The sequence below is a fragment of the Chryseobacterium taiwanense genome, assembly GCF_000813825.1.
Classification (GTDB): domain Bacteria; phylum Bacteroidota; class Bacteroidia; order Flavobacteriales; family Weeksellaceae; genus Chryseobacterium; species Chryseobacterium taiwanense.
Genome location: NZ_JWTA01000003.1, coordinates 57672 through 115342, shown reverse-complemented (window position 1 = coordinate 115342; position 57671 = coordinate 57672). Strand labels below are relative to the sequence as shown.

General features: G+C 33.8%; 58 protein-coding genes and 1 tRNA gene (2 of these 59 cut by a window edge). 33 read left to right on the top strand and 26 right to left on the bottom strand.

Going from position 1 to position 57671, the window contains the following annotated elements:
* Both RM51_RS03320 and RM51_RS03315 read left to right on the top strand, forming a co-directional pair.
* Positions 1 to 769: the 3' end of an ABC transporter ATP-binding protein gene (locus tag RM51_RS03320; RefSeq protein ID WP_039365142.1), read on the top strand. Its footprint begins 902 nt before the window's first position; only the last 769 of its 1671 coding nucleotides appear in the window; the start codon falls outside the window, past its left edge; the stop codon is at positions 767 to 769.
* A 99-nt stretch (positions 770 to 868) separates the two neighbouring features.
* Positions 869 to 1204 (top strand): DUF3276 family protein, encoded by a 336-nt coding sequence (locus RM51_RS03315; RefSeq protein WP_034679055.1) that lies wholly within the window; start codon positions 869 to 871, stop codon positions 1202 to 1204.
* A gap of 179 nt (positions 1205 to 1383) precedes the next feature.
* Here the strand turns inward: RM51_RS03315 and RM51_RS03310 are convergent.
* The 12 genes from RM51_RS03310 to RM51_RS03250 all read right to left on the bottom strand — a co-directional run bounded on the left by RM51_RS03310 (position 1384) and on the right by RM51_RS03250 (position 15160).
* Positions 1384 to 1459, bottom strand: a tRNA-His gene (locus RM51_RS03310).
* A gap of 35 nt (positions 1460 to 1494) precedes the next feature.
* Positions 1495 to 2214: a bacillithiol biosynthesis deacetylase BshB1 gene (gene bshB1 / locus RM51_RS03305; protein ID WP_039365139.1), complete on the bottom strand. Its 720-nt coding sequence runs from the start codon at positions 2212 to 2214 to the stop codon at positions 1495 to 1497.
* 74 nt (positions 2215 to 2288) lie between these two features.
* The gene (locus RM51_RS03300) at positions 2289 to 3938 is read right to left on the bottom strand and encodes a tetratricopeptide repeat protein (protein WP_039365137.1); all 1650 of its coding nucleotides are present in this window, start codon (positions 3936 to 3938) and stop codon (positions 2289 to 2291) included.
* A gap of 78 nt (positions 3939 to 4016) precedes the next feature.
* Positions 4017 to 4895, bottom strand: coding sequence for a PstS family phosphate ABC transporter substrate-binding protein (locus RM51_RS03295; RefSeq protein WP_039365135.1), 879 nt, complete (start codon positions 4893 to 4895; stop codon positions 4017 to 4019).
* A gap of 265 nt (positions 4896 to 5160) precedes the next feature.
* Positions 5161 to 6003 (bottom strand): energy transducer TonB, encoded by an 843-nt coding sequence (locus RM51_RS03285; RefSeq protein ID WP_039365129.1) that lies wholly within the window; start codon positions 6001 to 6003, stop codon positions 5161 to 5163.
* A gap of 24 nt (positions 6004 to 6027) precedes the next feature.
* Positions 6028 to 6603, bottom strand: a complete 576-nt coding sequence (locus tag RM51_RS03280) for an ExbD/TolR family protein (protein WP_039365127.1) — start codon at positions 6601 to 6603, stop codon at positions 6028 to 6030.
* Positions 6604 to 6615: 12 nt separating this feature from the next.
* Complete coding sequence (locus RM51_RS03275) at positions 6616 to 7224, bottom strand: ExbD/TolR family protein (RefSeq protein ID WP_039365125.1); 609 nt, start codon at positions 7222 to 7224, stop codon at positions 6616 to 6618.
* Between the two features lie 59 nt (positions 7225 to 7283).
* Positions 7284 to 8147 carry a MotA/TolQ/ExbB proton channel family protein gene (locus RM51_RS03270; protein ID WP_039365124.1) on the bottom strand — a complete coding sequence of 288 codons (864 nt, stop codon included), beginning with the start codon at positions 8145 to 8147 and terminating at the stop codon, positions 7284 to 7286.
* A gap of 240 nt (positions 8148 to 8387) precedes the next feature.
* Positions 8388 to 11201: a leucine--tRNA ligase gene (gene leuS / locus RM51_RS03265; protein WP_039365122.1), complete on the bottom strand. Its 2814-nt coding sequence runs from the start codon at positions 11199 to 11201 to the stop codon at positions 8388 to 8390.
* Between the two features lie 68 nt (positions 11202 to 11269).
* Positions 11270 to 12901 (bottom strand): DUF1501 domain-containing protein, encoded by a 1632-nt coding sequence (locus tag RM51_RS03260; RefSeq protein ID WP_039365120.1) that lies wholly within the window; start codon positions 12899 to 12901, stop codon positions 11270 to 11272.
* A gap of 2 nt (positions 12902 to 12903) precedes the next feature.
* Positions 12904 to 14538: a DUF1800 family protein gene (locus RM51_RS03255; RefSeq protein WP_039365118.1), complete on the bottom strand. Its 1635-nt coding sequence runs from the start codon at positions 14536 to 14538 to the stop codon at positions 12904 to 12906.
* A 154-nt stretch (positions 14539 to 14692) separates the two neighbouring features.
* Positions 14693 to 15160, bottom strand: a complete 468-nt coding sequence (locus RM51_RS03250; protein WP_039365115.1) for a lipocalin-like domain-containing protein — start codon at positions 15158 to 15160, stop codon at positions 14693 to 14695.
* A gap of 147 nt (positions 15161 to 15307) precedes the next feature.
* Here RM51_RS03250 and RM51_RS03245 point away from each other — a divergent pair, with 147 nt between their 5' ends.
* Both RM51_RS03245 and RM51_RS03240 read left to right on the top strand, forming a co-directional pair.
* Entirely contained in the window at positions 15308 to 16060 is a 753-nt protein-coding gene (locus RM51_RS03245; RefSeq protein WP_039365112.1) for a glycosyltransferase family 2 protein, read from the top strand.
* Positions 16060 to 16686: a hypothetical protein gene (locus RM51_RS03240; protein ID WP_039365108.1), complete on the top strand. Its 627-nt coding sequence runs from the start codon at positions 16060 to 16062 to the stop codon at positions 16684 to 16686. The genes RM51_RS03245 and RM51_RS03240 overlap by 1 nt, the downstream gene beginning before the upstream one ends.
* On the opposite strand, the gene RM51_RS03235 is transcribed toward RM51_RS03240, so the two are convergent.
* The 6 genes from RM51_RS03235 to RM51_RS03210 form a co-directional block, all read right to left on the bottom strand.
* Positions 16678 to 17916 (bottom strand): 3-deoxy-D-manno-octulosonic acid transferase, encoded by a 1239-nt coding sequence (locus tag RM51_RS03235; protein WP_039365105.1) that lies wholly within the window; start codon positions 17914 to 17916, stop codon positions 16678 to 16680. The genes RM51_RS03240 and RM51_RS03235 overlap by 9 nt on opposite strands.
* 11 nt (positions 17917 to 17927) lie before the next feature.
* Positions 17928 to 18266: a cupin domain-containing protein gene (locus RM51_RS03230; RefSeq protein ID WP_039365102.1), complete on the bottom strand. Its 339-nt coding sequence runs from the start codon at positions 18264 to 18266 to the stop codon at positions 17928 to 17930.
* A complete protein-coding gene (locus tag RM51_RS19005) occupies positions 18263 to 18730 on the bottom strand; it encodes a DUF1648 domain-containing protein (protein WP_052248371.1) in 468 nt (155 codons plus the stop codon). The genes RM51_RS03230 and RM51_RS19005 overlap by 4 nt, the downstream gene beginning before the upstream one ends.
* An 18-nt stretch (positions 18731 to 18748) precedes the next feature.
* The gene (locus tag RM51_RS03220; RefSeq protein WP_039365099.1) at positions 18749 to 19465 is read right to left on the bottom strand and encodes a C40 family peptidase; all 717 of its coding nucleotides are present in this window, start codon (positions 19463 to 19465) and stop codon (positions 18749 to 18751) included.
* Between the two features lie 90 nt (positions 19466 to 19555).
* On the bottom strand, positions 19556 to 20203 hold the full coding sequence (locus RM51_RS03215) for an O-methyltransferase (protein WP_039365096.1): 648 nt from the start codon (positions 20201 to 20203) through the stop codon (positions 19556 to 19558).
* Between the two features lie 358 nt (positions 20204 to 20561).
* Positions 20562 to 21395, bottom strand: a complete 834-nt coding sequence (locus tag RM51_RS03210; protein WP_039365093.1) for an OmpA family protein — start codon at positions 21393 to 21395, stop codon at positions 20562 to 20564.
* Between the two features lie 86 nt (positions 21396 to 21481).
* On the opposite strand from RM51_RS03210, the gene tilS reads away from it, so the two are divergent.
* The 8 genes from tilS (at position 21482) to RM51_RS03170 (ending at position 30375) form a co-directional block, all read left to right on the top strand.
* Entirely contained in the window at positions 21482 to 22822 is a 1341-nt protein-coding gene (gene tilS / locus RM51_RS03205) for a tRNA lysidine(34) synthetase TilS (RefSeq protein ID WP_084110914.1), read from the top strand.
* A 1-nt stretch (position 22823) separates the two neighbouring features.
* Positions 22824 to 24893 (top strand): protein-disulfide reductase DsbD family protein, encoded by a 2070-nt coding sequence (locus RM51_RS03200; protein WP_039365263.1) that lies wholly within the window; start codon positions 22824 to 22826, stop codon positions 24891 to 24893.
* A 129-nt stretch (positions 24894 to 25022) separates the two neighbouring features.
* Positions 25023 to 26600 carry a T9SS type A sorting domain-containing protein gene (locus RM51_RS03195; protein WP_052248370.1) on the top strand — a complete coding sequence of 526 codons (1578 nt, stop codon included), beginning with the start codon at positions 25023 to 25025 and terminating at the stop codon, positions 26598 to 26600.
* A 193-nt stretch (positions 26601 to 26793) separates the two neighbouring features.
* Positions 26794 to 27324: a biopolymer transporter ExbD gene (locus RM51_RS03190; RefSeq protein ID WP_039365086.1), complete on the top strand. Its 531-nt coding sequence runs from the start codon at positions 26794 to 26796 to the stop codon at positions 27322 to 27324.
* Positions 27325 to 27386: 62 nt separating this feature from the next.
* Positions 27387 to 27896, top strand: coding sequence for a hypothetical protein (locus tag RM51_RS03185; RefSeq protein WP_039365082.1), 510 nt, complete (start codon positions 27387 to 27389; stop codon positions 27894 to 27896).
* Positions 27897 to 27905: 9 nt separating this feature from the next.
* On the top strand, positions 27906 to 28688 hold the full coding sequence (locus tag RM51_RS03180) for an alpha/beta fold hydrolase (protein WP_039365078.1): 783 nt from the start codon (positions 27906 to 27908) through the stop codon (positions 28686 to 28688).
* Positions 28689 to 28697: 9 nt separating this feature from the next.
* Positions 28698 to 29516 carry a hypothetical protein gene (locus RM51_RS03175; RefSeq protein WP_052248369.1) on the top strand — a complete coding sequence of 273 codons (819 nt, stop codon included), beginning with the start codon at positions 28698 to 28700 and terminating at the stop codon, positions 29514 to 29516.
* A 55-nt stretch (positions 29517 to 29571) separates the two neighbouring features.
* Positions 29572 to 30375 (top strand): patatin-like phospholipase family protein, encoded by an 804-nt coding sequence (locus tag RM51_RS03170; RefSeq protein ID WP_039365075.1) that lies wholly within the window; start codon positions 29572 to 29574, stop codon positions 30373 to 30375.
* Here the strand turns inward: RM51_RS03170 and RM51_RS03165 are convergent.
* Positions 30370 to 31374, bottom strand: a complete 1005-nt coding sequence (locus RM51_RS03165; RefSeq protein ID WP_039365074.1) for a DHH family phosphoesterase — start codon at positions 31372 to 31374, stop codon at positions 30370 to 30372. The genes RM51_RS03170 and RM51_RS03165 overlap by 6 nt on opposite strands.
* Positions 31375 to 31603: 229 nt before the next feature.
* Here RM51_RS03165 and rpmH point away from each other — a divergent pair, with 229 nt between their 5' ends.
* Together rpmH and RM51_RS03155 are read left to right on the top strand one after the other, a co-directional pair.
* Positions 31604 to 31762 (top strand): 50S ribosomal protein L34, encoded by a 159-nt coding sequence (gene rpmH, locus RM51_RS03160; protein ID WP_039365072.1) that lies wholly within the window; start codon positions 31604 to 31606, stop codon positions 31760 to 31762.
* A 153-nt stretch (positions 31763 to 31915) separates the two neighbouring features.
* A complete protein-coding gene (locus RM51_RS03155; RefSeq protein WP_039365070.1) occupies positions 31916 to 32626 on the top strand; it encodes a cell division ATP-binding protein FtsE in 711 nt (236 codons plus the stop codon).
* On the opposite strand, the gene RM51_RS03150 is transcribed toward RM51_RS03155, so the two are convergent.
* From RM51_RS03150 to RM51_RS03140, 3 genes are read right to left on the bottom strand one after another with little or no spacing between them, the layout of a single operon-like run.
* Positions 32627 to 33325, bottom strand: coding sequence for a tRNA1(Val) (adenine(37)-N6)-methyltransferase (locus RM51_RS03150; RefSeq protein ID WP_039365068.1), 699 nt, complete (start codon positions 33323 to 33325; stop codon positions 32627 to 32629).
* Entirely contained in the window at positions 33325 to 34779 is a 1455-nt protein-coding gene (locus tag RM51_RS03145) for a sensor histidine kinase (protein WP_039365066.1), read from the bottom strand. The genes RM51_RS03150 and RM51_RS03145 overlap by 1 nt, the downstream gene beginning before the upstream one ends.
* Positions 34769 to 35365 (bottom strand): riboflavin synthase, encoded by a 597-nt coding sequence (locus tag RM51_RS03140; RefSeq protein ID WP_039365256.1) that lies wholly within the window; start codon positions 35363 to 35365, stop codon positions 34769 to 34771. The genes RM51_RS03145 and RM51_RS03140 overlap by 11 nt, the downstream gene beginning before the upstream one ends.
* 49 nt (positions 35366 to 35414) lie before the next feature.
* Between RM51_RS03140 and pdxA the strand changes: the two genes are divergently transcribed.
* From pdxA to RM51_RS03095, 9 genes are all read left to right on the top strand, one after another.
* Positions 35415 to 36506 carry a 4-hydroxythreonine-4-phosphate dehydrogenase PdxA gene (pdxA, locus tag RM51_RS03135; protein WP_039365064.1) on the top strand — a complete coding sequence of 364 codons (1092 nt, stop codon included), beginning with the start codon at positions 35415 to 35417 and terminating at the stop codon, positions 36504 to 36506.
* Positions 36507 to 36590: 84 nt separating this feature from the next.
* Positions 36591 to 37115, top strand: a complete 525-nt coding sequence (locus RM51_RS03130) for a YceD family protein (RefSeq protein WP_039365062.1) — start codon at positions 36591 to 36593, stop codon at positions 37113 to 37115.
* Between the two features lie 59 nt (positions 37116 to 37174).
* A complete protein-coding gene (rpmF, locus tag RM51_RS03125) occupies positions 37175 to 37378 on the top strand; it encodes a 50S ribosomal protein L32 (RefSeq protein WP_039365059.1) in 204 nt (67 codons plus the stop codon).
* A 127-nt stretch (positions 37379 to 37505) separates the two neighbouring features.
* Positions 37506 to 37991 carry an acetyl-CoA carboxylase biotin carboxyl carrier protein gene (gene accB, locus RM51_RS03120; RefSeq protein ID WP_039365056.1) on the top strand — a complete coding sequence of 162 codons (486 nt, stop codon included), beginning with the start codon at positions 37506 to 37508 and terminating at the stop codon, positions 37989 to 37991.
* Positions 37992 to 38089: 98 nt separating this feature from the next.
* Positions 38090 to 39445, top strand: coding sequence for an acetyl-CoA carboxylase biotin carboxylase subunit (accC, locus tag RM51_RS03115; protein ID WP_039365052.1), 1356 nt, complete (start codon positions 38090 to 38092; stop codon positions 39443 to 39445).
* A gap of 227 nt (positions 39446 to 39672) precedes the next feature.
* Entirely contained in the window at positions 39673 to 40920 is a 1248-nt protein-coding gene (gene rocD, locus RM51_RS03110; protein ID WP_039365049.1) for an ornithine--oxo-acid transaminase, read from the top strand.
* 137 nt (positions 40921 to 41057) lie between these two features.
* Positions 41058 to 41816: a glycosyltransferase family 2 protein gene (locus RM51_RS03105; protein WP_039365046.1), complete on the top strand. Its 759-nt coding sequence runs from the start codon at positions 41058 to 41060 to the stop codon at positions 41814 to 41816.
* Between the two features lie 69 nt (positions 41817 to 41885).
* A complete protein-coding gene (locus tag RM51_RS03100; protein ID WP_039365043.1) occupies positions 41886 to 42650 on the top strand; it encodes a glycosyltransferase family 2 protein in 765 nt (254 codons plus the stop codon).
* Positions 42644 to 43387, top strand: coding sequence for a polysaccharide deacetylase family protein (locus RM51_RS03095; protein WP_052248368.1), 744 nt, complete (start codon positions 42644 to 42646; stop codon positions 43385 to 43387). The genes RM51_RS03100 and RM51_RS03095 overlap by 7 nt, the downstream gene beginning before the upstream one ends.
* On the opposite strand, the gene RM51_RS03090 is transcribed toward RM51_RS03095, so the two are convergent.
* Positions 43384 to 44463, bottom strand: a complete 1080-nt coding sequence (locus tag RM51_RS03090) for a glycosyltransferase family 4 protein (RefSeq protein ID WP_039365041.1) — start codon at positions 44461 to 44463, stop codon at positions 43384 to 43386. The genes RM51_RS03095 and RM51_RS03090 overlap by 4 nt on opposite strands.
* A 63-nt stretch (positions 44464 to 44526) precedes the next feature.
* Here RM51_RS03090 and RM51_RS03085 point away from each other — a divergent pair, with 63 nt between their 5' ends.
* From RM51_RS03085 to RM51_RS03060, 6 genes are read left to right on the top strand one after another with little or no spacing between them, the layout of a single operon-like run.
* Positions 44527 to 45504 carry a glycosyltransferase family protein gene (locus RM51_RS03085; protein WP_039365038.1) on the top strand — a complete coding sequence of 326 codons (978 nt, stop codon included), beginning with the start codon at positions 44527 to 44529 and terminating at the stop codon, positions 45502 to 45504.
* Positions 45501 to 46472 carry a glycosyltransferase family 2 protein gene (locus RM51_RS03080; RefSeq protein ID WP_039365035.1) on the top strand — a complete coding sequence of 324 codons (972 nt, stop codon included), beginning with the start codon at positions 45501 to 45503 and terminating at the stop codon, positions 46470 to 46472. Before RM51_RS03085 ends, RM51_RS03080 begins: the two co-directional genes overlap by 4 nt.
* The gene (locus tag RM51_RS03075) at positions 46472 to 47521 is read left to right on the top strand and encodes a CgeB family protein (RefSeq protein ID WP_052248367.1); all 1050 of its coding nucleotides are present in this window, start codon (positions 46472 to 46474) and stop codon (positions 47519 to 47521) included. Before RM51_RS03080 ends, RM51_RS03075 begins: the two co-directional genes overlap by 1 nt.
* Positions 47518 to 48477: a glycosyltransferase family 2 protein gene (locus tag RM51_RS03070; protein ID WP_039365032.1), complete on the top strand. Its 960-nt coding sequence runs from the start codon at positions 47518 to 47520 to the stop codon at positions 48475 to 48477. The genes RM51_RS03075 and RM51_RS03070 overlap by 4 nt, the downstream gene beginning before the upstream one ends.
* A 27-nt stretch (positions 48478 to 48504) precedes the next feature.
* Positions 48505 to 50559 (top strand): glycosyltransferase, encoded by a 2055-nt coding sequence (locus RM51_RS03065; protein ID WP_039365029.1) that lies wholly within the window; start codon positions 48505 to 48507, stop codon positions 50557 to 50559.
* Between the two features lie 13 nt (positions 50560 to 50572).
* On the top strand, positions 50573 to 51457 hold the full coding sequence (locus tag RM51_RS03060; RefSeq protein WP_039365026.1) for a hypothetical protein: 885 nt from the start codon (positions 50573 to 50575) through the stop codon (positions 51455 to 51457).
* Between the two features lie 42 nt (positions 51458 to 51499).
* Here RM51_RS03060 and RM51_RS03055 read toward each other — a convergent pair whose 3' ends face one another.
* Together RM51_RS03055 and RM51_RS03050 are read right to left on the bottom strand one after the other, a co-directional pair.
* Positions 51500 to 52255 (bottom strand): class I SAM-dependent methyltransferase, encoded by a 756-nt coding sequence (locus RM51_RS03055; protein WP_039365023.1) that lies wholly within the window; start codon positions 52253 to 52255, stop codon positions 51500 to 51502.
* A gap of 25 nt (positions 52256 to 52280) precedes the next feature.
* The gene (locus RM51_RS03050) at positions 52281 to 52625 is read right to left on the bottom strand and encodes a phosphomannose isomerase type II C-terminal cupin domain (protein ID WP_039365021.1); all 345 of its coding nucleotides are present in this window, start codon (positions 52623 to 52625) and stop codon (positions 52281 to 52283) included.
* 120 nt (positions 52626 to 52745) lie between these two features.
* On the opposite strand from RM51_RS03050, the gene gltX reads away from it, so the two are divergent.
* The gene (gltX, locus tag RM51_RS03045) at positions 52746 to 54251 is read left to right on the top strand and encodes a glutamate--tRNA ligase (RefSeq protein WP_039365019.1); all 1506 of its coding nucleotides are present in this window, start codon (positions 52746 to 52748) and stop codon (positions 54249 to 54251) included.
* Between the two features lie 49 nt (positions 54252 to 54300).
* Complete coding sequence (locus tag RM51_RS03040) at positions 54301 to 55257, top strand: acetyl-CoA carboxylase carboxyltransferase subunit alpha (protein WP_039365016.1); 957 nt, start codon at positions 54301 to 54303, stop codon at positions 55255 to 55257.
* A 60-nt stretch (positions 55258 to 55317) separates the two neighbouring features.
* On the opposite strand, the gene RM51_RS03035 is transcribed toward RM51_RS03040, so the two are convergent.
* Positions 55318 to 56013 carry a DUF6759 domain-containing protein gene (locus RM51_RS03035; RefSeq protein WP_039365012.1) on the bottom strand — a complete coding sequence of 232 codons (696 nt, stop codon included), beginning with the start codon at positions 56011 to 56013 and terminating at the stop codon, positions 55318 to 55320.
* Between the two features lie 144 nt (positions 56014 to 56157).
* Between RM51_RS03035 and tsf the strand changes: the two genes are divergently transcribed.
* Together tsf and RM51_RS03025 are read left to right on the top strand one after the other, a co-directional pair.
* Complete coding sequence (gene tsf, locus RM51_RS03030) at positions 56158 to 56982, top strand: translation elongation factor Ts (protein WP_039365010.1); 825 nt, start codon at positions 56158 to 56160, stop codon at positions 56980 to 56982.
* Between the two features lie 194 nt (positions 56983 to 57176).
* Positions 57177 to 57671, top strand: the beginning of a protein-coding gene (locus tag RM51_RS03025) for a T9SS C-terminal target domain-containing protein (protein ID WP_039365007.1). 2859 nt of this gene lie beyond the right edge of the window; only the first 495 of its 3354 coding nucleotides appear in the window; the start codon lies at positions 57177 to 57179; its stop codon lies beyond the right edge, outside the window.

The following is a 57671-nucleotide window of genomic DNA, read 5'->3' as shown; positions in this document are numbered from 1 at the left end:
AACTTCTGTTAATCAACGTGCGGAAGCTTCTATGCAAAGAATTAATGAATTCATGGATAAAAAATCTGAAATCGTTAATAAGAATTCTGAAACCTACCCTATTAAAGGAGATATTGAATTTAGAAATGTATCTTACGTTTATCCAAACACAGGTATTAAAGCTTTAGAAAATCTAAGTTTTACAGTAAAAGCAGGGGAATCTTTAGCTATTATGGGAAAAACAGGAAGCGGTAAATCAACCATTGCTTTATTACTTTCCAGATTAATCGATCCTACTGAAGGAGAAATTTTAATTGATGGGAAAAACCTTAAAGACCATAATTTAGAAAATTACAGGAATTTCATCGGATACATTCCTCAGGAAAGTTACCTATTCTCGGATTCTATAGAAAATAACATCGGATTCGCTATCGATAATCCTACTCATGAAAAAATTGTTGAGTATGCCAAAATCGCTGATGTTGATAAAAACATTATCGAGTTTAAAGACCAATATAAAACCATGGTTGGGGAACGCGGAGTGATGCTTTCGGGAGGACAAAAACAAAGAATTTGTATTGCAAGAGCTCTAATTAAAGACCCCAATATTATCATTTTTGATGATTCTCTGTCCGCTTTAGACACCGAAACCGAGCAGAATATCTTAGAAAATATTGATAAAAAAATTAACAATTCCACATCCATAATTATCACACATAGAGAGTCTAGCGCTCAAAAAGCCGATAAAATTATCAATCTTACTGAAATTGCAAATTCTGTAACCGCTTAGCCGTTTCGTTCCCAATTGTTAAATAAATCATAAAAAAAATTTTGTGATTAAAAGAAAACTTTTATATTTGTTCTTAACAAGATTAAAAAATATCTAACAATGAGTGAATACAAGGAACGCCATGAAAATGAAATTTTCACTAAGGTGTTAAAAGCAGGGAGAAGAACTTATTTCTTTGATGTGCGCGAGACGAAAGCAGGAGATTATTATCTTACGATTACAGAAAGTAAGAAAAACTTCGGAGAGAATGGAGAAGCTACATTCGAGAAACACAAAATTTACCTTTACAAGGAAGATTTTAAAAGTTTTCAGGAGATGTTTAATGAGTCCACAGATTTCATCATTAACGAGAAGGGTGAGGATGTAATTTCAGAAAAACATGATAAAGACTTCAAAAGCAAATCTTATACAATAGATTCTGACGACGAAGTTTAAAAAAGAAATACTAAAAAAACACAAGCATCTGAAAAAAGATGCTTTTTTTATGCACAAAAGTCAGATAATTAAAAATTGTAACTAAAAAAATTTAGATTATTTAACATTTGAATATGGTAATTTGAATTTCAGAATGCTATAAAATAAAAAAGTACACTTTTAAAAAGTGTACTTTTATTGGGTGAATGATGGGTCTCGAACCCACGACCTTCGGAACCACAATCCGACGCTCTAACCAACTGAGCTACAATCACCGTTTTCGTGCTGCAAATATACGCAAGATTTACAAACTACCAAACTATTCCATCAAAATTTTTCAAAGAAATTAACTTTTCTGACGTAAAGCCCTCAGCATAAGCAACTCCCGATAAACGCCCTAAATCCTGAGCCCGGTAAGTTAAGCTCTCATAAAAGTCTTTTGACGTAATTGGCGTCTCAGGTTCCTTTGAAGCAGGGTCATAGAATTGAGTTTTGAACGCCATACAAGCTTCAACTTTTTTATCTAAGTGTTCAGAAATGTCTATACAAAATTCCGGTTCAATATTTTTCCACTGAATATAATGGAAAATATGTTTGGGTCTCCACACCTCCTGGCTTTCTCCATCCAAAACTGTTTCTATTTTTCTCAATCCAGCTAAAAAGCACGCATCCGATACTAATTTCGCTCCTTTCGCATGATCTGGATGTCTATCGTCAATTGCATTCGCCAAGACGATTTCTGGCCTATATTTGCGGATCATTTTTACAATCCTCATTTGATATTCTTCCGAATTCTCCAAAAAGCCATCCTTCATTCCAAGATTTTCCCTTGCAGCTACACCCAGAATTTTTGCAGCATCCATTGCCTCAGCTTTTCTGGTTTGCTCAGTTCCTCGTGTTCCCAGTTCTCCTTTGGTAAGATCTACGATAGCACATGTTTTACCCTCAGAAATTAATTTAGCAATAGTTCCGCCACATCCTAGCTCTACATCATCGGGGTGTGCCCCAAAAGCAAGTATATCTATTTTCATATCTCAAAGATAAGATTTAAAACAAAAACTTCCCAAACGAAACGAATGGGAAGTCTTTATATTAATAATTTAAATTATTTATTGATTTCTGCGTTCAATTTTACAGCATCCTGATAAGTAGGATCCAATTGAACCGATTTAGCAACATAATCTTTTGCTTTTGCCAAATCTGAGTCTTTACTCATATAAGCTACCGCAAAATATGCATAAGCAAGAGTTTGCTTGTTTGCTTCCTGATCTGCAGGTTTTACTGTACTAATGAATTTCTCATAAGCCATTTTTGCAGAATCATTATTTCCAGCTTGCTGATAAGAATATCCTTGGCTGTAATAAGCAGGTGCCCAATCCGGAAGAAGTGCACTCATTTTCTGCCATGTTACAATAGCTCCGTTCCAGTTTTTAACATCCTGATAAGCAGTTGCAAGTTTAAACAAAGCGTCTGAATCTTGTCCGTTTGCTGCTACTTGTTTTTTAAGTGCCTCAATAGTTGGGTTTGTTGGTCCTGCATCTACATCTGCTTGAGAAGCTCCTCCACCAGAAATTTTCATTAATTCCATATCCCACTTCATCGTCTCATCTTTTGCAGCTTTTGCAATAGCGATTTTCTGTTGTGCTTCTGTTGTTAAAGCAGTTTTCTTAGCTGCATCTTTTTCAGTTTTTGCCAATCCAGCTGCAATAAGACCTTGTAATCCTTGATCTGCAGGCTGAATTCTTGATTTTTCTGCTTGAGATACAAAATTATCCATATTTTGTTTTGCCTCAGCATAGTTTCCGTTAGCGTATAACTGATACGCTCTTAATTTGAACTTAATAGGATCATTGATCTTATCAAAGATTTTATCTAATACTTGCTTAGAGTTTGCATAATCGTCATTTGTAAAATAAAGTTTAGCAATTTCTAACTGAGTATACGGATCTTCATCAGCATATTTTGTATAGTTGATAAGGTCTTGAGTCGCTTTCTCATTTTGCTGATATCTGATATTATATGCTGCCATTGCTTTGTAAGCAGGTGCATAAGACGGATCTGTAGCAATAGCCTTCTCAATACTTGTTTTAGCTTGTTGCCACTGTTGAGCTGCCATCCACAAAGTTCCTATTCTTGTGTAAACAGATGCTTTATTTGTAGCTAATGGTAAAGCTTTATCATAAGCAGTCATTGCATCACCAGGAATTTTCTTCAATCTATAAGCATCACCTAATGTATAATAATAGTTTGCAGGAACTCCTTTTTTCTGAGCTTTTTCAACCGCTTTATTCAAATAGTCAATAGCTAAATCAGGTGCATTGTTTTTCTCAAATAACGTTAAAGCTTCAGCTGCTCTGAAAAGAACTTCTGCATCTTTTTCTTTAGAATCTGTAACAACTTTCTGAATTTCAGCAATTGCAGATTTATCTCCTTTTCCTAATTTAACAGAAGCCAAACCTATTTTATTTAAATAGCTTTTAGCATCAGCTGCTAATCCTTTATTAAAGTTTTCGGTAGCCGCAGCAAAATCAGGCTCACCTTGTCTAAGAAAAGTATTTCCTAAGTAAAAATAGTTTTCTGCTGTAGGTTCTTTAGCAATCATTTGAGTGAAGTTTGTTTTTGCCTGAGCAAATTTATCACTGTCTATACTATTGATACCGTCCTGCAATGTTTGTGCTGTTGCAAAACTGGTAAAAAATACTACTGCTGCTCCTAAAGCAATCTTTTTTACATTCATAATCATTATATCTTTCATTTTATATTTGTAAATTAAAAAAACTAGAATTATCTAAAGACAATTTTCAGACCAAAATAAATTTTAGCCCTATGAAAATTATTTATTAAACATTTGAACCTCTCTTTTATAAATATTATAAGGCTGTAAACCTTCCTTTTGAACAATCATTTGCCCCAACTGTGTACAAGAAAATCTTATGAAACCATTCGCAATATTAAAATTCCCTTCATTGGCTAAAAAGTACAATACTCTTGTAAAAGGATATTTCATTTCTCTTAATCCAGCATAATCTGCCGCATAAAGTTTTCCTTTACTTTCTACAGGAAGAATTTTAACTTTACTTCTCAATTCCATTGAAGCCTTGTCATAGGGACGACTAAATGTATTCAATCCTATAACTCCGATTTTATTAGGATATTTATTCAGTTCTTCAATAAGATTCTTACTTCCCGGAATCACTGAGAATTTCAGATCTTTCGGTTGTTTATGTAGTTTTTGAGCAACAAAATTCAAATTACTTGAATTGGTTCCGTCAAAAATAAATTCTTTATCTTCTGATTGTAAGCCTTTTTGGATTTCATCCATAGAAACAGATTCTTTAGATGAAGTATTCGGGACAACAAATACCACTGCGTCTGCTGCAAATTTAGCAGGCAAAAACTTCAGTTCTACTTGCTTTTCATATTCTTTAATTTCTTCAGGAGAAAGTTCTTTCGACATGACAACAATTCTTGCTTTATCATTCAATAAATCAAGAAATCCTAAATCTTCCTTTTTAGTCACTACTTTTAGCTTAGTTTCCGGATAATTAATCATATATCCATCGGCCAAAGCCTCAGTGACGCTTTGAAATGATTCATCAGTAAGAATGGTAAGATCTCCTTTGTTGTAAGATGGTGAAGCTTCTTTTTTCTTTGAACAGCCTGAAAGAACCGCTATAAAAAGTATAAAAGCTATTGTAAGAGAATTATTCATCTTTATTCTTTTTAAGTTGGGATATCGCTCTGAAAATTCTAAATATCCCATAAAGTACCAAAATAGCCCCCAATGGATAGGCTATTGTAGGTTCTAAAGTAACTACGAAAAATTTGTAAACAATTACAACTATTCCTAAAACGATATAAAAAAATCCTGTTATTAAGGATAACCACTTGAACATCATATGACAAAAATACCAAAAAAAATAAAAAGAGAAGCAATTGCTTCTCTTTTTTAGATATTATTTAATTATTAAATTAAATTATTCCGGTGGTTGCATTGCAAGAGGTAGTCTATATCTGTAACGTACAGATTGACCATTAATCTTAGCAGGCGCCCATTTGTTTTTAATTGATTTAACAGTTCTCACTGCCTCAGAGTTAAAGTCAGAGTTTGAACCTGTAACTTTAACATCTGTAATACTTCCATCTCTTTCAACAACGAAAGTAACTTCTCCTTTTACAACTCCATCAGCTCCCTCGATCGCAGAAGTATCAAAGTTTTCTCCTACTTTCTTTCTGAAGGCATTAATACCTCCTGGGAATTCTGCAGTTTGCTCTACTTCCGTATAAACCTGAGTATCACTCACCTGAGGTTTAACCTCAGCTGTTGAAGCTCTAGTTCCTGTTGACGGTGGCGGTGGCGGAGGTGTATAAGCCGGAGCTTTTACCCCCTCCTGATTAGTCAAACCAGTTGTTGTTTCTAATTGCTTAGAAATTGGCGGTGGTGGAGTTTCAATTTTTGGAGCTTTTACCGGCTCCGGAACCACATTCTGAATAACCTCAATTTTTTCCTCTTTTGGAGGTGGAGGTGGTGGAGGTGGTTCTTTTTCTTTCGGCTGCTCAATAATTTTATCTTCCTGAAGAATTTCTACCAAATCCGCCTTAACTTCTTGTTTAGGTGGAGCAGTAAGTCTCTTAATGGTAAGATAAATGAAAGGAGACAAAGCCGCAATAAGGAATAATGCCGTTCCAACGATAAAAGATTTCGTCAGAAGTCTTGGATACTGATGTCTTAAATCGTATGCACCATATTCCTTGTTTCTATTTTCAAATACAATCTCGTCTAAAGTAAGACTAGGATCGTATACATTTTCATTTGCCATAGATATACAATGTTATGGTTTAAATTACTTTGTAGCCGGTGCTGCAGGAGCTGCTCCTGAATTACCAACTTTCTTATCGTAAATAGCTTTCTCCCAAGGCTTAAGATCAGTAACCCCGTACTGCTCACTCTTAGTAATTGCCATTTCGTCAAGAATATCTACAAAGTTTTTATATACAGCATCGTCAGTTGGCTTGATAATCACAGTAAACTTAGTTTTATCAGCCGCACCAGCTTTTGCCTGCTCAATTACTTTTCTAATTCCTTCTCTATCGTAAGTAGTTTCATTAAGATTTTGGTCAGTCAAAGACGTGTTGTCCTGCTGGTGCCAAAAAATCTTATTGTCTTTACCTAATAATAAAGAAATAGAGTTAGAAAGTTTAATTTCTGTTGGAGGTGGTTTTTGTGTATCATCTTTCGGTTTTGCCGGAAGACCCAAATCCATTACATTCGGTTTAGAGAATGTGGTTGTGAACATAAAGAAGGTAATCAATAGAAACCCTAAGTCCACCATCGGAGTCATATCTACGCGGGTATTCTGCTTCTTGGATCGAACCTTGCCGCCTTTCCCGCCTTTTTCCTGTACTTGTACTTCTGCCATTTCTAAATGATATTATTCATTAGGTTTACCTTCTTGTGATGTAATCAACCAAAATTTAAGAAAATCAATATCTCTTAAACCTTCAAATAGGCTTTTAACTTTTGGATATTCTGTTGTAACGTCACCTTTGATTGCTAATTTGTAATCAGGATTAACGCTTAAACTTTGCTCTACCCAGTCAACTAACTGCTTATTTGTACTATCCATAGGAATCCCTGTAGGACTCTTGAAATTCTTCTGCTCGTCATCTGACAAATCAAGATAGCTCTTAAGCTGGTTCATAGGAACCCCAATCGCTTGTACTTTTTGGAATGCAGCTTTTTGTTTGTTGTCAAAAGTAATTCCATACTTTTTCCCCATGTTGTCCAAAAGCTGTAATCTCTCAGATGCATTTTCTACTGGCTGGAAATAAAATTTCCCGTCAGGAGTAGCGTTGATAGTCATCAAACTTGCATCAGGAAGTAACTTCTCTGATATTGAAGATGGCGGTTTGATCTGCTCCACGTCAGGTTTTTTAAACTGAGTGGTCAAGATAAAGAACGTAAGTAGTAGGAACGCAACGTCACACATTGCCGTCATATCCGTAACTACTCCATGTCTTTTTGGTTTGACTCTCGCCATTATTAATAAAATTTTTAATTAAACTTCTTTTTACTTACTACAAATTCTTTGCCTAATTCTTAGTTGAATTCAGCAAAAGATTGTTGGATACTCATAGCGATCTCGTCGATCTTGTAAGTTAATCCGTCAATTTTAGAAGTAAAGAAGTTATAAAGGATAATAGCGATAGCTGAAGTACCAATACCTAATGCCGTGTTGATCAAGGCTTCAGAGATACCCGTAGAAAGTGCAGCTGCGTCAGGAGTACCACCTCCAGAACCTAATGCGAAGAACGCCTTGATCATCCCGATTACCGTACCTAATAGTGCTACTAACGTTGCAACAGTACCTAACGTAGAAAGGATCATCATGTTTTTCTCTAACATTGGCATCTCAAGAGTTGTAGCCTCTTCGATCGCTTTGTTAAGCGCTACCATTTTTTGCTCTTTGTTTAGAGTTGTATCGTGAGCTAGAGCTTTGTAAGTAGTAAGACCTTCTTTCACTACGTTACCAACAGAACCTTCTTGTCTGTCGCACTCTTCTAAAGCTGCATCAATTTTGTTTTGGTTTAGTAAGCTTCTTACTTGTACAACGAAGTTATCCAAGTTTCCTTTTCCAGCAGCTTTACCTAAAACGAAATATCTTTCAAAAGAGAAAACGATTACAGTAAGCATGAAAGTAATCAAGATAGGTACGATAACCCCTCCTTTGTAGATAATTCCCAAGAACGAATCTGGATGAATGTCTTTTCCTTCAACATCTGAAAAAGCTACAGACGCTCCTCCTAATTTTTCAGCATCTTTAAAGTTTCCAGGGCTACCCAAAACGAATAAATAAATACAAATTCCTATTGCTAAGATGATAGGAATAATAACAGCCGGGTTTAAACCTCCTGCTTTTTTAGCAACTACTTGCTCATCATTTTTTGAAACATTCATTTCCATATTTAACTAAATTATATTGTTTTAAATTTTTTGAGGCTGTAAATTAAAGGCAAAATTAATTAAAATGCAATTATTTTAAATAAACAATTTGCTTTTTTTTGATAGAGTTTTTTTGAATCAATTCCAAAATCTCAATTTTTTTTTATTTTTTTGGCAATATTATTCCATATTAAATAATATATTGAAAATTTAAAAAAATTACCCCTATTTTTTTTTTATTTTACCAATGTTAAATTTTATTTAAATTACTATATTCACAATTTTGTGAAGCACTACAATGATTTTCTTAGGAGTTTTGCCATCCAAAATTTGTACCATTTTTTCATCTTGTAACACTAATTCTTCAACTTCTTTCGCTGAAAGTTGAGCAGAAAGTGAAATTTTAAACTTCATTTTCCCATTCACACTTATCGGATAAAGAATCTCATCTTCCACTAAGTACTCCTCGTTCAACACTGGGAATTTCTCAAATTCAATCGATTCGCTATTCCCCAATAAACTCCAAAGCTCTTCACAGATGTGTGGAGCATAAGGCGAAATGATAACGGCTAAAGGTTGTAAAATATTGCGTTTGTTACATTTTATTTTTTGTAATTCATTTACAGCGATCATAAATGAAGACACAGAAGTGTTGAAAGAGAAGTTTTCGATATCGTAAACTACTTTCTTTATTAATGTATGTAAAACTTTATATTCTGCTTTTGTAGGCTCTTCGTCTGAAACTTCAAAATTTTCTCCGTTGAAATATAAATTCCAGAATTTTTTCAGAAAACCATACACTCCACTTAGACCTTGAGTGTTCCAAGGCTTGGATTGTTCTAACGGACCTAAGAACATTTCATACAATCTCAATCCATCTGCTCCGTATTCATTACAGATATCATCAGGATTTACAACATTGTATTTTGACTTAGACATTTTTTCTACTTCACGACCTGTGATGTATTTTCCGTCTTCCAAAATAAATTCTGCATCAGCATAATCCGGTCTCCAAGCTTTGAAAGCTTCCGTATCTAATTCGTCAGTTGTTCCTTTTAATAAGGATACATCTACGTGGATTGCCTGGGTTGTATATTCTTTTGCTAAATTTTTAGATACATATTGATTTGTACCATCAATTCTATACACAAAAGCACTCATCCCCAAAATCATTCCTTGGTTGATCAACTTTTGGAAAGGTTCATCATGATTAATATATCCTCGATCTTTTAAAAACATATTCCAAAAACGTGAATACAATAAGTGACCTGTCGCGTGTTCGCTACCTCCAATATATAAATCTACCTGTCCCCAATAATCTGAAAGTTCTTTGTTGGTGAAAACCTCTTCATTTTTCGGATCCATATATCTCAAGAAATACCAAGAGCTTCCCGCCCAACCCGGCATTGTAGATAATTCTAATGGGAAAACAGTTTTTTCGTCAATTAAATTGGTATCAACAATTTTTTGGTTCGCTTCGTCCCAAGCAAAAGTTTTCGCATTTCCTAATGGCGGATCTCCATCTTCTGTTGGTAAATATTTTTCAACTTCAGGAAGTTCTAAAGGCAATGCAGATGTTGGTAATGTGTAAGGCATCCCATCTTTATAATATATAGGAACCGGTTCACCCCAGTATCTTTGTCTTGAGAAAATCGCATCACGCTGTCTGTAATTCGTTGTTCCGTGACCGATTCCTTTATTTTCGATTTCAGAAATTATTTTTGATTTTGCATCATTATAATTTAATCCATTCAAGAAATCTGAGTTTACACAAACAGAATCTTTAGAATCAAAAGATTTTTCCTGAACGTCTTCTTCTGTTTCTACAACTTTTTTAATTTCAAGATTAAATTTCTTCGCAAATCTATGATCGCGCTCATCGTGTGCAGGAACAGCCATTACAGCTCCCGTTCCGTAACCCATCAAAACATAATCTGAAATATAGATCGGCATCTTTTCTCCGCTAAACGGATTGATCGCATAACTTCCCGTGAAAGCACCTGAAACGTTTTTCACGTCAGACATTCTGTCTCTTTCAGTTTTCTTTGAAGTTTCTTCAATATAAGTATCTACTTCTGCTTTTTGAGCATCGGTAGTAATTGTTTCTACTAAAGGATTTTCAGGAGCCAAAACCATAAAAGTTGCTCCAAAAATGGTATCAGGTCTTGTTGTGAAAACCTCAACGATTTCGTCATGACCTTCAACATTAAATCTAACCTGCGCACCTTGTGATTTTCCAATCCAATATTCTTGTGAATCTTTCAAAGGTTGTGACCAGTCAAGAGTTTTTAAACCTTGCAATAATCTTTCAGAGTAAGCAGAAATTCTCATGCTCCACTGCATCATTTTCTTTTGGAAAACAGGGAAACCTCCTCTTTCAGATTTTCCGTCTTTTATTTCGTCATTTGCCAAAACTGTTCCTAATGCAGGACACCAGTTTACAGTCGTTTCCGCTCTGTATGCTAAACGATAATTTAAAAGAATATCTTCTTTATCCATTTCAGAAGCAGATTTCCATTCTTCTGCTGTGAAATTTAATTCATCATTTTGATTGGCATTTAAACCTTCTGTTCCTTTTTCTTCGAAATGTTGAATTAAAGCAGAAATAGATTCTGCCTTATCTGTATCCTTATTATACCAAGAATGGAACAATTCAATGAAAATCCATTGTGTCCATTTATAATAAGAAGCATCAGAAGTTCTTACTTCTCTACTCCAGTCGAAAGAGAAACCTATTTTTCTTAATTGCTCTTCGTATCTGTTAATGTTTTGTTCAGTAGTAATTGCAGGATGCTGTCCTGTCTGAATAGCGTACTGCTCAGCAGGAAGTCCGAAACTATCGTAGCCAACTGGGTGGAGCACATTGAAACCTTGGTGTCTTTTGTATCTCGCATAAATATCGGAAGCGATATATCCAAGCGGGTGACCTACGTGAAGCCCTGCACCTGATGGATACGGAAACATATCGAGAACATAAAATTTTGGTTTGTCTGTGTTATTGGAAGTCTTGTACGTTTGATTATCTTCCCAGTATTTCTGCCACTTTTTTTCTATCTGCTGATGATCGTAAAACATTCTATAATTTTATATAAAGTACAAATTTAAGTTTTTTTAAAAGAAAAAACTTAAATATTCTTTTCTTGTTATTTAGCAATGATGATCTTACTTGTAAATTCTACTTCCGTAGTCTTAGCCCTTAGGACATAATTACCATTGGGCAGGTTACCTACAAACAACTTTGCTTTGCCCTGATTGATCCCATGTGTATCTGAAAGCACTTCCCTTCCTGAAGCATCATAAAAAATGAATACTGCATTTTCTCCGGACTTTCCAGTTCCAAAATCCACTTCCAGAAAATCTTTTGTAGGGTTTGGATATACTTTAATTTTAGTTTTCGTCATCACCTCCTGCGTTCCTAAAGTTGCACAAACTGCAGTCGCTGTACTGGACGCGGAAATTAAATTTATTTTATTGGCAGGCGTTACAAAATCTTGTAATTCGGTAGAAGCTATAAGTCCTGAATCCGCTCCCAACCAATCTTGTAAGAGAGAGGCAAATATCTGACGATAATCAAATCTTCGCTGGTTTTGATTGTAATAATAACTTGTAGCATTTGTAAATAGCGGATGATCTCCCATTACACCGGAATTCAACCCATTTCCAACAATAAAGAATGGCGCTAAATCTCCATGATCCGTCCCTAAACTTGCATTTTCTCTTACCTGTCTGCCGAATTCACTAAAGGTAACAGTCATAATTTTATGCCCAATTCCCAATGCTTCAACATCGGTCTGAAAAGCCTGAATTGAATTTGAAATATCCGCTAATAAATTAGCATGATTTCCCAGCTGTGTACTCCCTGACTGAATTTGATTTACATGGGTATCAAAACCTCCTAAATTCACCTGGAAAATTTTTGTTTTACTCCCTCCTTTTATCAGCCTTGCTACTGTTTTCAATTGTTTTGCTAAAGTGGATGTCGGATAAGTTGTAGTAGAATTATTTCCGGCATTGAAAACCTGCATCACCCTGTTGTAATAAGCATCCATACTGCTCGCAACATTTTTTATATAATCTAAAAGATCATTATATTCTGACTGAGTAGGAATTACACTGACAAACAGATTTGTAAATAAAGAGTTTTGAAAACCTGTAAGATTGTATTCTATATTTTTTTCTGTGATATGTTCGTAAAATAAACTCGGATTTAAATTTCCTAATTGTATTGCCAAAGGATCCGGACTTTGCGTCGTAGGATTTCCTGCCAATCCGGGATACAAAGCACCTAAATATCTTCCAAACATTCCATCTAAAAGATCGGGATTATTATTTGTACCGTCTTTTCCTGAAAACATTAGATTTTCAGATCTGAAGTGTGAATAATTGGGATTAGGATACCCTACTCCATTCAACAAGGTCAATTTACCTGAGTCGTAAAGAGATTTAAACCCGGTCATTGAAGGATGCAATCCTACTTGTTTAGTAGCTGCCACTGTAGTATCCAAAGGAATATATGCTCCCGTTCCTGTATTATTAATTTTAATATTCGGTCTTAAATTAGCATAGGTATCATACTGACTAACCGGAATTACCGTATTCAAACCGTCATTTGCTCCTGCTAATCTCAATATAACCAGAACACGCTCATTTACAGGATCACAATTCACATTAAAATCCAGAAACTGATTCATGACACGAGATGGCATTCCGTTAAGCAGAAAAGGAGCTCCAACACCTGCCATAGAAATCAATTGTAAAAACTTTTTTCTGTCCATAATTACATTGTTTGAAATTCAGGAGATTTAATAAGTGCTTTTACTAAGCGGTCAATCGGGATTTTCACATTCGTGGCAGTTCCGGTCGTAAGGTAATTATTCCACTCATTTTGCCAGTTGATTACACTTAACCCATTAAGAAAAACGGTTTTGAAATAATCTAATCTTGTGGCTGGAGGAAAATCAACAAAAAGCAGTTCGCAAAATTCCGAAACCAATTGTACAGCATCTGCAGGATTTTGAAAATTACCGCTATCCTTCACAAACAATGGTAAATTGAGTTTATATAAAAATCCGTTTTGCGTAATTCCGTTAATCAACATATCGATAGAATTGTTGTAGCGGATTCTTAAAGATGATGTAGTAATCCAGTTTTTATCATAATTCGGACTACTGGAATATGCGGCATAGCCATTTACAGATTGTGGTCTGAAAACAGGCATTCCCGAGTTCTGGGAATAACTGGAAATTGTTGATAAAAAACTATGCAGTGAACTTGGGTTTGCAGAATACAGAGGTGTCGAAAGCTGAAGCAAAGAAAACATATGAAAGTACAATTCTAAAGGGCTTCTCACTAACGAACCTATCGTTTGATCTCCAGCAATGGAATCTTCTTCATCATAAAAATGTTTACTGGATAATAATATCCTAAGTACCGGTAAAATATTGTAACCATTTGTTTTAAGAGTCGCAGCCAAAGGAACAATAATATCTGTCTCTATACTGCTCGTAATTTCTCTTCCCACAAAATAACGATACATTCTTCTGCAATACGCTTTTGCCGTTTCATCCTGATTAAAAACCATCGTGATAAAACTTTCAAACTCCGTCTGAATGGTACTCACGGTATTTGCGCCCGTGATGACCGTTCCTCCAAAAGCACTACTAAACGTTTTATTGGTAAGATCATGGGTATTCACATCTATAAACCCTGTTGGCAACTGCGTCACGGGATCTACCGTATTAAGTCTTGCTGTTTTATTAAGCTGATTAGCAGAAGTCAGTGTAAAACCGGTTAAAACCTTTGCCGCCTGTTGTACATCTGTTTCCGTATAATTGGTATAATTTCCCGTTCCTATCTGAGGTCCTTTAAGAATCGTAAATAATTCTAAAAACTCTCTCGCATAGTTTTGATTAGGGCTATTTTTCTTATTGACATTGTTATTGAGATAAATCAGCATTCTTGGATTCAGAGTAACTCTTATAGCCAAATCTTTTAAACTTCCATTGACATGAAATCTCAAAAGCTCTTTATAATCAAAATTGGTAAAAAAACTCGCATCATTATCCGTGACAAAAAGCAAATGAAGCCAGTACACGATTTTATATTGCGCGGAAGGATCTTTCATCGCCTGATACATCCACCAATAATTATCATAGACCACAGAATTTGCTGTACTTAAAGTATCGGTAATCGTTGGATTTGCTACTGTAGGCACAATCGTCTCTGCATTATTATTGAGAGGACTCGGTGGTGTGGGAGCCGCAAAAGTAAACAGCTCATTCAGAGCCTGATCAGGAGTTTTTGTTGCGAAGTAATTTATTCTGGCCTTCGTGATATTGTAGGTCGTTCTTCTCAGCAAATGATATGCATTGAAGAAGCCTAAGGCAGATGTTTTAGGAGTGAGACTTGGCATTACAAAGATTTTAGAGAATCAAAGTTAGCTAATTGTATTACATAACACTACACCTCACTCAATAAAATTATTAAATAATTAATAAATCATTTACACAAAAGAGAAAATCCTATCATAAGACAGGATTTCTTATATTACAAATAGCAAAAACAAATTATTGCACAATTCTCTTCATTGTATACGTCACTGAATAATACTCATTAGGATCAGTTTTATCCTCAATGGTAAGATTCAAAGTAGTGGCATCAAGAAGAGTTACTTTACCATTCTCAGGCTCAACTGTTCCTAGATATTTTATTTGTATACTTTTATCTTCGTTGTATATGTAGTTAAACGTACGGTCAGCAGACGCGATACATTGTCCCGGGGTTGTAGCATCATCATCACTATCCTTTCTTTTACCTGTAGAACCTTCGTTAAAAACCCATCTAGAGGCTTTTTGACAATCAGTATATGCAATCTCATCTGAAACTCCAGCTCCTGAAGCCTGAATCGTTGTTCTTACTTCCTTAATCGGAGACCAAGTTCCAACCAACGGATACACTTGTGCCGGATCATCATCCTTACAAGCTGAGATAGACAATAATGATAAACCTGCAAATAGCAATGCTAATTTCTTCATATATCAAATTTTTCAAGGCCTAAAATTATGATTTTTTTTAAAAACTTCAACATTTTTTTTAGCTTTCGTAATTTAATTTTCAAATTATTAAAAATACCGTTGCTGAAACCTTATATTTTAAGCCTTATATTTGTATAAAAACATTGCATGCCGTTAGTTTCTATCATTACTCCCTGTTACAATTCTTCCAAATTCCTGAAAGAAACCATTGCATCAGTAATGAACCAAACGTTTACAGACTGGGAATGGCTGATTACGGACGACTGTTCTTCAGACGACTCCGTTGAAATCATCAAAAGCGTCAACGACTCAAGAATAAAGCTGACCATTTCAACAGAAAATAAAGGAGCCGGACATGCAAGAAACATCTCACTGGAAAAAGCATCAGGAAGATATATTACATTTTTAGATGCCGATGATTTTTGGGCACCAGAATTCCTTACCGAAATGATTAGTTTCATGCAGAAAGAACAGGCAGAAATCGCTTATTCAAACTACGCGCGATGCAATGCCGAACTTATTCCACAACTTGAAGATTTCAAGGCAGACAAAGAAGTTACTTTTAACAACCTCCTAAAAACCTGCCGTCTTTCTCTTCTCTCTTCTATGTATGATTCACAAAGAACAGGAAAAGAATATTTTCCCGAAGGAAGCAAACGTGAAGACCATGTCATGTGGCTCAATTTATTAAAGAAAATCCCTGCGGGAAAGCCGTTACCCAAAACAATGGCAAAATACAGAATGCATTCCAACAGTGTTTCAAGAAAGAAACAGGATGTTGTGAAAGATCAATATCTGGTATATAAGGATTATATGAAATTTTCTACTCTAAAATCGTTGTACTATACCGCAAACTGGGCCATTAACGGATTTTTCAAATACTCTAAACTTTTCAACTGATGGAATATTCAAAAGAATTCAAAGCAGCGTTAAGCAATTTTTCTTCTCTGGAAAAAGACCGATTAATTTTCAGGCTATTAAAAAAAGACAAACTTCTTTCAAAAAAATTATATTTTGAACTTATTGATCCAGAAAACACAGATCAGAAGAGAGGTCAGATGGAAGAAATCATCCGTGAAAAACTGATGCTTTTAAGTAAATATTTACTTAATCATAAATACTATCTGATTCATATTCGAAAAATAAGCAGCGAGATTACAGAACACGTAAAAGTAACCACAGACAAATTCGGGGACGTTTCTCTGAATCTTTTCCTGATCAATGAAATTTTAGAAAACAATGATAAACTGAACACTCTAAGATTTGATCAGGTGTATAAACTTTATCTTTACCTCATCAATAAAATTTTCAAAAGTTTTATCTTAACTAAAAAACTAGATGAAGATTACTGGATGGAAATTGATGAATATTTAAGAGATACCCAGCAAAAAATAGAAGACAATCATTACCTGAAAAAACTATGCATTAATAATGGCTTAGACCTGAACTGGCTTAGCACGGAAAACATTCCTGATAACATTGATCAAATTGCAAAAGATCTTAAAAACCAAGGATTTTTAAAGTGACATTATTTTCTTTATAATCAGTTCTGTAGAATTAGGTTTTTCTGTAACAAACTTCTCCGCATTACCGGACATTTCTTTTAAAACCTCTTCGTTATCGATAAGTGAAAGAATAAATTGTGTAGCTACATTTTCACTTTCAAACGACTTTCCTCCATTTACTTTGATCAAATCGTCCGCTTCAGGATTTTTCTTGTAGTGATTCCCAAAGACTACAGGAATGCCGAACGTTGCAGCCTCTAAAATATTATGAAGTCCGGCCTCATGAAAACCTCCTCCAACGACTGCAATATCTGCATAGGAATATAATTTAGAAAGCAAACCAATACTATTAATAATAAGAATTTGCGCATCCGAAAGTTCAGCTTTTTGAGTATTCTGAATTTGGCTGTAAAGAATAGCTTCCGGAAAGATCTGCTGTAAATGATGAACTCTTTTTAAATCATGAGGAGCAATGATAAGTTTAACTTCATTATTTTTCGCAACCAACAATTCAGCTATTTTTTCTTCTGCCTGCCATGAACTTCCGAAAACCACAGCTTTTTCTCCCGCTTTGAAATCTATTACAGAATCCACATGATTCTCTCTCTCTCTAAGTTGTTTTACTCTATCAAATCTCGTATCACCCGTAACCGAAGAATTAACAAGACCTACACTTTTTGCTAAAACATACGAATGTTGATTCTGATGAAAAAACCAATCGATATTGTTTTTAAGCTGTTTTACAAACCATTTCCCATAGGATGTAAAGAAAGCCTGCCTTTCATAAAACAGTGCAGAAATTACATATGTTTCAACTTCCTTTGCTTTCAGTTCATTCAACAGATTATACCAGAAATCATACTTCACCGTAAAAAATAGTTTAACATTAAAAGCTGATATAAAATCTTTTACATTTTTGTTGGTATCAAACGGCAAATAACAAATCACATCCGCAATATGTCTTTTCTTAACCACATTTTCATATCCTGAAGGAGAAAAGAAGGTTACTAAAATCTTACGTCCCGGAAATTCTTTTTTCAATTGTTCTAAAACAGGTAAACCTTGTTCATATTCGCCTAAACTTGCAGCATGCATCCATATTACCTCATCAGAATCATTAAAGACAGATTTCACCTTTTGCAAAGATTCTTTTCTTCCTTCAACGCCTTTTTTAGTTTTATCATTAATCAATGAAAAAACGTTCATTCCGAAAATAAGTAAATTGATAAATATATTGTAGAAAAAGGACATTTGATTGTATTTTAAATTTCTGTTCTATCGTTATTTGTAGAAGGACTTGAAATGACTAGAAACTCCAGATCTTCATTCGATTCATTAGAAATATAATGTTTTGATTTTGGCAAGACCGAAATGCTTTCCCCCGCTTTTACAGAAAACTTTTCCTCATTAATAGAGAAAACTGCTTCTCCTTTCAAAATATAAAAAAACTGTTGTGCTTCTTTATGAAAATGCAGTTTCTCAGCCGTTCCCGAAGGCATTATTTCCTGTTTCACGGAAAGCTCATGAGAATCTTTCAGAATCCAGCTATCGCAATTATTTCCCCAAGTATAATGCTCGGAATTGTTTTTAGATTTTATCATTTGAAAATACCTGTAAAAATAAATGTAACAATTAAACTACCGATGACTGATAAAATCGCCATTGCAAGAGGCACTCTTGGTTTTACATTCTCATCAAATGCATATCTGAACATATAATCTAAACTATTCAAAAAGATCATTACAATCAGAATATAAAGCCATCTTATAAAAATTTCCATGATCAGAAATTGTGCCTCTTTATTTTCTGCTGTAATTTTTACAGGATAGTTCGCAGATTCCGGCTCTCTCACCACAAAAGCAAATAGAACGTAAAATGCAGTCGCAAAAACCGGCATTAAGAAAGAGTATTTCTTGCTTCCAAAGCCGTCCGCTTTTCCGTCAAAATCAAAATGAACAGGAATGGTCTGTGGTAATGTTTTATACTGTTTTATGGTAAATCCCCATAGAAAAACCAGCAATCCGAAATTGAAAACATCAAAAATTATAAATAGTGTATTTTCCATTTCAGATGTATTTTAACATTACAGAATACTTTTTATGACTCTTAATTTGTGGGTATGTTTATTAAGTTCTTTATTGAAAATACCTGTAGAATCCAGAGTATCTATTCTCACTTTTCCTGAAGCATGAATAATTTTCTGAGCATCGAGCATGATTCCTACGTGAATAATTTTTCCTTCCGGGTTTTCAAAGAAGGCAAGATCTCCGGGTTTGCTTTCTTCCACAAAACTCAACGCCTCTCCTACTTCAGCCTGTTGGTAAGTATCTCTTGGTATTTTAATATCATGAACTTTATAAACAAGCTGGGTAAACCCTGAACAGTCTACTGCAAAAAAGCTTTTACCTCCCCATAAATAAGGGACATTAAGGAATTCTTTAGCAGTAAGTGCAATACTTTCTCTCATATCATGACTTCTACGTGATGCCACCACAGGAAACTCCACTTCAGAACCTATTGACAATAAGGTTTTTCCATCATTCATTAAGACCGAAGAAAAATCTTCCGTCACCACCGTTACCTTTCTTTTTGCAAAGTCTTCATCAGAGATAGGCTTGATCTGCTTCGTATCCATCCAACCTTCATAGCCGTCGTAATGCATTTTTATTTTGGTCCAGTTTTTATTCACCTCCAAAATATCTGCACTTTCTCCGAAAAGGATCTCAGTAACAATCTCTGCTTTATCTGAACCTTCGGCACGAACTGGCGCTACCGTAACAATACAAATTCCTTTATCCATTTATATTTTGATTAAAAGATTCAAGAATTAAAAATTAAAAAATTAGCGCTCTCCAATTTTTTAATAGTTTAATCTTTTAATAGTTTATAATTATTTTCTGCGAAGTAAATTTACCCCATCACGCAAAGGTAAAATAAGATTCTCAAAATCTTCATCGTTTGCCGCCAAATCATTGAGCTCTTTAATAACCTGAGTCGATTTTTGCTTAGGATTTTCTTCTAATACTTTTCCGTACCACAACACATTATCAAACATCACTACAGATCCTGATTTTGTTTTAGGTTTTATCAAACGGAAATATTCTGCATAATTTTCTTTATCGGCATCTATAAAAACAAGATCGAAAACCTCATCGGTTTCTCTTAAAAACTCTTTTGCATCCTGAAGTTTAAAATCAATCTGGCCAGAATATTCACTTTCTGCAAAATATTTTCTAGGCAGATAAGCTAGATCTTCATTCACATCCAATGTTGTGATCTTCCCGTCTTTTGCCAAACCAGTTGTTAAACAAAGGGTAGCATATCCCGTAAAGGTTCCGATTTCAAGAATGTTTTTCGGCTGCATCATCTGAGAAATAATAGTCAGCAATCTTCCTTGCTGATATCCTGAAATCATATGAGGTTGTGTTGTTTTCTGAAAGGTTTCCCTTCTTAACTTTCTCAAAATTTCGGATTCAGATGAAGCATGCGTTTCTAAATACCTATCCATTTCCGGATTTGTCTCTTCAAAAAAACTCATTTTATTTTTTTAATGATTCAAATTTAACTAAAAAATATTTAGCCTTTATCATAAGAACAGTAAAAAACACGATGTAAAATACCGTAAAAACACGGATGTTTTTCTGAAGAATGAAACAATACCTTTGCAAAGGAAGGTAAAAACACATAATCAAAATGAATGCCGGAGAAAATCAAATCAGCAAGACAAAGGAATCAAAAAGGTACATCACCAAAATGAATACCTCAAAAAAAACTAAACCAGAAATATCCAATTCATTTTTACAACGAATTATCTCATTATTGAAAAAAGAAGATGTAGTTTAAAAAAACAAAAACTCCCGAGAATCTCGGGAGTTTTTATTGTATGTTATTGTTAATTATTTCTTTGGAGCAATATCCATTAATTTCATGAATTCATCAAGCTTAGGCATAATGATGATTTCGGTTCTTCTGTTTTCTGATCTTCCAGAAACGCTCATATTCGTCGCTTTAGGATTGTATTCAGAACGTCCACCTGCTGTAATTCTTGCAGGATCAACACCAAATTGAGTCTGTAGAATTTTAGCAACCGCAGTTCCTCTCAATGCAGAAAGATCCCAGTTGTCTCTTGGCAAGTTCGCAGAGCTTAATGGTGCATTATCTGTATTTCCTTCGATCAATACTGAATATTTATCGTAATCATTGATTACTTTAGCCACTTTTCCTAACACTTCTTGAGCTGCAGGAAGAATATTGTAGTCTCCTGTTTTATACAACATTTTGTCTGAAAGGGAAATCATTACCACACCTTTCAATACTTTTACCTGTACATCATCATCACCTACATTATCCAATGATCTTTTTAATTTATTCGACAATGCTAAATTTAAACTGTCATTTTTAGCATTACTAGAAATCAATTGTTTGATATAAGAGTTAGAAGCATTGATCTCTCCTACTAATTTATCAATATTTGCAGAACTTTTACCTGTGTTTGATAAACAAGCATCCAAAGATGATTTCAAAGCATCGTGCTGACTTTTCAGCAAATTATTTTCACCTGATAAAGCAGAATTTTGTGATTTCAAATCCTGAATTTCACGTTGTCTTTCTCCAATATTTTCAATACATTGTTTGTAATTGGAACTCAACGCTTCATACTGTTTTTTACTAACGCAAGATGTCAATCCTAACACCATTGCAGAAACTGCTAAAATTTTAAAAATCTTCATAAATAATCATTTTTAGACCAGCCAAAGGTAGGGAATTGAATTGAATTATAAGGATTATCTTTGCCTAATAGAAATTCTTACCGTAAATTTTGAAAAAGACAGACTTAAAAAAAGAATTAGAAAATCTCATTCACTCTCCTGAAAACCACCCCTATCTTTTGGCCGTGAGCGGAGGTGTTGATTCTATGGTTTTGGCGTATCTGTTTAATGAGTTACGAGATTCGGGCTGCAAATTTCAGATTGCCCATATCAATTATAAACTACGTCAGGAAGATTCTTATCTGGATCAGAAAGTAGTTCAAGATTTCTGCGAAAAGAATCATATTAAATTTCATTTATATGAGGTTTCGGAGAAAGATCAGCGACCTGAAAACTCCATTCAGCTTTGGGCCAGAGAATTAAGATATACTTTTTTCAAGCAGATTCAAGAAAAGGAAAACCTAGAATTCTTAGTTACGGCTCATCATTTAAATGACCAACTGGAAACTTTTATTATCAATCTTTCCAAAGCAGCCGGAATTAATGGACTGAGTGGAATTCCTTCGAATGAAAATAAAATTCTGCGTCCTCTTTTAAACTTTACGAAAGAGGAAATTTATGAATTTGCAAAAGAGAACAGTATCGAATACCGTGAAGATCTTTCTAATAAAAAAAGTGATTATTTACGGAATAAAATCCGTCTTGAAATTGTTCCCAAATTATTGGAAACAAACGAGCATTTTTTAGACAATTTTAAAAAGAGTTCTTCTTATCTGAATCAGACTAAAGATTTTGTTCAAACACAGATTCAGGAAATAGAAAATAATCTTACAGTATTTAACAATGACTATAAAATCATATCAAAAGACCAACTCAATCAGCAAAGTGATTTTGTAAAATTTGAGATTTTAAAAAAATACGGTTTTACCTCAGAGGAGATTCCTAAAATTTTTAAAGCTGAAAATGGAAGTTCTTTTTTTTCAAAAGACCATCAGTTACTTGTTAACTACAATGATTTGATGATAAGTCCCAAAACTAAGGACGAAAGATTGAGTTTTAATAAAAAGCCGGAAGATGAAATTCTTCTGATTGAAAAATTTGACTTTACAAAGAATCAAATTGAAATCGATCTGAACGCTACAATTGAAAACATTGAAGAAATCAATAAGAGTTTCGAATGGAATTTTGATGCTGAAAAACTCAAGTTCCCACTGCGATTAAGAAGACAACAGGATGGTGACGAATTTTTCCCAACGGGCTTTTCAGGGAAAAAGAAGGTTTCTAAATTTTTTAGGGACGAAAAATTATCTATTTTAGCGAGGCAAAAAATTTGGGTATTGGTGGATGGCGAAAATTCTATTCTTGGAGTAATCCCATTCAGACAAGACCGACGAAATGCAAAGGATGGGAAGACCAATACAATTCTCAAAATTTTTAATGAAAAGTAAGATGAAATTTAGAAACTGGTTTTTATTAATTCTGTTATTTTTAGCAACAGGAATTAATGCACAAATCAAAAATCCTGTAAAGTTTAAATTTACAATCAACGATTTAGGAAACAATCAATACGAAGCCGTTTTGAACGCTACCATGGAAAGCGGATGGCATATTTATTCTAAGGATATTCCTGAAGACACAGGAATCCCGACGGATTATAAAGTTTCCGGGAAAAACATTGAATTGATCGGAAAATTTACAGAGGTAGGAAAAAAACATGAAGAGTTTTCGGAAGCTTTCGGAGGAACCATCATTTATTATTCTAATTCTGCAGGATTCAAACAAAAATTCAAATTAAAAGACGGAACAAAACCAGGTGATGTGGTGGCCGAAATCACTTATCAAACCTGCGACGACAGAGTCTGTCTGGCTCCGAATACTTTAGAATTCAATAAACAGGTTACGCCAAAAGGAGTGACGGAAGAAGCTACTCCTGAAGAAAAAACAGAAGCAGCGAAAGATTCTGTAAAAGCCATTGAAACTGTTGTAGAAAATCCTGCTAAAGGAGAAATTACGGTAACAGAAACTTCAAAACTGGATCCAAAACAGTTAAAAATTGAATCTATTGATTTTGAAAAACCTTTAACGGATTGTGGAACAGGTTCTACAAAAATTAAAGAAAATTATTGGACGTATTTATTCTTAGGATTCATCGGTGGGTTAATTGCATTGTTGACTCCTTGTGTATTCCCAATGATCCCTTTAACTGTTTCTTTCTTTACAAAAGGCAGCAAAAACAAAGCAAAAGGAAAAAGAGATGCCTTAATTTATGGGTTCTTCATCCTTTTAATTTTTGTATTATTAAGTGTACCTTTCCATATTATTGATGGAATTGCAGGAAATATTTTCAATGAAATTTCTACCAGCGTTTGGCTGAATATTGCCTTCTTCATCATATTTATTTTCTTCGCAGGAAGTTTCTTCGGATACTACGATATTACATTACCAAGTTCGATTGCCAACAAATCTTCAAAAGCGGAAGAAGCCGGAGGAATTATCGGAATTTTCTTTATGGCTCTTACATTGGTAATTGTATCTTTCTCTTGTACAGGACCAATTTTGGGAAGTTTATTAGGAAGCGCAGTAACCGGTTCAGCAAACGTTCCAATGTTATTAACATTTGCATTGGCTGGTTTCGGATTGGCTTGGGCAATTATTTTCGGACTATTAGCTTTATTTCCTCAAGCATTACAAAGTCTTCCAAAATCTGGAGGCTGGATGAATACGGTGAAAGTAGTTTTAGGTTTTATAGAATTGGCTTTAGCATTAAAATTCTTATCAAAAGCAGATTTAGTTTCTAAAACATTCTTACTAAAAAGAGAACTTTTCATTGCGATCTGGATTGTTATTGCGTTAGGTTTAGCATTATATTTATTTGGATTAATCAAGTTCCCACATGATGATAAAAAGCCAAAAATTTCTATTACAAGAAAAATATTAGGAGCTTTAGGATTCGGATTTGTAATTTATCTGGTTCAGGGATTAATTCCTTCTGAACGTCCTAAATTGCAATTATTAAGTGGTATTTTACCTCCTTTAAATGTAAGTTATTTCCATGACGAAAAAGATGGAATTCTGGGAATGCATCCTGAACACGACTTCTTCACAGCTGTAGAATTAGCGAAGAAAGAGGATAAACCCATCTTAATTGACTTCACAGGATACGGTTGTGAAAACTGTAGAAAAATGGAGGAATTCGTTTGGAGTGAAGCAGATATTTTACCTATTCTTCAAAACGATGTGGTTTTAGCCTCTTTATATGTTGACGACAAAGAAGAACTTCCTGAAGATCAAAAAACCAAAATTGATCTGGGTGACGGACAGGTAAAAAAGGTAAAAACGATTGGTGACAGATGGAGTTTATTTCAACAGGTTAACTTTAATAACAACTCTCAACCACACTATGTTTTGGTAACTCCAGACGGAAAAGTAATCAATACACCGGTTTCAGGATATATGCCAAAAGAGGATTTCAAAAAATTCTTGGAATGCGGAGTAAACTATTATAAAAAGAATAAATAATAACTGCAAAATATTGTAAAAACTCATGTCGAAAGGCATGAGTTTTTTTATGCAAACCAATCTTCACCATTACACTTCTCAAATTAATTTTAATATATTTGAATAATCAACAACACAAATTACAATACCATGAAATATAAATTTATTTTCTTATTCATTCTTATCCATTATGGAATCCCTATACATTCGCAGTCTTCCATTCCGAATATTGAGTGGCAAAAATCTTTTGGAGGATCTGTTTCCGAAATTGCGAAATCTATTGTACAAACTCCTGATGGAGGATACATCACTACAGGATTTTCAAAATCTTCTGATGGAAATGCAACTATGAATCATGGAGATAATGATTTCTGGGTAGTAAAAATGAGTGCTACAGGAACTCTTGAATGGCAAAAAGCCCTTGGCGGATCTGGTGATGATCAGGCAAACTCAATCTGTACCACCTCAGATGGAGGATATGTTATTGCAGGATATACCACCTCATCTAATGGTGACATCACCTTGAATCAAGGATATGCAGATTACTGGATTGTAAAACTGAATGCACTTGGAAATATAGAATGGCAGAAAACCTATGGAGGTCAAAATCAGGACGTAGCAACCTCTGTAAAGCAAACTACTGACGGCGGATATATTGTAGGTGGACATTCAAGTTCAAACAGCGGAAACGTCACTGGAAATCATGGCTCATATACATACGATTATTGGGTCATAAAATTAGACGCTTCAGGAAATCTACAATGGCAAAAAGCTCTTGGCGGATCTGGTGAAGAATTTGCTTATGATATTAAGCAAACTACTGACGGAGGATATATTATCGCTGGAGAAACCAGCTCTCAAAGCAGCGGAGATATTTCCGGCACTTATTTAGGGGTAAAAGATTCCTGGATAGTAAAGCTGGGGACTACAGGTAATATTATTTGGGAAAAACGTTTCGGAGGTATAGGAACCGATATTACCTATTCCGTAGCACAAACTTCAGATGGAGGCTATATAGCATCCGGTACAACGACTTCAAATATCGGAAACAGTACTTACAACGGACAAGGAGATTTTTGGATCATAAAACTCGACACAGCAGGAAATCTGCAGTGGCAAAATGCGATGGGCAGCCTTAGCTATGACCAAGCGTATTCTGTAGCCCAAACTCCGGATGGAAATTTTGTCGCAGCAGGATACATTTCTTCGAATACCGGAATTGTTGAACCCGGGCTCCCAACAGGTACAAACTTTTGGATTGTAAAACTAAACAATTCAGGAAATCTGTTATGGAATAAAGTCTTAGGCGGAGACGGACATGAGACAGCATGGAGCATTATTTCAACTACAGATGGAGGTTTAGCCGCCGCAGGAAATTCAAGTACGAACCCAGATACCGGAGACGTTACCGGAAATCACGGTCAGTCGGATTTTTGGATTGTAAAGCTAAGCGGATCTAAAGAATCATTAGGAATCACCGAGACTAACACACCAGAAAAGCCACAAATATATCCCAATCCTGCAAAAGATATTGTTCACATCAATCATCTTCCGAAAGAAAGTACAGTGACTATTTTTGATGCTGTAGGAAGAAAAATTTCCAGTGAAAAATATTCTGGGACAAATATTTCTATTGACACCTCACCATTTGCAAACGGAATGTACATTCTTCAGATTGACGATGCAGAAAAAAATATTGTTTCTGAAAAATTAATTATAAAGAAATAAAACCTATTCTTAAAATATTATAAAACCTTATGAAAACACAATCATCATAAGGTTTTTTTATTTCAAAATTTAATAAAATTAAAATTTAGCAATCAATACCACAAATTAGGTACAAACTTTGTATACGTTCAAAAAGAAAGATACGAAAGTGTCAATTTTTTATCAACATCGTTTAACTATTAAAAAAATTATTATGGCTGAAGTAATTGCACAAGAGAAATCAGGAGGAAGCAAGCAAAGAAAAAAACTGATCAGAGTTGACATGACTCCTATGGTGGATTTAGGTTTTTTATTGATCACCTTTTTTATGTTTACCACCAATTTTACAAAACCTAACGTGATGGATTTAGGACTACCTGCAAAAGATCACAAACCAAATCCAAAAATCGATGATATAGTAATTGATCAAAAAAATCAGATTACTTTCATTTTAGGAAAAGACAATCGAGTTTTTTATCATCAAAATACAGCTGAAGATTTAAATTCAAATAATTTAAAAGAAACTAATTTTAGCGGAATCAACATTTCTAAAGTTATTTCAGAAGCCTATAATCGCGCACCTTCAAAAGAAAAATTTACAATTATTGTAAAACCTACAGATGATTCAAACTATAAAAATTTTGTAGATGTTCTGGATAATATTGCAATCTCCAACAAAGAACGCTACGGAATCACCGATATAAAACCTTGGGAAAAGAAAGTTTACGAAGAATTAACCCAATAGAACTGAAAGGGCATTTTTAAAATGCTCTTTTTTTGTTTACATTTGAGATATAATTTTTTTTGATGAAAAACTTTTTAGCCACAATCGCAATCGCCGTTTTAATTGTTTCATGTTCTAAAAAAGAAACAACTCCTTCTTCAACGCAAACTGACAGCACAAAAATTGTTGATTCCATCAATGCTGCAAGAACAAAAATAAATGACAGTATCCGCAGTAAAAATCAATTCAAAGATTTTAGCGGGGATCATAAATTCACTCATAATTTAATTAAAACTCCGGGAACCGTTAATTTTAAGAAAATTGAAGGTGAAAAAGATCATTACAACGTTTCAGGAAATATCAAATCCGGAAAAAACTCTGTTGAAATAAAAGGCTTCGTTGCCGTTGTTTCTGATAAACACATGAATTTTACTGGAGAAATTACTCAAAGCATTTCTGAAAACGATAATGGAAAACCTTACACAAGAAAAGGAACAAAAACTTTTGCCTCTAAAAATGGTGGAAAAACTTATCGACTTCAGGATATGGTAAATGGTTCGGGATTTGTAGACTATATAGACATTCATTTTTAATTTTTGAATATGCTTAATTTTGAAAGAAAAGGAAACGGAAAAGAAACCTTAGTCCTACTCCACGGATTTATGGAAAACTGCTCAATATGGAATGATATGGAGCCTCATCTTTCTGAAAACTTTTCCCTGTTAAAAATAGACCTTCCCGGACACGGGCAATCTGAAATCGCAGCAGAGATTCAAACCATGGAATTGATGGCTGAAGAGTTAAAAAAAGTGTTGGATGATCAGAATTTAACTCAAATTCATTTATTAGGACATTCGATGGGAGGTTATACTTCTTTAGCTTTTGCAGAAAAATATCCTGAATACCTTAAAAGCTTAACTTTATTTTTCTCTACTTATTTTCCGGATGATGCAGAGAAAAAAGAACAACGTATAAAAAGTTACAGAATCATTAAAGATGCTTTTGCTCACTATGCAAGAGCCGGAGTTCCTAATCTATTCAATCCTAACGAAAGAGATACGCTAGAAGGAAAAATAGAAACTGCTTTAGAAATTGCTCTTTCAACCAATAATCTGGGAGCTTTAGCTTCTGTAAAAGGAATGGTAGAAAGAACCGACAAAAAACACGTGCTGGAAAATCTTGATGTCAAAATCCTAGTCTTAGCAGGAAAGCATGATAACGCCGTAAAAACAGAGGTGATGATTAAAAACCTTCCGGACAGAACCAACATCAAATCCTATGTTCTGGATTGCGGACACAACGGACATTGGGAAAAACCTAGTATTTGTGCAGAAATCATCAACACCGAACTTCTTCACCATTTACCTAAAAACTTGATCCTTTAAAAAATATTTATGAGAATCTGGATTTCATCACTACTGCTTCTCGCAGCAATTGGCTGTAAAAAAGAAGCTGAAATTTCTAAAAATACAACTTCAAAAGATTCTGTTTCGATGACAGAATCTCAAACTGACAGTTTAAAAACCACTCAAAATAAACCGGTCTTTAATTTCGTAACAGAGCTTTGTGACAACAAAGGTCAATATGACGCTACTAAATACTCCAGAGAAGAAATTGAAGGAACGTATAAACTTTGGTTCGAGTACAGCAGCTTATTGCTTAATAAGCCCTCCGTTTTTAAACCAGAAACCTTACAGGAAGTAAGAAGAGACAAGGATAAAATCTTAGCAAAGCTTGAGCAGGATTTCACCGAAAAGAAAAAAGCGCTTGAAAATTTAAAAGTCGTTAATGATCCATATTGGCAAAATATCAAAGCTCAAAAAATTCAGGAACTGGCTTTAGAATATGAGTTTGACAAAACTGAAATTACTGCTTTTTCCGACCCTTCTGTATTATTGAACAGCAAGTTCTCTAAAAATTGCGAAAACTTTGTACGTGCTTTAAATTCTGATGAAGATGTAATGATTGAAGAATGGAGAAAACTGAGAGTACAAATGAGCAAAAAAAATGGAAGCCCTGAAAAAATAATGGATGAATTCGAAAATAATCTACACGCTAAAAACAGAAATGAATATGCCATTGTAGACCTTATTACTTTCGGATGGGGAAATTGTGCCAATAACAATATTAAAAGAGTAGAACAAGACGAAAAGATGACAAAGGCGTTCAACTCTTTATTCATCAAAATTGATTCAAAGTGTGATGAGCCTTAATTGACTGATAACACCACAAAATCTCACCAAATAACAGTAACCACAAAATAGATCTATGAACTTTTTCTCTTTCCCAAAAAAGAAACCGGTTATCGGCCTCACTCTTTCCGGAGGCGGAATGCGCGGGATTGCCCACATCGCCGTTTTAAAAGCTTTGGAAGAGTTTGATCTGAAACCTCAGATCATTTCCGGAACAAGTGCAGGATCTATTATTGCAGCCTTTTATTCTTTAGGAAAAACTCCGGATGAAATGATGGAAATTGTAAAACAAACCACCTTTTTCTCCCGATCCTATTTAAGACTCTCAAAAAACGGAATCTTCAGTTCTAAATTTATTTTAAAACTTTTGGTAGATTATTTCCCCGAAGATGATTTTAAAGTATTGAAAATACCGGTATATGTAGCTGCTACGGAAATGACTCACGGAATCGTGGATTTCTTTTCAGAGGGAGAGCTTTTCGGACCATTATTAGCCTCTTCCAGCGTTCCTTTTGTACTTCCTCCTGTCAAGATCGGTGAAAAAGTATATGTTGATGGCGGTGTCTTAGACAATCTTCCTATAGAACCTATCATGGATAAGTGTGATTTTCTGATTGCTTCTCACGTAAATTCCATCAGCTACGATCCTCTTCCCAACATGAGTCTCATGAAAGAGTTTGATAGAATTTTACATTTGGCGATTGCGAAATCCGTTTACTCCAAAGCCGATTTTTGTGACGTATTTTTAGATCCTCCCAAAATGACAAAGTTCAGTTTATTTAATAAAAAAAATCTGGACGAAATGTTTCAGGAAGTATATGAATATACCTGTAAAGAATTAGAAGAAAAAGGATACAAGAAATTGCAACCTTCTTTATAATTGTTCTTCAGCTACCCTTTTCTTAAAAGTTTCAAGAGTGCCTGCCAGAGATTCTAAAGACTTCCCTCCTGCTGCGTTGATGTGACCTCCTCCATTGAAATATTTTCTAGAGAATTGGTTGACATCTACATCATCTTTACTTCTGAAAGATATTTTAATGAAATCATCATATAAATCTTCCATAAAGAAAGCCGACATTCTTACGCCAACAATACTCAACCCATAATTTACGAAACCTTCTGTATCTCCTTTCTGGAAACCATATTCCTGCAATTCTTTTCTCGTAAGATACAACACAGCAACTTTACCATCATTCACCACTTCTATTCTCCCTAAAATCAGTGCTAATAAATGAAGTCTTGAAACGGTATTCGTATCCCAAGTATTTGAGGTAATTACTGATGGATCCGCTCCTTTTTCAATAAGATTGGCAACAATTCTATGCGTTGTTGCGCTTGTGGAACGAAAACGGAAACCTCCTGTATCGGTCATAATCCCGGTATACAAACATTCTGCGATATCTCTATTCACCAAATTCTCATCATTCATCGCCTCAATAAAATGATAAATCATCTGACAAGTCGCGGGAATGATCGTATCTGAATACACAAAGTCAAACTGTTCCGGCTGTTGGTGATGATCAATAAGAATTTTTTTCGCTTTAGATTTTACCAGCCAATCTCCTAAAATCCCGATTCTTGATGGAGAATTGAAATCCAGGCAGAAAATAACATCTGCTTCATTTAATAAGTCGAAAGCTACCTTTCTTTTATATTCTGCAATGATATTTCTTTTCGCATCGGGCATCCATTTCAAGAATTTCGGAAAATCATTCGGTACCACCACTTCAGCATGTAAACCTTTTGCCTGCAAATAATGCTTTAATCCCAAACTTGATCCAATAGCATCCCCATCAGGATTATAATGAGTAATGATCACGATTTTGTTTTCAGGGATAAGAAGTGATTTGATTTCTAGAATTTCTGCAGGTGTAAACATCTAAGTTTCTTTAAATTTGAGTTTCCAAAGATAAAGCTTTTAAATAAATCATTAATATTATTTTTAAATGTTACCGATTTCGCCTGCAGCAGGACTTTTATAAAAATGGGAATAAAAAACCTTTATAATAATTTCAAAAAAAAGAGTTGAAAGTTTGTATCTTATAAAAAAATCTATATCTTTGCAACCTGAAAAATTAATAGATTAATTACGATTTAAACATATAGTAATGAGTAAAAGAACATTCCAGCCATCAGAAAGAAAGAGAAGAAACAAACACGGTTTCAGAGAAAGAATGTCTACGCCAAATGGAAGAAGAGTATTGGCTGCAAGAAGAGCTAAAGGCAGAAAGAGTTTAACTGTAAGTGCTGCACGCGCTAAGAGATAATTCTTTAATTATCATATACAAAACATGCTTGAAAATAATCTTTTCAGGCATTTTTTGTTGTTAAATTTTACTAAAATTTAAGGTTCTTACATTTCTTTTTTCTATTTTTAAAAATTGAAAAAGTTTCTAAAAATAGTATCATAAAACAGCATTATGCCACATACAAATATATCCGGAGATAATATTATAAGTTTGCAACACGCAAAGATTGCGCAAAAAAGCTTCACTGTTCTTTCTGACGTTAACCTTAACATCAAAAAAGGCAGATTTTGTTATCTTATCGGAAAAACAGGCTCAGGGAAAAGTTCACTACTAAAGACTTTGTATGGACATATTCCATTGGCTTCAGGGCACGGAGCAGTAGTTGGTTTTGATTTAGCTAAATTAAAGATGTCTGAAATTCCTAACCTGAGAAGAAAATTAGGCATTGTATTTCAGGATTTCCAATTACTATCTGACAGAACGGTAGAAAAGAACTTAAAATTCGTTCTTGAAGCAACAGGCTGGAGCGATAAAGCAAAAATGGAAGACCGCATCAATGAAGTTCTAGGCAGTGTAAATATGAAAAGTAAAAAACACAAAATGCCTCATGAACTTTCAGGAGGTGAACAACAGCGTGTGGCTATTGCAAGAGCTTTATTGAATCACCCTGATTTGATTTTAGCGGACGAACCCACAGGAAACCTTGACCCTGAAACTTCAAACGAAATCATGACGTTATTAAAGCAAGTAGCACTGGAAAACGGAGCTGCTGTTGTAATGGCAACGCACGATTATCACATGATTCAAAACTTCCCGGGTGAAGCGATAAGATGTGAAGACGGAAAAGTTTCTGTATTAGATACTACGGAATTGTTTGAATAATTATTTTTCACGAAAAACATGAAACTCTTTGGTGAGTTCAAGATATTGGTCCGAGTATTGTCTCGGACTTTTTTCTATCACAAATTCTACTTCTTCAAGACTTTTTTCAATATTAGAAAATTCAAGAATCAATCTTTTTGTTTTAGCTGTTTCAATGCCTTTAATACTCACTTTTTTGATTAAAAACAATTGATTCCCTCTTGCAATATCAATAAAATCACCTCCCACTTCTACAGGAATAATCACAGAAAACACTCCGTTTTCAGAAAGCATTTTTGAAGACTTAGAGATCAACTGCAAAAAATTTAGTTCAACAGTCTGTCTTGCAATTTTATCTTTTTCAGAATCCGAAGCTTCAAAATAAGGAGGATTTGAAACAATAAGATCAAATTTTTCTTCGGTGTCAAAAGTTTTAAAATCTTGTAGGCTATTTTTTAATCTTAAACGAAAGGGAGAACTTTCAAAATTAATTCTCGTAAGCTCTACAGCTTCTTCATTAATATCAATTCCAAAAAATTCTGCATGAGAATTCCTCTGAGCCAACATCAATGAAATCAACCCAGTTCCTGTTCCTATTTCCAACACTTTAGAAGCATTATTTACACTTGCTAAAGCTCCCAACAAAACACCATCCGTTCCTACACGGAAAACATTTTTGGATTGCTGAATTTCAAACTGTTTAAAGGTAAAAGACTTCACTATAAATTCGTTGGCAATGTGATGATGAACGTCGAACCCTTTCCTACTTCAGATTTCACAACAATTTCTCCTTTATAATCCTCAATCATTTTTCTTACCATTGATAAACCAAGCCCCATTCCGCTACTCTTAGAGGTAAAATTAGGCTCAAAAATTCTTTCATACATATTTTCAGGAATTCCGACACCGTTATCCTGAACTGAAATAATAACTCTTCTTTGATGTTGCTCCACATCAACATTGATGATCAGTTTTCGGTCATCACTCTGCGCCTGTTTAGCATTGGTAACAAGATTCGTGATAATCCTTGAAAGGTAAATCCTGTCCATACTAATCATGATATTACTTTTATTGGAGTGAATAAAAATACTGTCATCATTAAATACTCTAAGGATATCTTCAACTTCTTTATTCAGATTAATAACCTCATTGTTTTTTTCAGGAAGCTTGGCAAATTCAGAAAATGCAGAAGCCACAGTAGCAATCAGATCAATCTGATCTACCATTGTTTTACTCATCTTCTTTACCTTTTCTCTGATATTCGGATCTTCCGGATCAAATTTTCGTTCAAAATTCTGAATCGTAAGTTTCATGGGAGTTAACGGATTTTTCACTTCGTGAGCAACCTGTTTTGCCATCTCTCTCCACGCCTCTTCCGATGCTTTAAATCGAAGTCGCTCCCTTTGATCCTGAATTTGAAGAATCATTCTATTATATGCTCTGGCCAATGCATTCAGCTCATCATTTTTGTAATATCTGATGGGCTGCATTTCACTTTCAAATAATGTAATACGGGTAATCATATCAGAAAACTTCGTAATATTTTTCGCCAAATTATTTGAAGTCACCCAGCTTATCCAGATACTAAAAAGAATAAGAAATATATCCACCAAAAGAATATACTTTACATATTCGTGAAGAACCTCCAAATCCGCAGATTCATTATGATACAAGGGAATATATACAATACCGATCGGCTCAAGCTCATTATTCTTCAACAGCAAATAGGAAGAAGTAAGCCCTGCATCTACTGAAGAATCATAGCTTTTAATATCTACCCTTGCATCCGTTGCCAGTATCTTATTAACAATATGCAAAGGCACTTTCTTTTGCTCAATAAGACTTTGATCTTTATTGGAAATCAAATAATTTCCTTTTAAATCATAAATAATAATATCATGCTGATTGATATCCGCAATTTCAAAAATCTTATTCTCCAGAACAGTAGGAAGATCTGCCGTTTCGATGCGCGTTCTACTTACAGCATAATCCAGATACCGCATTACGGCATTTGTTTTATCCTGCATATCGATACGGCTTTGCTGCAAAGAATTATTCCTCAGCACAAAATAAGGTACTAAGGAAGAAGCAACGACACTTAAAAGACATACCAGTAAGAAACCAAAAAACACACGGTTTCTTAAGCTATATCCTCTGTATTTATTAAACGCCATTCTGTTTGTTTATTAGTCTGGCAATATATTTACCAATAATATCGAATTCTAAGTTAACCTTATCTCCAGCTTTAAGATGTTTCATATTCGTAAACTCCCAAGTGTACGGAATGATTGCAACAGAAAATTGAGTCTCTTCACTTTTTGCAACCGTTAAGCTTATTCCATTTACCGTAATGGAACCTTGAGGAACCGTCACAAAACTTCCGTTATCTTCATATTTAATCGTGATAAAATAACTTCCGTCTTTATTTTCAATACTTACAACCTCACCTGTTTTATCTACATGACCTTGTACAATGTGGCCATCTAATCTACCGTCCATTTTCATGCAACGTTCAAGATTCACCACAGTTCCTACTTCCCATTTTCCAAGGTTTGTTTTTTCTAAGGTTTCGTTGATGGCAGTCACTACATATTTATCCTCCTCAATTTTCACAACCGTTAAACAACACCCATTATGAGCAAGGCTCTGATCTATTTTCAATTCGTTCGTAAAAGGACAGGTAAGCGTAAAATCTATATTACTTCCGTTTTCTTCAATTTTCTCAATAACACCTACGGCTTCAATTATTCCTGTGAACATATTATTTTTTGCTAAATTTGTAAAATTATAATCTTCAAAGATAATCAAAATGAGCCCAAAAAACCATAAAGTACGAGTAGGAATTTCAATTGGTGATTTCAATGGCATCGGTCCGGAAATCATTATGAAGTCTCTGAAAGACAAAACCATTACAGATTTTTTCACTCCTGTAATTTTTGGTTCGGGAAAACTATTTACCTATCAGAAAAATATTTTTAAATTAAATTTAAATTTCAACTACATCAATGAAGCTTCACAAGCACATGCAGGAAAACTGAATATGGTAAACCTTGTGAAAGACAATGTAAATGTAGAACTGGGAGTTCCTACCGAAGAATCTACAAAAATGGCGATCGATTCTTTAGAAGCCGCGACAGAAGCTTTGATGAAAGGTGAAATTGATGTTTTGGTAACCGCACCCATCAATAAAGACGAAATGGTGAAAATGGGATTCAAACACGCAGGACACACCGGATATTTTGAAGAGAAATTCAACAAAAAAGGTCTAATGTTTTTGGTAACAGAAGACTTAAAAGTTGCCGTTTCAACTCATCATATTCCAATTGCACAAGTTGCTGAAAACATTTCTAAAGAAAAAATAAAAAAACAAATCAGAGTTTTAAACCAAACATTGATTGAAGATTTTAATATTTCAAAACCAAAGATTGCTGTTTTAGGACTAAATCCACACTCAGGAGACGGTGGTGTGATAGGAAATGAAGAAATTGAAATTATTTCTCCGGCAATTAAAGAACTTTCAGACAATGGAATCCTTGCTTTTGGCCCTTTCCCTGCAGACAGTTTTTTCCAGCCGAATAAATACAAAAGCTTTGATGCAGTTTTAGCAATGTATCACGACCAAGGTTTAGCTCCTTTCAAAACATTGGCTTATGAGGAAGGGGTAAACTATACAGCAGGACTTCCTTTTATCAGAACTTCTCCCGATCACGGAGTTGCTTATGATATTGCAGGACAAAATATCGCTGACGAACAAAGCTTTACAGAAGCAATTTTCACAGCTATTAAAGTATTCAAAAACAGAAGCGAATACAAAGAACTGATGGACAATCGCATGCAGCCTAGAAAAATGGCGATGGACAACGGAATAGATGAAGACCTTCCTGAAGATACAGAGGGTTAAATCTTTGAAACAAATTTTAAATTAATTTGTTAGAAAAATTATTTGTTATTATAAAAAAAATGCATATTTTTGCACACTCATTTTATGGACAAGTTAAGAAACTACGACGTAAGCTTTTCCGGTCTGAAAACTGGCAAGCACGAGTTCAAGTTTGAGATAGATAAAGAGTTCTTTCAATTATTTGATACTGAACAGGATTTTACAAATCCTAAAATTACAGTAGATGTTTTATTAGACAAACACTCTACTTTTTTAGAATTTGAGATCAAAGTAAGTGGGACAGTAGAGTTGGTTTGTGATATTACAAACGAAGATTTTGATCATCCCATTGAAAACCAAATCAAGGTCTTGGTAAAATTTGGTGAAGAATATGATGACAGCGAAGAAGATGTAATCACCATTCCGACCAGCGACCATGCATTTAATATTGCACAATTGATTTACGAAAATGTAGCTCTTTCAATTCCAATGAAAAAGTTATCACCCAACGTAAGTGAAGAAGATTTGGCAATTCTTGATCAGTTCAGTCCGAAAGAAATTGAGGAAGAGGAAGAACATGAAAGCGACCCTAGATGGGACGCATTAAAAAATTTAAAGAATAAAAATTAAATAGTTTAATGATGAGATGATGAATCTCATCGCTCATCAATTAAAAAAGTTATTACAAAATGGCACATCCAAAGAGAAGACAATCGTCTACAAGAAGAGATAAGAGAAGAACTCACTATAAAGCTGTAGTTCCTCAATTAGCAAAAGATGCAGCAACAGGAGAGCTTCACCTATACCACAGAGCTCACTGGCATGAAGGAAAATTATACTACAGAGGAAAAGTAGTATTGGAAAAAGAAGTAGCAACTACTGAAGAAAACTAAGAGTCGTTTTTCACTGAAAAACACTCATTTTAATACAAAAACCGCTCGATTTTGATAAAATTTGGCGGTTTTTTGTTGTTTTTTGTCTTTTTTTGGTATCTTTGGCTCAAAATCAAATATCAAATTTATGGACATTAAAGACATACAAAATCTTATCAAGTTTGTATCTAAGGCAGAAGTTTCTGAAGTGAAATACAAAACTAAAGATTTCGAAATCACTATTAAAACTCCATTAGCTGGAAGCGAAGTAGCTTATGCTCAACCTGCGGTTTACCACACTGCTCCACAACAAGTAGCTGCTGCTCCTGCACCTGTTGCAGCTCAGGCTGCTGCACCTGCTGAAAAAGCTGAGGCGGCATCTGATGACAGCAAATATATCACGATCAAATCTCCAATGATCGGAACTTTCTACAGAAAGCCATCTCCAGATAAAGACGTATTTGTAAACGTAGGTGACGAAGTTTCTAACGGAAAAATCGTTTGCGTAATTGAAGCAATGAAGTTATTCAACCAAATCGAGTCTGAAGTAAGCGGAAAAATCGTTAAGATTTTAGTTGATGATGCTACGCCTGTAGAATACGATCAACCTTTATTCTTAGTAGATCCATCTTAATTTAGAAGTTAGATGTTAGACATTAGATGTTAGATTAAATTCTACATTAAAATAACATTATCTAATTTTCAAATTATCTAATTTTCAAATTGAAGAAGATGTTCAAAAAAATATTAATTGCCAATCGTGGCGAAATTGCAATGCGTATTTTACGTACTTGTAAAGAAATGGGAATCAAAACTGTTGCGGTTTATTCAACAGCTGATAAAGACAGTCTTCACGTAAGATTTGCTGACGAAGCAGTTTGTATTGGTCCCGCAATGAGTAAAGACTCATACTTAAAAATCCCTAACATTATTGCTGCTGCAGAAATTACAAATGCAGATGCAATTCACCCAGGTTACGGGTTCTTATCTGAAAACGCTAATTTCTCAAGAATCTGCCAGAAAAATGGTATCAAGTTCATTGGTGCTTCTCCTGAGCAAATTGAGAAAATGGGAGATAAAGCAAATGCTAAAGCTACCATGAAAGCTGCAGGTGTACCATGTGTACCTGGTTCTGACGGTTTGATCGAGTCTTACGAACACGCTGTAGTAGTAGCTGAAGAAACAGGATATCCTGTAATGATTAAAGCAACTGCTGGTGGTGGTGGAAAAGGGATGAGAGCTGTTTGGAAAGCTGAAGACCTTAAAGATCACTGGGAATCTGCAATTCAGGAAGCTGTGGCTGCATTCGGAAACGGAGGTATGTACATGGAAAAACTGATTGAAGAGCCTAGACACATCGAAATTCAGGTTGCAGGAGACCAGTTTGGTAAAGCTTGCCACCTTTCTGAAAGAGATTGTTCTGTACAAAGAAGAAATCAGAAATTGACAGAAGAAACACCTTCTCCTTTCATGACTGACGAACTTCGTGAAAGAATGGGTGAAGCTGCTGTAAAAGCTGCAGAATTTATCGGATACGAAGGGGTAGGAACGATTGAATTCTTGGTTGACAAGCACAGAAATTTCTATTTCATGGAAATGAATACCAGAATTCAGGTAGAGCACCCGATCACTGAGCAGGTTATTGATTATGACTTGATCAGAGAGCAAATTCTTTTGGCAGCAGGAACTCCAATTTCAGGAATCAATTATTATCCTAAATTACATTCAATCGAGTGTAGAATCAACGCTGAAGATCCTTATACAGACTTCAGACCATCTCCAGGAAAAATCACTAGATTAAATATCCCTGGAGGACACGGAATCAGAGTAGACACTCACGTTTATTCAGGATATACAATCCCTTCTAACTACGATTCAATGATTGCAAAATTGATCACGACTGCTCAAACTCGTGAGGAAGCAATTGCAAAAATGAGACGTGCATTAGAAGAATTCTATATTGAAGGAGTAAAAACAACCATTCCTTTCCATAGACAACTAATGGATAATGAAGATTATCTTGCAGGAAACTATACTACAAAATTCATGGAGGATTTTGTAATGGATAGAAAGTATGAAAATCACTAAGATTTTTTAAATAAATCATAAACCGTCTCATTTGAGGCGGTTTTTTTATTTTAATGAAATTTATTTCGAAAGATATAATACCTACAATGCGTAATGAATATGAACAATATTCTCTAATCTCTTTTCATTAGCTTCAAAATTAACCTTACATCAATTCATTTTTCAGCAAGGGTATTCTGTTTATCCATCTCATTAATAATCTATAACTTTGTAAAAAACCAAAATATATGTCAACAGCAGCAGTAAAAAACTCACAGTATTTCATTGATCTTGAAGACCAATACGGAGCTCACAACTACCACCCTCTTCCCGTAGTTTTAGATAAAGGAGAAGGCGTTTTTGTTTGGGACGTAGAAGGTAAGAAATATTATGACTTTCTTTCAGCATATTCTGCTGTGAACCAAGGGCACTCACATCCAAAAATTGTTGATGCTTTAGTTGAACAGGCTAAAAAACTAGCTTTAACGTCAAGAGCTTTTTACAATTCAAAATTGGGAGAATACGAGCAAAAGATCACAACACTTTTCGGATTCGATAAAGTACTACCAATGAATTCCGGAGCAGAAGCTGTAGAAACTGCCGTAAAATTGGCAAGAAAATGGAGCTACGAAGTAAAAGGTATTTCAGAAAACGCTGCAAAAATTATTGTTTGTGAAAATAACTTCCACGGAAGAACCACAACGATTGTATCTTTTTCTAATGATCCTGATGCGAACCAAAATTACGGACCTTTCACCCCTGGATTTATTAAAATTCGATATAACGACATTGCTGCTTTAGAAGAAGTTTTAAGCAGAGAAGCTGGAAATATTGCAGCATTCTTAGTAGAACCTATTCAGGGAGAAGCAGGTGTTTATGTTCCAAATGACGGATTCTTGAAAAACGCTTCTGAATTATGTAAAAAACACAATATTCTTTTTATTGCTGATGAAGTGCAGACAGGGATTGCAAGAACTGGGAAATTAATTGCTTGTCACCACGAAAATGTACAGCCCGATATTTTAATTCTTGGAAAAGCGCTTTCCGGAGGAATGTATCCGGTTTCGGCTGTTTTGGCCAACAACGAGATCATGAATGTCATCAAACCAGGACAACACGGTTCTACTTTCGGTGGAAATCCAATTGCATGTGCAGTTGCTGTAGCAGCTTTAAATGTTGTTGAAGATGAAAATCTATCTGAAAGAGCTGAAAAACTGGGACAACTATTCAGATCTGAAATTGAAAAATTAATTACAAAAACAAATTTGATCACTAAAGTAAGAGGAAAGGGATTATTAAATGCTATTTTGATCAATGATACTCCAGACAGCTCTACTGCTTGGAATATCTGTGTACAATTAAAAGAGAACGGATTATTGGCTAAACCTACCCATGGAAATATCATCAGATTAGCACCTCCTTTGGTGATTACTGAAGAGCAGTTATTAGATTGCGTGAAAATTATTGAAAAAACGATAGTAGAATATCAAAAATAATATACTCAAATTAGGATTTTTTAAAAAAAATAACACTCATTATCAGAGTGTTATTTTTTTATTCTAAAATTCATACAAACGATTGATTAACTTTTAACAACTTTTATTATCTAACACATACTAATTAGTTGTTGAAAATGAAGAACCCGAAAATAAGTGCCCTTCTTATTACCTATAATGAGGAGAAAAATATAGAAGAAGCATTAAAATCCGTAGATTTTGCAGATGAAATTATTGTTTTAGATTCTTACAGTACAGATAAAACAATAGAGATTATTAAAACTAAATTTCCAGCAGTAAAGTTGTATCAAAATAAGTTTGAAGACTTTACCAAACAAAGAAATTTATGCCTCTCTTATGCCAATTTTGAATGGATATTATTTTTGGATGCGGATGAAAGAGTAACTCCCGCTCTTAAAGCTGAAATTTTGCAGGAAATAGAAAACCCAAAAGCAAAAGATGCTTATTACTTTAAGAGAAAATTCTTTTTTATGGGTGAACCTGTTCACTATTCGGGAACACAAAATGATAAAAACATTCGTCTCTTCAAAAAATCAGTAGGAAGCTATGACGAAAACAAAAGAGTACATGAAGGGCTCCAAAATCTGAACAATCCGGGAACTCTTAAAAACTATCTTTTACATTTTTCTTTCGATTCTTATCAAGCCTATTATCATAAAGTAATTCATTATGCACAACTAAAAGCAAAAGATTTGCGCGAAAAAAATGTTCCTTATCTCTTCGTAAAACAAATTTCAAAAAGCATCTTCAATTTTTTCAAAATGTATATTCTAAAGTTGGGAATATTGGATGGTAAAAAAGGAATTATTCTCTCCTATCTAAGCGCTTTAAGCTCATTCAAAACCTATGAATATTTGAAAGAAGAGTACATTTAAGCATTCCTATTTATAAAATTTCCGAATCTGAAAATAAACTGTATTTTTGTATTTAAACATGAATACAGTATGAAGCTATCCGTAGCGTTTATCACCTTCAATGAAGATCGAATTATCGAAAAAAATCTCAGCTCTATTTACGATCTTGCTGACGAAATTGTTGTGGTTGATAGTTTTTCGACAGACCGTACTGTAGAAATCTGCAAAAAGTTTCCAAAAGTAAAATTTGTACAAAAAAAATTTGAAGGATTCGGAAAGCAGAAAAACTATGCAATAAGCCTTTGTGAAGGAGACTGGATTCTTTTTTTAGATGCCGACGAAATCCCAGATCCTCAAGCTCAACAATCAATAAAGAAAATTGTTGAGTCTGAAAAAGCCCCATTCAATGTCTATGAAATAGGTTTTAATAATATTTTCTTAGGAAAAGCCTTAAAATATGGTGGTTGGGGAAATATAAAGCGAGAAAGACTTTTCAGGAAGAATTTCGGAAAATACTCTGAAGATATTGTTCACGAAGAGTTTATAACTTCAGAAAAAAAAGGTAAAATAGAAGGTAAAATCAGCCACTACACTTATAGAGATATTTATCACCACATTGAAAAGTCGAATAAATACACTTCGATGATGGCTGAAAAAATGTATAAGAACGGAAAAAGATCAAATGTTTTAAAAATCATCTTCAAACCGATCTATCAATTTATTAAATCATACATTATCCGTTTAGGTTTTTTGGATGGTTTAGTGGGATATTATGCAGCAGCAACAGCCGCTTTCTATACGTTTTTGAAGTATAAAAAACTCCACGAAATTTCTAAATTTGGCAAAGCATGCTAACAAGTGTTGTAAAAGGATTATTTGGCTTATCAAAGAGAAAAGCCGTCCGTATTCTGATGTATCATCAGGTATTACCCAAGAACTTAGCTCCTAAAAATGATCTTATTGTTACTACAGAAAATTTAGAAGAACAGTTTATCTATATAAAAAATAACTTCACTACTCTATTTTTCAAAGACCTTCATAAAGAAAGCAATGCTCCGAACAAGATCATCTTAACATTTGATGACGGCTATTACAATAATCTCGAGTATTTAATTCCTCTTTTAGAAAAATACCAGCTCAAAGCAACCATTTTTATTCCTACAGAATATATCCAGAGCAGAATGCATTCTACGGAAAAGAATTTCATGAGTTTTGATGAAATCAGAAACTTAAATCCTGAACTTATCGAAATCGCTCTCCATAGCCATTCTCACAGAAATTATTCTGAAATGTCTGTAGAAGAAGCCAGAGAAGATCTTAACAAAAACATAGAAATTCTAAGAGAAAACACCATCATTTTTTCTAATGTTCTCGCCTATCCTTATGGGAAATTCCCACGAGAAAAGAATAAAAAAAGAGCATTTTTTGAAATGCTTGAACAATCAGGAATTACTGCTGCTCTAAGAATTGGAAACGAAATAGATTCCTATCCGTGGAAAAATAAATATGAAATAAAACGTATCGATATAAAATACGGAGACAGTATCAATAAGTTTAAATGGAAACTAAGGCTTGGAAAGCTAAAGCTTTAATCCAATAGTTTTTTATAGATATTTTCATAGGACTCAGCCATTTTAAGATAACTAAATTCTAAAGCTCTTTCTTTTAATTTAGCTTGGAAGGTTTCTTTATCTTTATTAAATACTGAAATCCCATCCAGATATACCTCATTCATATTTTCAGCAGAAAAATCTTCGAAATAAAAAGCTAAATCACCGCCAATTTCAGGAAGGCTTGTGAATTTGCTAAGGAAAACCGGCTTTCCAAAATACATCGCTTCAACCGGTGGTATTCCAAATCCTTCCGCTAATGAAGGATGGCAATAGGATTCGCAATGCTGAAGTAAAAAATATTTCTCATCATTATCAACATTTTCCAAAATATGTACTCTTTCGGTAAGTTCCAATGACTTTATCTTTTCAAGAAACTTTTCTTTGTATTCAGATTTTGCAGAGCTTGTGATAAGAACCAAATGTCTATCGTTTTTCGAAATTAAATCCAATAAAACGTTTTGATTTTTTTTAGGAAAAAGCACTCCAATGTTCAATATGAACTTTTCATTTATAAAAGAATAGTCCTGAACAGAGGAAAAGACTTTCTTTTCAGGAAACAACAATCCATTGTAAACAACATCTATTTTAACATTGGCTTTTAGTGTAAATAAATGTTTATTTTTTAGAAAATCATCCTTTACAAATTCAGAAATACAAACAATAGAATCTGCGTTTCCAATATTCTTTTGCACTAAACCTTTACTTTTATTAATCTTTCTTTCAGAGCTTTTATCATGTAAAAAATTGAGATCATGCAAAGTCACGACTTTTTTCTGATTCTTTTTAATGTTGTGAAAATATTCTGAAAGCTGATGCGTTGTATGAATAAGAGCATAGCGAGAGGTAGATATGGGAATCTTTTTTTGCCAAAACTTCCAATTTATAATACTAAATTTAGATTTTGTAACCGGAATATTCTTTTTTGGCCCATAAAATGTATAGTTAAACGCAGCTCTCTTTTGATCGAGTCCTTTTATGAGTGATGTACAGACATTTGCAATCCCAGATTTCGGGTATTTTAATCGTTCTACATCTATAAGGACATTTTTTTTCATTAGAAATAGTGGGCTTTGGCTCAAAAGTATAAATTTAAAATTTAAAATCTTTATTTTTGTGATATGAAAATTTGTTTGATTAGTTTTGATTTTTGGCATTATGACGAGCATATCGTTAATAAGCTCAGAGAAAAAGGCATTGAGGCATACCATATCAACATTGGAGCTTTCACTCACAAAAATTTGGGGGCAAGAGTAAAAAATACCTTTAGTAAAATTTTCTTAGGCAAAAATCTTAAGCATGGAAAAAGACAAAATTTCATCATAGAATCATTGCAAAAAATAGGAAAGCAGGATCAAATCCTTGTGATCAATCCGGAAGCTATTGAGGAAAGAGTCCATAAAGAGATTAGAAAATATGCTACCCGAAACATCGCCTATCTTTACGACAGCATGTCAAGAAATCCGGCTGAGCATATTTTACACTTTTTTGACACCGTTTTTTCGTTTGACGATGAAGATGTAATTAAGTTTGGGTTTAATAAAATTACCAATTATAATTATTTGGAATTTTGTCCTGCAGAAAAGCAGCATCCCAAGCTTGACCTTTTCTACATTACTTCATACGATACCCAAAGATTATTGAGACTCAACCTTCTTATTAATAAAATCAACCCTCTGAATATCTGTTTCAGAACCATTGTTGCCGGAAAGAAAAGCTGGAAAAAGAAAATTACTCAGATTGTAGATAAAAAGAATATTGAGATTTTAAAGTTCAGAACGAAGAATGTTCCCCAACAATCTTTGCCCAAATTGTATAAAAATACAAAAGTCATCCTTGATCTTCAGCGAAATAATCAAATGGGGCTAAGTTTTCGTATTTTTGAGGCAATGGCGTTAGAAAAAAAGTTTATTACAGATAATTATACCATTAAAAATTACGATTTTTATAATCCCGAGAATATCTTAATTCTGAATGATGATTTCAGTAATGTTGAAAAATCTTTTTTTGAAACTGAATATCAAAGTATTCCACAGGAAATATATTATAAATATACTCTCGATAATTGGGTAAACACGGTTTTTAATCTGAGTAAATGACAAAAATATCTGTTGCACTTTGCACCTATAATGGCGAAAAATTCATTCATCAACAAATAGATTCTATTTTAAATCAAACTCTTAAAGTAGATGAAATTGTTGTGTGCGACGATGGGTCTACCGATAAAACACATCAAATACTAAGCGAATATCAAAAGAAATTTCCTGAAATCTTCAAAATTCATATTAATGAAAAGAATTTACGAAGTGTCAAAAATTTTGAAAAAGCAATCTCACTTTGTACAGGAGAAATTATTTTTCTGAGCGACCAGGATGATATTTGGGAAGAGGTAAAAGTAGAAACCTTTATTCATTATTTTAGTGAATATCCGCAGATCAATGCAATTTGCAGTAACGGTACATTTATTAATAGTGACGGTAATTTTATAGATCATCTTAGCATTTGGAGTGTCCCACAACTTTTAAAAGATCAAAAGATAATGGTTGATTATTTCAATATCATTGCTTTTATAGAAAACATCGCAACAGGTGCAGGAATGGCTTTTAGAAGTAGTATAAAAAACAATATTCTTCCCATTCCTATCAAAGAAGGGTTTCATCATGATGAATGGATTGCTTTAGTAACCTCTTACCGAAAAAGTTTTATAATGATTGATGAAAAACTGTTCAAATACAGAATTCACGATGATCAACAGGTAGGAGGAGTATCTTACAATAATAATGAGACGACAAGAAAGAGATTAACTAATCATTTTAATCTGTTTTCGGAAGAAAAAACGTTCTCACAATATAAAAAGTTCTTGAAAAGATTGAGCCAAAGCTATTATAAACATCAAGCTCTACTCTCTGAAAAAGGCAATATAAATACCGAAATTTCTCAGGAAATTTTAAAAAGAAGCAAAGAACTTTTCGATTTGCATAGGAAAAGTATGAAGAAAAAATTTCCTTTTAAATTTTTCGTACTCAGTACAGCGGATATTTTTAGTAAAAAAAGAACAATAAAGTAATGAGTAAGCATTCATTTTTGAATAATAAAACAATCATTATTTCAATTCCCAATGATTTTGGTTTGCCACAGATGTTCAAACAAAATCTCGAGTATTTGGGAATGAAAGTTTTTTTATTGGAACATTCTGAGACTCATCACAAACTTTCGTTTTCTGATGAGCTAAAGCATATTTCACATAAAATATTTAAAAGAGATCGTACTTATAAGAATATTGCCCGTGAAAATAACCGCTTAAGAATAGAAAAGGATCTGCATTCAAAAATGTTGGATTCCCTTTCACAGAAAACGGATTATGCTCTTATTATAAGACCTGATCTTCTTAATGATGAAATCATTGAAAAAATAAAAAGTAAAACTCAAAAACTTATTGGCTACCAATGGGATGGTTTAAATAGGTATCCTGAGATCTATAATAAAGTGAAATATTTTGATCACTTTTTTGTCTTTGATGAAACAGATTTAAAATTCGATCCAAAGTTTAAACTGATCACTAATTTTTATTTTGATTTTGACCTTACCAACAGTTCTAGTCCACAAAATGATATTTTTTTTATTGGAAGTCATATAGAAAATCGGATGCCTTTGCTTATTGAAGTATCTTCTTTTTTGAAAAAACAGGGCTTGAAAACCGACATTAATGTTATTGGAAGTTCCAAAAAATATATTGAAAGAAATCCAGAAACCGGTATTACTCATATTACAGAAATTTTTGATTTCAAAAAAAATTACGAGCACATAAAGAGCTCTAAAGCCATTTTAGATCTTTTAAATGATGTTCATAACGGGCTGTCTCTACGAACTTTTGAAGCTATCGGGTTAAAGAAAAAACTGGTCACTAATAATCCGGAAATTAAAAAATATGATTTTTACCATCCGGAAAATATCTTCATACTAGGTGAAAGAAAACTAGAGGATTTGGTTCAATTTCTTGCAACCCCCTATCACGAATTAAATTCAGAAATTTATTTCAAATATAGCTTTGAAAATTGGATCGCAAATATGTTGGAAACTCCAGATTATATACCCATTTTGAAACACCAATCATGAAAATTTCTGTTGCACTTTGCACCTATAATGGTGAAAAATATATTAAAGAACAGCTAGACTCAATCCTCAATCAGACAACGAAAGTGGATGAAATCGTAATCTGTGATGACAAGTCTACGGATACTACTATGGATATTTTAAGGCTGTACGAAAACAAATATCCGGACATCTTCAGAGTATATACCAATGAAGAAACTTTAAAAAGTGTCAAAAATTTTGAGAAAGCTATTTCACTTTGTACTGGGGAAATCACTTTTCTTAGTGATCAGGACGACTTTTGGTATCCTGAAAAAGTGAGTGTAATGATAAATCATTTTCTGGAGCAACCTGAAATGATGGCATTCTGTTCCAATGGTTTTCTCATGAACGAAAACTCCGAAATAATCATAGATCACTTCACAAAATGGGACGTTTTTGAAAAATATTCAGCCAAAAAACCTCATCTTGACACCTTTAATTTTCTTACTCAGAAAGGAAATTTTTCTACGGGAGCAACTATGGCTGTAAAAACAGATTTTGCAAAGTCTACGTTTCCTATTCCGGAAGTTCAGGATTTCCATCATGATGAATGGATCACGCTACTAGCAACTGTAGAAGGAAAAATGGGCTTCATCAATCAAAAATTAATTAATTACCGGGTTCATTCTACGCAACAGGTTGGTGGTATTGCTTTTCATAAAGACAGCAAGTATTTTAAACAAATTTTTGATTATTTTAGCTTTAATGATCAGAATGACTTCAAAAGTATAAAAAGCAGGATAAAAGCTCAGGTAGAATGGCATAATAAGTTTTTGATTAATTTTAAAAGTAATTCAACACAATATCAACTCTTAAAGAATAAATTCGATATTGAGCTAAAGAAGAACAATACTCTCCTTAATCAGAATTTTCCGCTTAAAAGTTTTGTCGTTCAAAACATTGATAAACTACTCAACAAAAGGCAGTTAAAAAAATAAGATTTTAATTCTTAAACTCAATTTCTAATGGGCATTAAAAGGCTAATAAAAAACTATATAAAAGACTATCGAATCAAAAAATCCCAGAAAAAAGAGGATTACAAGCTTATTTCTGCAGAATTGATTGTGGAAAAATTAAGATTTGTTTCTACAAGTCAAGAGCCTTTAGTAAGTATTATCATTCCCGTTTTTAATCAGATAGAATATACTCTTAATTGTTTATATTCCATTGAACAGGCTAAAGAAAAAACTCCATTTCAGATCATCATTGTAAATGACTGCAGTACCGACAATACGCTTGATATTCTGAATAAAATAGAGGGTTTAAAGATTGTTAGCAATACTGAAAATCTAGGATTCTTGAAGACCGTCAATAATGGAATCAATCATGCAGAAGGAAAATTAATCCACTTGCTGAACAATGATACTATTGTGCAGTCTGGTTTTTTAGATCATCTAGTAAAGGTTATCGAAAATGATGATCTTGTAGGTGCGGTAGGTTCCAAACTTATTTATCCTAATCACACCCTCCAGGAAGCCGGATGTTTGGTTTATGATGAACACCACATTGTAAATTTAGGCCGAAATCAGTCTCCTGATAATCCGGAATATAATTTCTTGAAAAAAGTAGACTATTGTTCTGGATGTAGTCTTCTGTTCAGAAAAATAAATACTAATGGAGAAATAAATCTTTTGGACGAAGCTTATGCTCCTGCCTATTATGAGGAAACCGATTTTTGTATGAGGCTAAAATACGAACAAAAGCTTGACGTATATTATCAGCCTTTATCGGTGGTTGTCCATTTTGAAAATATTTCTCATCAATCTGAAAAAGTATCTTCTAATAAGGCCAAGCTAATGGAGAAAAATTCAGAAACTTTTTATGGAAGATGGGGAAAGTATTTTTCAGATAAAATGGTTATTGATTGTGGTTTAAATATAAATAAAAACAACAAAAACTCTCCTATTCTTTTTGTCGAAACATTTTTTCCAAAATTTGATCATGATTCGGGAGCCAACAGAATCGTTCAGATCATGAAATTTCTTGCAAAACATGATTATAAGATCTATCTCATCATCATGAATGAAGAATCTATAGACAATGAGTATATTAAACTTTATGAGTCATACGGAATTCACATACTGAGAAGCTACGTAAACGAAAATGCTGAAATCATGACTCAAAAGAAACAGTTAAAGAGCTTGGATTGTTACATTGACAAAGTCTGGATTTCGAGAATAGAAACTTATCATTATTTTATAAAGCATTACAAGTCATACTTATCAAAAAAAACAATGATATATGATATGGTCGACTTCCAGTATTTGAGATTAAAAAGAGAAATAGAACTCGGAGCAAGTACTCTCACCGAAAAAGAACTGCATGCAGGTAAGGAGCGAGAAATGACTGCAATAAACAACAGTGATAAAGTAATTGCGATTAGTGAAACAGAAAAAAACTTTCTTACGGAGACTGGGACTGATCAAAATAAAGTTCATGTAATCAGTAATATTCATGAGATCATTAAGACAGAAAAAGATATTAGTTTTAAAGACAGAGATGGGATTCTTTTTATAGGCGGAGGAAATCACAATCCTAATATTGATGCGATCGTATTTTTACATGAAATAATGGAGATTGTATGGCAACAAAAGCCAGAGATAAAAGTAAACATCATTGGAGGGAATATGCCTGAAAATATTTTGCAACTTAATTCTGAAAAGTTTATTATAAAAGGATTTGTAAAAGATATTACGCCCTATTTTACGGGATCAAAACTTACTGTAGCTCCTTTACGATACGGCGCAGGAGTGAAAGGAAAAATTGGGCAGGCTCTAGAATATTCATTACCCATCGTCACAACAACAATCGGTGCAGAGGGAATGGATTTAATAGAAGGAGAAACCGCTCTTATTTCTGAAATCGATGATAAGAACAAACTTGCCAAAGACATTATTCGTCTTTATGAAGATGAGAGTCTTTGGAAAAAACTTTCAGAGAATTCATCTAAAGCCATTTTACCATTTACGACCGAAGGCCAGAAAGGTGAAATTTTCGGATTGCTGAATGCTAACAAATAAATAATTTCAAATTATGAGAGATCAAAAAAATATCATTAAAGTAGGTTATTTACTATCTTATGATTATCAATATATATTTACATCTTTAAAACAGATCTATGACTATGCAGATCAAATAATCATCTCATATGACAAAAATAATAAAACATGGGCAGGAAATGATGTAATTATACCAGAAGAAGTTTTCTCTGAAATAAAAAAAATTGACCATCAAAATAAAATTGTATTATACAAAGATAGTTTTTACATACCCAACATGCAGCCTATGGAATTAGAAACCAGACAAAGAAATATGATGGCACAAAACATTGGATTAGACGGTTGGCATATCCAAATTGATGGAGATGAATATGCCTATGGTTTTGAGAAATTATCCAAATTCTTAAGAAAACATTCTTATCTTTTAAAAAATCCTGAAAAAAATCAATTTAATTTTGATGTGAACTTCGTTACCCTCTTCAAACATAATGAAGATGGCTATTTTGTAATAACTCCTTTTGATGAAAAATGTATGCTTATAACCAATTACCCAAAATACGAATATGCAAGGCGTACTAATAAAGGTAGAACTTTATCTTTAAACTATTATTTAATCCATCAATCTTGGGCAAGGGAAGAAGAAGAGATTGTAAAAAAAATTAATAATTGGGGACACAAAAACGATTTTGATACTTCAAAGTTTCTTACCTTTTGGAAACAACTCAATTCAGAAAACTATTCTCATATTAAAGATTTCCACCCTCTTTATGAATCTCTCTGGAAAGAAATATCTTTTTTTCCAGCAAAAAATATTGAAGAATTCATATCCTTTTTTTCAAAAAAATATCCTCAGACTGATTTAAAACTAAACCTTTCAGGCACAAAGAAATTCAAACTTTGGTTTAAAAGTTTGTATTAATAAAAAAAGGTAATGTTTTGAATATACATTACCTTTTTTTATTTATTTTTTCACCAAAATAGCAGTCATAGAGTCCGCTTCGGCAAAAATATCTGCTCCACATTTACATTTAAGATTATGATAATTATAATCTGAAGAATTACAATTATAACATTTTTTCGGAAGTGTAGATCTTCTGTAGATTTTTATACTTTTTATACAATCTATTAGATTTTTAATCTCTTCAAAATTAAATAAAGAATTCGTCGTCAACTCTTGAATTTTATCGTTTTGAATTTCAATATTATTGCTCATAGAGTGCTCAATAAACAATAACAAATGAAGCGGAGAAATATAATTTTTAGTTTTTCCCTGCTGAATATAATAAGCATGATGAGGATGCGAAGTATGAAGATCCTCAAGAATATAAATACCTTCAGCCTTTAAATAATCCATCCCAATAACAAGACAGTTTTTCTGATGCTGAGGAAAATGACTTCCATCCTCAATAATAAGATCTATTGAATTTTCCGTTTTTTCAAAAAAAGACTGAATATCTGAAATCTTATCTTGATCCAATTGATGATACTCAATCCTATCATTTTCCGTCCATTCTACTTGTACAGGTAAAATATCCGCTCCATAAATTTTGGCATCAGGATATCTCCTATTAAGCCACCTTACAGAATCACCTTTAAAAACACCAAACTCAACAATTTTCTCAACATTTTCTAAATGTGAAAGTTCGTCATTATATATAGTATCATATCTGTGCCAAAAAAATTTATCTGTATTCTCTATATTAATTTTATATGTCATGTTTTATATTAACTAAATTATTAGATTATTCTCTATCATACTCATCCTCAATCCTCACAATATCATCCTCACCGAAATAAGTTCCAGTCTGAACTTCAATGAAAACAACAGGTTTATCAGAAAGATTCATCATTCTATGTTTTGCTCCTAAAGGAATGAAAATGCTTTCACCGTATTTTAGACTAATTTCTTTATCATCCAGCACTACAGTGGCATCACCTTCGATGATCGTCCATTGCTCCTGTCTTTTGTGGTGATATTGGTAAGATAATTTTTGTCCCGGATTTACTTCAATTCTTTTCAATTTGTAATTGGGTTCATCCGCCAATACAAAATATTTTCCCCAAGGTCTTTCGCCGATTTCTAACATAGTTTAAGAATTCATTATTTATACAAAAATAGAAATTATGATTGATGGAAACAACCAATTTATAAAAAGCTTATTCAAACACATAAAATTGAGTAAATTTGCACCAAAATTTTAATTGAAATGGAGAAAGTAAGAGTTCGTTTTGCTCCAAGTCCTACAGGACCTTTGCATTTAGGAGGTGTAAGAACCGCATTATATGATTATCTTTTTGCTAAAAATCAGGGTGGTGAGTTTGTATTAAGAATTGAAGATACAGACACTGCAAGATACGTTGAAGGAGCAGAAGAATATATAGAGGAAGCCCTTGAATGGTGTGGAATCATCGCTGATGAAAGTCCTAAAAAAGGAGGGAAATTTGCTCCGTACAGACAGTCTGAAAGAAGAGATATTTACGACAGATATACAAAGCAAATCTTAAAAACGGATTATGCTTACATCGCTTTTGATACTGCCGAAGAGCTGGATGCAATTCGTGCCGAATATGAAGCAAGAGGTGATGTTTTCTCTTATGACAATAAAACAAGAAATCGTTTAAGAAACAGTCTTGCACTTTCTGAAGAGGAGGTTCAAAAATTATTAGATGAAAAAACTCCATATGTTGTAAGATTCAAAATGCCTGTTGACAGAACTTTGAATCTTGTAGATATTATCCGTGGAAATTCTTCAGTAAATACAAATACTTTAGATGATAAAGTGTTGGTAAAAAACGACGGAATGCCAACCTACCACTTTGCCAACATTATTGATGACCACGAAATGGAAATTTCTCATGTTATCCGTGGTGAAGAATGGTTGCCATCTTTAGGTTTACATACTTTATTATATGAAGCAATGAGTTGGGAAGCTCCTCAGTTCGCCCACCTTTCATTAATTTTAAAACCAGAAGGAAAAGGAAAACTAAGCAAAAGAGACGGTGATAAATTCGGATTCCCTGTATTTCCTTTAAACTTTACAGATCCTGCAACAGGAAATGTTTCAAAAGGATACAGAGAAAGTGGATATCTTCCGGATGCATTTATTAATATGGTTGCATTATTAGGTTGGTCTCCTGCAGATGATAAAGAAATTTTATCATTGGATGAAATGGCAAAGGAATTTGATCTAAATAAAGTTCATAAAGCCGGGGCAAGATTTAGTAAAGAAAAAGCAGAGTGGTTCAATCATCAGTATATTCAGAAAACATCTGATGAAGCGTTGTTGAACATTCTGAAAAATTCAGATCTAACTATCAATCTTTCTGATGAAAAATTATTAAAAGTGATTCATCTGATGAAAGAAAGAGCAACTTTCCCAATTGACATTTACGAAAACGGAAAATTCTTCTTTGAAGCTCCCACATCTTATGATGAAAAAGCATCGAAAAAAGCTTGGAATGATGAAACATCAGCAATTTTAGGGGAATTATCTTCAAATTTAGAAGGAGCAGCCTTCAATGCTGAAAATTTAAAGCAAGTTGTTCACGATTTCGCTGAAAATAAAGGATTAGGAATGGGTAAAGTGATGATGCCGTTACGTTTATCGTTGGTAGGAGAACTGAAAGGACCAGACGTTCCGGACATCATGGAACTTCTTGGGAAAGAGGAAACTACCTCTAGAATAAGCAATGCTATAAATAATTTTAAATAAAATTACCATAATTTTTCATACATTTGAAAGATTTAATTTACTTCAAGAAATGGAATATTTAAGTTTCGAACTTCCTATAAAAGAATTAATGGATCAATATCAAACTTGTTCTTTAGTAGGAGAAGAAAGTGGTGTTGATGTAAAATTAGCATGCAGCCAAATTGAGGATAAGATTTTAGAAAAGAAAAAAGAAATCTACGAAAATCTTACTCCTTGGCAAAGAGTACAACTTTCTCGTCATCCGGATCGTCCTTATGCATTGGACTATATTAACGGTATGGCAGACAAAGGCAGCTTTTTAGAACTTCACGGTGATAGAAATTTTGCGGATGATCCTGCACTAGTGGGTGGTTTAATCACTCTTGATGGTCAAAGAGTAATGGTAATTGGTACTCAAAAAGGGAGAACAACTAAGGAAAGACAATACAGAAGATTTGGCATGCCAAATCCTGAAGGATACAGAAAAGCTTTAAGACTAATGAAGCTTGCTGAAAAATTCCAGATTCCTGTAGTAACTTTAGTAGATACACCGGGAGCATATCCAGGTTTAGAAGCAGAAGAAAGAGGTCAAGGTGAAGCAATTGCGAGAAATATTTTCGAAATGGTTCAGCTTAAAACTCCGATCTTCACTTATATTATTGGTGAAGGAGCGAGTGGTGGAGCATTAGGGATTGGTGTAGGAAACAAAGTTTACATGTTGGAAAACACTTGGTACACTGTAATTGCACCAGAAAGCTGCTCTTCAATTCTTTGGAGAAACTGGGATCACAAAGAGGATGCTGCAAACGCATTGAATCTTACCCCAAAAGATGCTTTAAGAGAAAAATTCATTGATGCTATCATTGAAGAACCACTTGGAGGAGCACATTACGATCCGGAAACAACTTTCTTGAATTTAAAAAGTTCAATTTTACAAAACATAAAAGCGTTTTCAAAATTCACTGGACAGGAGCTTGAAACTCAAAGACAAGACAAGTTCATTGCAATGGGACAATTTAAAGGATAAAAATAAAAAAAGGTTAAGAGCATTCTTAACCTTTTTTTTATTTTTATCTATTCTTCTTCTCTATTCTCCTACATTTAAGGCAATCTCTATATCCTTATCAATTTTCTTAAGCGCCGTATATGGCGAGTCACATACTTTCGTAGACAACTGATAATCTCCTTTATCTATAAGAACATAATTTTCACTTTTTGCAGGTATGCTTAAACTGTAATTTTTCTTACCGCTTATTTTCACCTCCATATTACACTTCGATCTGTTTTTAACATTTACATACGCCTCCTTATCACTAATATCATTACTAAAAAGATGTGTTAATAACGCCGCTGTTTTCTTCCCTTGTTCGCTAGGCTCAGATTTTTTACTTGTTCCCCCTACACTAGCATAATTCACTGTTCTCGTAGGAGTAGAAGATTTTGAAGCTGTATTAGAAGCTAAAGATTTATTAAAATTATCTGTCTTAGCATTATTCACTTTGTCTTTTCCTACAGATGCCATCATCACTGGCTTAGATTCGGAAGGAGAAGGAGTTGCCATAATAATATCCAATAGCTTCCTTTTAAAATGATCGGTCTTAGGGTGATTAGGGTTTTGTTTTAAGAAACCTGCCACCACTCTGGCCTCACTACTATTTTCGGCATCTGTTTCTGTATAGATAATTGCCGTTTCTTTTTCAACAACCGCTTTAGCCTTTTTCTTTTTCTGAGAAAAGCCTAAAGAAAAAATACATAAGAGTACGAGAAGAAATATTTTTTTCATTAACTGAATATTTAAAAAATTATTAAATAATTAAATAACGTGAAAAGTCATTTTTTAGTTTATCATTAAAATCATTATCTTTGCACTGCTCAAAAATAAACTAAAAATTAATACGAATCTTTAAATAAAAAAATAATAGATATTATGTCTTATACACCAGCTGCTGCAGACGTAGCAAAATTAAGAAACCAAACAGGTGCAGGTATGATGGACTGCAAGAAAGCTCTAGTTGAAGCGGAAGGAGACTTCGAAAAAGCGGTAGATATCCTTAGAAAAAAAGGACAAAAAGTTGCTGCTAATAGAGCTGACAGAGAATCTACTGAAGGTGCTGTAATCGCAAGAGTAAATGAAGATAACACTTTAGGTGCTATTATCTCTCTAAACTGCGAGACTGACTTCGTAGGTAAAAACGAAGCTTTCATCGAGCTAGCTTACGAATTAGCTGAAATGGCTATTTTTGCTGCTACTAAAGAAGAATTATTGGCTACAGATTTCCACGGAATGACTGTTGCTGATAAATTAATTGAGCAAACAGGTGTTATCGGTGAGAAAATCGAGATCGGTACATTCGAAAGAATTGAAGGACCATTCTTAGGTGCTTACATCCACGCTGGAAACAAAATCGCTGCTATCACTTCACTTTCTGCAAAAGTAGAAGGAGCTGACGAAGTTGCAAAATCTGTTTCTATGCAAGCTGCTGCAATGAACCCAATCGCTCTTGACGAAACTAAAGTTTCTCAGGAAACTATCGATAAAGAATTAGAAATCGAAAGACACAAACTTACTGAAGAAGGTAAGCCTGCAAACATTATCGATAATATCTTGAAAGGTAAAATGCAGAGATTCTACAAAGACAATACTTTAGTACACCAAGATTTTATCAAAGACAGCTCTATTTCAGTTGCTGACTACGTGAAGTCTGTAAATGCTGACCTTAAAGTAACAGGATTTATCAGAGTAAGCCTATAATCTTTTTAAGATTAACAATATTGATCCCGGTGAAATTTTCATCGGGATTTTTTTATTTCACAATTACAGGATTTTATCATTTATTAAAAATTTATTAAATATTTGATAATTTCAACAATCACATCCATCACACTTAAAATTTTATGTAAAAAATTGATTTTTAATACTTACATTTGCATCCCTTATTGAAAAAAATGAAAAAAATTCTATTAACCATTTGCACATTTCTTTGTTTATTATTCAATGCGCAGCTTGATACAGATCATTGGTTCGCTCCAATGGCTTCAAAAGCAGGATCAAGTGGACTAAGTGGTTATTTATATTTATCAACTAACGAAACGACTCCTTTCTCGGTACAAATTTTCAATAACAATACTCTTTTTACTACGGTACAGGTAAGTAAAGGGAATCCGGCACAGGTAACAATTCCAAATGATTTTTTGATTACCACCAATCAATCTCTTCTGTTCACTCCTAACTCTATGGGAATGTACGTAAAGGGAACAAAGAAATTCTTTGCCAATTATCGATTCTCTTTACAAAACCATGCTGAAATCGTAACATCAAAAGGATTAGCAGGATTAGGAACGAAATTCTATGCAGGAGTTATTCCTATCACAGGTACAGCAGGTTATGTAAATTCTACTATCGGGATTACTGCTACTGAAGACAATACTTCTGTAGTGGTT

Excerpts from the sequence above, each read along its gene's own strand:
- RM51_RS03255 (WP_039365118.1), bottom strand. The coding sequence starts at position 14,538 with ATGCCAAGTCTCACTCCTAAAACATCTGCCTTAGGCTTCTTCAATGCA.
- RM51_RS03055 (WP_039365023.1), bottom strand. The coding sequence starts at position 52,255 with ATGACATATAAAATTAATATAGAGAATACAGATAAATTTTTTTGGCAC.
- RM51_RS03140 (WP_039365256.1), bottom strand. The coding sequence starts at position 35,365 with ATGTTCACAGGAATAATTGAAGCCGTAGGTGTTATTGAGAAAATTGAA.
- RM51_RS03300 (WP_039365137.1), bottom strand. The coding sequence starts at position 3,938 with ATGAAAGATATAATGATTATGAATGTAAAAAAGATTGCTTTAGGAGCA.
- RM51_RS03060 (WP_039365026.1), top strand. The coding sequence starts at position 50,573 with ATGAGAGATCAAAAAAATATCATTAAAGTAGGTTATTTACTATCTTAT.
- tsf (WP_039365010.1), top strand. The coding sequence starts at position 56,158 with ATGTCTTATACACCAGCTGCTGCAGACGTAGCAAAATTAAGAAACCAA.
- RM51_RS03130 (WP_039365062.1), top strand. The coding sequence starts at position 36,591 with ATGGACAAGTTAAGAAACTACGACGTAAGCTTTTCCGGTCTGAAAACT.
- leuS (WP_039365122.1), bottom strand. The coding sequence starts at position 11,201 with ATGTTTTACGATCATCAGCAGATAGAAAAAAAGTGGCAGAAATACTGG.
- RM51_RS03095 (WP_052248368.1), top strand. The coding sequence starts at position 42,644 with ATGCTAACAAGTGTTGTAAAAGGATTATTTGGCTTATCAAAGAGAAAA.
- RM51_RS03295 (WP_039365135.1), bottom strand. The coding sequence starts at position 4,895 with ATGAATAATTCTCTTACAATAGCTTTTATACTTTTTATAGCGGTTCTT.
- RM51_RS03185 (WP_039365082.1), top strand. The coding sequence starts at position 27,387 with ATGAAAAACTTTTTAGCCACAATCGCAATCGCCGTTTTAATTGTTTCA.
- RM51_RS03155 (WP_039365070.1), top strand. The coding sequence starts at position 31,916 with ATGCCACATACAAATATATCCGGAGATAATATTATAAGTTTGCAACAC.
- RM51_RS03315 (WP_034679055.1), top strand. The coding sequence starts at position 869 with ATGAGTGAATACAAGGAACGCCATGAAAATGAAATTTTCACTAAGGTG.
- RM51_RS03170 (WP_039365075.1), top strand. The coding sequence starts at position 29,572 with ATGAACTTTTTCTCTTTCCCAAAAAAGAAACCGGTTATCGGCCTCACT.
- RM51_RS03195 (WP_052248370.1), top strand. The coding sequence starts at position 25,023 with ATGAAATATAAATTTATTTTCTTATTCATTCTTATCCATTATGGAATC.
- RM51_RS03145 (WP_039365066.1), bottom strand. The coding sequence starts at position 34,779 with ATGGCGTTTAATAAATACAGAGGATATAGCTTAAGAAACCGTGTGTTT.
- RM51_RS19005 (WP_052248371.1), bottom strand. The coding sequence starts at position 18,730 with ATGGAAAATACACTATTTATAATTTTTGATGTTTTCAATTTCGGATTG.
- RM51_RS03035 (WP_039365012.1), bottom strand. The coding sequence starts at position 56,013 with ATGAAAAAAATATTTCTTCTCGTACTCTTATGTATTTTTTCTTTAGGC.
- gltX (WP_039365019.1), top strand. The coding sequence starts at position 52,746 with ATGGAGAAAGTAAGAGTTCGTTTTGCTCCAAGTCCTACAGGACCTTTG.
- RM51_RS03050 (WP_039365021.1), bottom strand. The coding sequence starts at position 52,625 with ATGTTAGAAATCGGCGAAAGACCTTGGGGAAAATATTTTGTATTGGCG.
- RM51_RS03175 (WP_052248369.1), top strand. The coding sequence starts at position 28,698 with ATGAGAATCTGGATTTCATCACTACTGCTTCTCGCAGCAATTGGCTGT.
- RM51_RS03280 (WP_039365127.1), bottom strand. The coding sequence starts at position 6,603 with ATGGCAGAAGTACAAGTACAGGAAAAAGGCGGGAAAGGCGGCAAGGTT.
- RM51_RS03220 (WP_039365099.1), bottom strand. The coding sequence starts at position 19,465 with ATGGATAAAGGAATTTGTATTGTTACGGTAGCGCCAGTTCGTGCCGAA.
- RM51_RS03230 (WP_039365102.1), bottom strand. The coding sequence starts at position 18,266 with ATGATAAAATCTAAAAACAATTCCGAGCATTATACTTGGGGAAATAAT.
- RM51_RS03180 (WP_039365078.1), top strand. The coding sequence starts at position 27,906 with ATGCTTAATTTTGAAAGAAAAGGAAACGGAAAAGAAACCTTAGTCCTA.
- RM51_RS03260 (WP_039365120.1), bottom strand. The coding sequence starts at position 12,901 with ATGGACAGAAAAAAGTTTTTACAATTGATTTCTATGGCAGGTGTTGGA.
- RM51_RS03165 (WP_039365074.1), bottom strand. The coding sequence starts at position 31,374 with ATGTTTACACCTGCAGAAATTCTAGAAATCAAATCACTTCTTATCCCT.
- RM51_RS03200 (WP_039365263.1), top strand. The coding sequence starts at position 22,824 with ATGAAATTTAGAAACTGGTTTTTATTAATTCTGTTATTTTTAGCAACA.
- RM51_RS03190 (WP_039365086.1), top strand. The coding sequence starts at position 26,794 with ATGGCTGAAGTAATTGCACAAGAGAAATCAGGAGGAAGCAAGCAAAGA.
- RM51_RS03105 (WP_039365046.1), top strand. The coding sequence starts at position 41,058 with ATGAAGAACCCGAAAATAAGTGCCCTTCTTATTACCTATAATGAGGAG.
- rpmH (WP_039365072.1), top strand. The coding sequence starts at position 31,604 with ATGAGTAAAAGAACATTCCAGCCATCAGAAAGAAAGAGAAGAAACAAA.
- RM51_RS03250 (WP_039365115.1), bottom strand. The coding sequence starts at position 15,160 with ATGAAGAAATTAGCATTGCTATTTGCAGGTTTATCATTATTGTCTATC.
- RM51_RS03090 (WP_039365041.1), bottom strand. The coding sequence starts at position 44,463 with ATGAAAAAAAATGTCCTTATAGATGTAGAACGATTAAAATACCCGAAA.
- RM51_RS03085 (WP_039365038.1), top strand. The coding sequence starts at position 44,527 with ATGAAAATTTGTTTGATTAGTTTTGATTTTTGGCATTATGACGAGCAT.
- RM51_RS03245 (WP_039365112.1), top strand. The coding sequence starts at position 15,308 with ATGCCGTTAGTTTCTATCATTACTCCCTGTTACAATTCTTCCAAATTC.
- accB (WP_039365056.1), top strand. The coding sequence starts at position 37,506 with ATGGACATTAAAGACATACAAAATCTTATCAAGTTTGTATCTAAGGCA.
- bshB1 (WP_039365139.1), bottom strand. The coding sequence starts at position 2,214 with ATGAAAATAGATATACTTGCTTTTGGGGCACACCCCGATGATGTAGAG.
- RM51_RS03040 (WP_039365016.1), top strand. The coding sequence starts at position 54,301 with ATGGAATATTTAAGTTTCGAACTTCCTATAAAAGAATTAATGGATCAA.
- rpmF (WP_039365059.1), top strand. The coding sequence starts at position 37,175 with ATGGCACATCCAAAGAGAAGACAATCGTCTACAAGAAGAGATAAGAGA.
- RM51_RS03210 (WP_039365093.1), bottom strand. The coding sequence starts at position 21,395 with ATGAAGATTTTTAAAATTTTAGCAGTTTCTGCAATGGTGTTAGGATTG.
- rocD (WP_039365049.1), top strand. The coding sequence starts at position 39,673 with ATGTCAACAGCAGCAGTAAAAAACTCACAGTATTTCATTGATCTTGAA.
- pdxA (WP_039365064.1), top strand. The coding sequence starts at position 35,415 with ATGAGCCCAAAAAACCATAAAGTACGAGTAGGAATTTCAATTGGTGAT.
- RM51_RS03065 (WP_039365029.1), top strand. The coding sequence starts at position 48,505 with ATGGGCATTAAAAGGCTAATAAAAAACTATATAAAAGACTATCGAATC.
- RM51_RS03285 (WP_039365129.1), bottom strand. The coding sequence starts at position 6,003 with ATGGCAAATGAAAATGTATACGATCCTAGTCTTACTTTAGACGAGATT.
- RM51_RS03080 (WP_039365035.1), top strand. The coding sequence starts at position 45,501 with ATGACAAAAATATCTGTTGCACTTTGCACCTATAATGGCGAAAAATTC.
- RM51_RS03240 (WP_039365108.1), top strand. The coding sequence starts at position 16,060 with ATGGAATATTCAAAAGAATTCAAAGCAGCGTTAAGCAATTTTTCTTCT.
- RM51_RS03235 (WP_039365105.1), bottom strand. The coding sequence starts at position 17,916 with ATGTCCTTTTTCTACAATATATTTATCAATTTACTTATTTTCGGAATG.
- RM51_RS03100 (WP_039365043.1), top strand. The coding sequence starts at position 41,886 with ATGAAGCTATCCGTAGCGTTTATCACCTTCAATGAAGATCGAATTATC.
- RM51_RS03070 (WP_039365032.1), top strand. The coding sequence starts at position 47,518 with ATGAAAATTTCTGTTGCACTTTGCACCTATAATGGTGAAAAATATATT.
- RM51_RS03275 (WP_039365125.1), bottom strand. The coding sequence starts at position 7,224 with ATGGCGAGAGTCAAACCAAAAAGACATGGAGTAGTTACGGATATGACG.
- RM51_RS03075 (WP_052248367.1), top strand. The coding sequence starts at position 46,472 with ATGAGTAAGCATTCATTTTTGAATAATAAAACAATCATTATTTCAATT.
- accC (WP_039365052.1), top strand. The coding sequence starts at position 38,090 with ATGTTCAAAAAAATATTAATTGCCAATCGTGGCGAAATTGCAATGCGT.
- RM51_RS03215 (WP_039365096.1), bottom strand. The coding sequence starts at position 20,203 with ATGAGTTTTTTTGAAGAGACAAATCCGGAAATGGATAGGTATTTAGAA.
- RM51_RS03270 (WP_039365124.1), bottom strand. The coding sequence starts at position 8,147 with ATGGAAATGAATGTTTCAAAAAATGATGAGCAAGTAGTTGCTAAAAAA.